At 65.6% G+C, this 56,629-nt stretch carries 50 protein-coding genes and 4 pseudogenes (2 of these 54 running past the window's edge); 23 read left to right on the forward strand and 31 right to left on the reverse strand.

What is annotated here, in order from left to right; translation table 11 throughout:
- A protein-coding gene (locus tag K2O51_RS03340) for a histidine phosphatase family protein (protein WP_011299737.1) crosses the window boundary here: on the forward strand, positions 1-52 show its end. The gene continues 623 nt to the left of window position 1, outside the view; 52 of the gene's 675 nt are visible here — the last part of the coding sequence; its start codon lies off the left edge, out of view; it ends in the stop codon at positions 50-52.
- 309 nt (positions 53-361) lie between these two features.
- On the opposite strand, the gene K2O51_RS03345 is transcribed toward K2O51_RS03340, so the two are convergent.
- The 3 genes from K2O51_RS03345 to K2O51_RS03355 all read right to left on the reverse strand — a co-directional run bounded on the left by K2O51_RS03345 (position 362) and on the right by K2O51_RS03355 (position 3,081).
- Complete coding sequence (locus K2O51_RS03345) at positions 362-1,540, reverse strand: acetyl-CoA C-acetyltransferase (protein ID WP_011299736.1); 1,179 nt, start codon at positions 1,538-1,540, stop codon at positions 362-364.
- Between the two features lie 115 nt (positions 1,541-1,655).
- Positions 1,656-2,105, reverse strand: a complete 450-nt coding sequence (locus K2O51_RS03350; RefSeq protein ID WP_011299735.1) for a PaaI family thioesterase — start codon at positions 2,103-2,105, stop codon at positions 1,656-1,658.
- A gap of 4 nt (positions 2,106-2,109) precedes the next feature.
- The gene (locus K2O51_RS03355; RefSeq protein WP_011299734.1) at positions 2,110-3,081 is read right to left on the reverse strand and encodes an NAD(P)H-dependent flavin oxidoreductase; all 972 of its coding nucleotides are present in this window, start codon (positions 3,079-3,081) and stop codon (positions 2,110-2,112) included.
- A 164-nt stretch (positions 3,082-3,245) separates the two neighbouring features.
- Here K2O51_RS03355 and K2O51_RS03360 point away from each other — a divergent pair, with 164 nt between their 5' ends.
- Together K2O51_RS03360 and K2O51_RS03365 are read left to right on the forward strand one after the other, a co-directional pair.
- Positions 3,246-4,121, forward strand: a complete 876-nt coding sequence (locus K2O51_RS03360; protein WP_011299733.1) for a crotonase/enoyl-CoA hydratase family protein — start codon at positions 3,246-3,248, stop codon at positions 4,119-4,121.
- 12 nt (positions 4,122-4,133) lie between these two features.
- Positions 4,134-4,805: a nitroreductase gene (locus K2O51_RS03365; RefSeq protein WP_140948765.1), complete on the forward strand. Its 672-nt coding sequence runs from the start codon at positions 4,134-4,136 to the stop codon at positions 4,803-4,805.
- Positions 4,806-4,833: 28 nt separating this feature from the next.
- Here K2O51_RS03365 and K2O51_RS03370 read toward each other — a convergent pair whose 3' ends face one another.
- Together K2O51_RS03370 and K2O51_RS03375 are read right to left on the reverse strand one after the other, a co-directional pair.
- Complete coding sequence (locus K2O51_RS03370) at positions 4,834-7,617, reverse strand: winged helix-turn-helix domain-containing protein (RefSeq protein WP_140948764.1); 2,784 nt, start codon at positions 7,615-7,617, stop codon at positions 4,834-4,836.
- 152 nt (positions 7,618-7,769) lie between these two features.
- On the reverse strand, positions 7,770-9,314 hold the full coding sequence (locus K2O51_RS03375) for an AMP-binding protein (RefSeq protein ID WP_220630482.1): 1,545 nt from the start codon (positions 9,312-9,314) through the stop codon (positions 7,770-7,772).
- A gap of 271 nt (positions 9,315-9,585) precedes the next feature.
- Between K2O51_RS03375 and K2O51_RS03380 the strand changes: the two genes are divergently transcribed.
- Positions 9,586-10,731, forward strand: coding sequence for an acyl-CoA dehydrogenase family protein (locus tag K2O51_RS03380; protein ID WP_220630654.1), 1,146 nt, complete (start codon positions 9,586-9,588; stop codon positions 10,729-10,731).
- A gap of 43 nt (positions 10,732-10,774) precedes the next feature.
- Positions 10,775-12,010 (forward strand): acyl-CoA dehydrogenase family protein, encoded by a 1,236-nt coding sequence (locus K2O51_RS03385; protein ID WP_011299728.1) that lies wholly within the window; start codon positions 10,775-10,777, stop codon positions 12,008-12,010.
- A 449-nt stretch (positions 12,011-12,459) separates the two neighbouring features.
- Here K2O51_RS03385 and K2O51_RS03390 read toward each other — a convergent pair whose 3' ends face one another.
- Complete coding sequence (locus tag K2O51_RS03390; protein WP_140948761.1) at positions 12,460-12,693, reverse strand: hypothetical protein; 234 nt, start codon at positions 12,691-12,693, stop codon at positions 12,460-12,462.
- 94 nt (positions 12,694-12,787) lie between these two features.
- On the opposite strand from K2O51_RS03390, the gene K2O51_RS03395 reads away from it, so the two are divergent.
- The 3 genes from K2O51_RS03395 (at position 12,788) to K2O51_RS03405 (ending at position 15,764) form a co-directional block, all read left to right on the forward strand.
- Positions 12,788-13,408: a response regulator transcription factor gene (locus tag K2O51_RS03395; protein WP_011299727.1), complete on the forward strand. Its 621-nt coding sequence runs from the start codon at positions 12,788-12,790 to the stop codon at positions 13,406-13,408.
- Between the two features lie 317 nt (positions 13,409-13,725).
- Positions 13,726-14,865: an FAD-dependent monooxygenase gene (locus K2O51_RS03400; RefSeq protein ID WP_041680115.1), complete on the forward strand. Its 1,140-nt coding sequence runs from the start codon at positions 13,726-13,728 to the stop codon at positions 14,863-14,865.
- A 62-nt stretch (positions 14,866-14,927) separates the two neighbouring features.
- The gene (locus K2O51_RS03405) at positions 14,928-15,764 is read left to right on the forward strand and encodes an IclR family transcriptional regulator (protein WP_011299725.1); all 837 of its coding nucleotides are present in this window, start codon (positions 14,928-14,930) and stop codon (positions 15,762-15,764) included.
- Positions 15,765-15,777: 13 nt separating this feature from the next.
- Here K2O51_RS03405 and K2O51_RS03410 read toward each other — a convergent pair whose 3' ends face one another.
- The 7 genes from K2O51_RS03410 to K2O51_RS03440 form a co-directional block, all read right to left on the reverse strand.
- Positions 15,778-16,809, reverse strand: a complete 1,032-nt coding sequence (locus tag K2O51_RS03410) for a tripartite tricarboxylate transporter substrate binding protein (RefSeq protein WP_011299724.1) — start codon at positions 16,807-16,809, stop codon at positions 15,778-15,780.
- A 12-nt stretch (positions 16,810-16,821) separates the two neighbouring features.
- Positions 16,822-17,646, reverse strand: coding sequence for an IclR family transcriptional regulator (locus tag K2O51_RS03415; protein WP_011299723.1), 825 nt, complete (start codon positions 17,644-17,646; stop codon positions 16,822-16,824).
- A 190-nt stretch (positions 17,647-17,836) separates the two neighbouring features.
- Positions 17,837-18,601 carry an SRPBCC family protein gene (locus K2O51_RS03420; RefSeq protein ID WP_011299722.1) on the reverse strand — a complete coding sequence of 255 codons (765 nt, stop codon included), beginning with the start codon at positions 18,599-18,601 and terminating at the stop codon, positions 17,837-17,839.
- Positions 18,591-19,067: a (2Fe-2S)-binding protein gene (locus K2O51_RS03425; protein WP_011299721.1), complete on the reverse strand. Its 477-nt coding sequence runs from the start codon at positions 19,065-19,067 to the stop codon at positions 18,591-18,593. Before K2O51_RS03425 ends, K2O51_RS03420 begins: the two co-directional genes overlap by 11 nt.
- Before the next feature lie 9 nt (positions 19,068-19,076).
- The gene (locus K2O51_RS03430; protein ID WP_140948759.1) at positions 19,077-19,943 is read right to left on the reverse strand and encodes an FAD binding domain-containing protein; all 867 of its coding nucleotides are present in this window, start codon (positions 19,941-19,943) and stop codon (positions 19,077-19,079) included.
- Positions 19,936-22,233: a xanthine dehydrogenase family protein molybdopterin-binding subunit gene (locus K2O51_RS03435; protein ID WP_220630483.1), complete on the reverse strand. Its 2,298-nt coding sequence runs from the start codon at positions 22,231-22,233 to the stop codon at positions 19,936-19,938. Before K2O51_RS03435 ends, K2O51_RS03430 begins: the two co-directional genes overlap by 8 nt.
- Positions 22,234-22,279: 46 nt before the next feature.
- A complete protein-coding gene (locus K2O51_RS03440; RefSeq protein ID WP_011299718.1) occupies positions 22,280-23,266 on the reverse strand; it encodes a Bug family tripartite tricarboxylate transporter substrate binding protein in 987 nt (328 codons plus the stop codon).
- A gap of 347 nt (positions 23,267-23,613) precedes the next feature.
- Between K2O51_RS03440 and K2O51_RS03445 the strand changes: the two genes are divergently transcribed.
- Entirely contained in the window at positions 23,614-24,138 is a 525-nt protein-coding gene (locus K2O51_RS03445) for a MarR family winged helix-turn-helix transcriptional regulator (RefSeq protein WP_011299717.1), read from the forward strand.
- Positions 24,139-24,336: 198 nt separating this feature from the next.
- On the opposite strand, the gene K2O51_RS03450 is transcribed toward K2O51_RS03445, so the two are convergent.
- Both K2O51_RS03450 and fisR read right to left on the reverse strand, forming a co-directional pair.
- The gene (locus K2O51_RS03450) at positions 24,337-25,158 is read right to left on the reverse strand and encodes a sulfite exporter TauE/SafE family protein (protein ID WP_011299716.1); all 822 of its coding nucleotides are present in this window, start codon (positions 25,156-25,158) and stop codon (positions 24,337-24,339) included.
- Positions 25,159-25,520: 362 nt separating this feature from the next.
- A complete protein-coding gene (gene fisR / locus K2O51_RS03455; protein WP_011299715.1) occupies positions 25,521-26,831 on the reverse strand; it encodes a sigma 54-dependent transcription regulator FisR in 1,311 nt (436 codons plus the stop codon).
- A 222-nt stretch (positions 26,832-27,053) separates the two neighbouring features.
- Between fisR and K2O51_RS03460 the strand changes: the two genes are divergently transcribed.
- Positions 27,054-27,950 carry an MBL fold metallo-hydrolase gene (locus tag K2O51_RS03460; protein WP_011299714.1) on the forward strand — a complete coding sequence of 299 codons (897 nt, stop codon included), beginning with the start codon at positions 27,054-27,056 and terminating at the stop codon, positions 27,948-27,950.
- A gap of 27 nt (positions 27,951-27,977) precedes the next feature.
- A complete protein-coding gene (locus K2O51_RS03465; RefSeq protein ID WP_220630484.1) occupies positions 27,978-29,654 on the forward strand; it encodes a bifunctional protein tyrosine phosphatase family protein/NAD(P)/FAD-dependent oxidoreductase in 1,677 nt (558 codons plus the stop codon).
- 107 nt (positions 29,655-29,761) lie between these two features.
- Here K2O51_RS03465 and ftrA read toward each other — a convergent pair whose 3' ends face one another.
- Positions 29,762-30,751, reverse strand: a complete 990-nt coding sequence (gene ftrA, locus K2O51_RS03470) for a transcriptional regulator FtrA (protein ID WP_011299712.1) — start codon at positions 30,749-30,751, stop codon at positions 29,762-29,764.
- 298 nt (positions 30,752-31,049) lie between these two features.
- Between ftrA and K2O51_RS03475 the strand changes: the two are divergent.
- The 9 genes and pseudogenes from K2O51_RS03475 (at position 31,050) to metC (ending at position 36,584) form a co-directional block, all read left to right on the forward strand.
- Positions 31,050-31,398, forward strand: a pseudogene (locus K2O51_RS03475) (DUF3088 domain-containing protein).
- A gap of 443 nt (positions 31,399-31,841) precedes the next feature.
- Positions 31,842-32,132 (forward strand): hypothetical protein, encoded by a 291-nt coding sequence (locus K2O51_RS35070; RefSeq protein WP_245001827.1) that lies wholly within the window; start codon positions 31,842-31,844, stop codon positions 32,130-32,132.
- Positions 32,036-32,380 (forward strand): transporter substrate-binding domain-containing protein, encoded by a 345-nt coding sequence (locus K2O51_RS35525; RefSeq protein WP_280640411.1) that lies wholly within the window; start codon positions 32,036-32,038, stop codon positions 32,378-32,380. Before K2O51_RS35070 ends, K2O51_RS35525 begins: the two co-directional genes overlap by 97 nt.
- A gap of 43 nt (positions 32,381-32,423) precedes the next feature.
- On the forward strand, positions 32,424-32,642 hold the full coding sequence (locus K2O51_RS35530; protein ID WP_280640412.1) for a type 2 periplasmic-binding domain-containing protein: 219 nt from the start codon (positions 32,424-32,426) through the stop codon (positions 32,640-32,642).
- A 77-nt stretch (positions 32,643-32,719) separates the two neighbouring features.
- Positions 32,720-33,381: pseudogene (locus K2O51_RS03485) on the forward strand (amino acid ABC transporter permease).
- Between the two features lie 53 nt (positions 33,382-33,434).
- Positions 33,435-34,164, forward strand: a pseudogene (locus K2O51_RS03490) (amino acid ABC transporter ATP-binding protein).
- Between the two features lie 648 nt (positions 34,165-34,812).
- Complete coding sequence (locus tag K2O51_RS35075) at positions 34,813-35,175, forward strand: pyridoxal-phosphate dependent enzyme (protein WP_245001851.1); 363 nt, start codon at positions 34,813-34,815, stop codon at positions 35,173-35,175.
- Positions 35,151-35,279: a hypothetical protein gene (locus tag K2O51_RS35535; protein ID WP_280640413.1), complete on the forward strand. Its 129-nt coding sequence runs from the start codon at positions 35,151-35,153 to the stop codon at positions 35,277-35,279. Before K2O51_RS35075 ends, K2O51_RS35535 begins: the two co-directional genes overlap by 25 nt.
- Before the next feature lie 84 nt (positions 35,280-35,363).
- Positions 35,364-36,584, forward strand: a pseudogene (gene metC, locus K2O51_RS03500) (cystathionine beta-lyase).
- Positions 36,585-36,851: 267 nt separating this feature from the next.
- Here metC and K2O51_RS03505 read toward each other — a convergent pair.
- From K2O51_RS03505 to K2O51_RS03565, 13 genes are all read right to left on the reverse strand, one after another.
- The gene (locus tag K2O51_RS03505; RefSeq protein ID WP_181184470.1) at positions 36,852-38,288 is read right to left on the reverse strand and encodes an MFS transporter; all 1,437 of its coding nucleotides are present in this window, start codon (positions 38,286-38,288) and stop codon (positions 36,852-36,854) included.
- Positions 38,289-38,458: 170 nt separating this feature from the next.
- Complete coding sequence (locus tag K2O51_RS03510) at positions 38,459-39,415, reverse strand: PDR/VanB family oxidoreductase (RefSeq protein WP_011299704.1); 957 nt, start codon at positions 39,413-39,415, stop codon at positions 38,459-38,461.
- 84 nt (positions 39,416-39,499) lie between these two features.
- Entirely contained in the window at positions 39,500-40,474 is a 975-nt protein-coding gene (locus K2O51_RS03515) for a VOC family protein (RefSeq protein ID WP_011299703.1), read from the reverse strand.
- Positions 40,475-40,496: 22 nt separating this feature from the next.
- Positions 40,497-41,972, reverse strand: a complete 1,476-nt coding sequence (locus tag K2O51_RS03520; protein ID WP_011299702.1) for an aldehyde dehydrogenase — start codon at positions 41,970-41,972, stop codon at positions 40,497-40,499.
- Positions 41,973-42,035: 63 nt separating this feature from the next.
- Entirely contained in the window at positions 42,036-42,836 is an 801-nt protein-coding gene (locus tag K2O51_RS03525; protein WP_041680386.1) for an aspartate dehydrogenase, read from the reverse strand.
- An 18-nt stretch (positions 42,837-42,854) separates the two neighbouring features.
- Positions 42,855-44,561 (reverse strand): thiamine pyrophosphate-binding protein, encoded by a 1,707-nt coding sequence (locus K2O51_RS03530; RefSeq protein ID WP_011299700.1) that lies wholly within the window; start codon positions 44,559-44,561, stop codon positions 42,855-42,857.
- Entirely contained in the window at positions 44,554-45,357 is an 804-nt protein-coding gene (locus K2O51_RS03535; RefSeq protein ID WP_140950995.1) for an SDR family oxidoreductase, read from the reverse strand. The genes K2O51_RS03530 and K2O51_RS03535 overlap by 8 nt, the downstream gene beginning before the upstream one ends.
- 5 nt (positions 45,358-45,362) lie before the next feature.
- Positions 45,363-46,220 carry an IclR family transcriptional regulator gene (locus tag K2O51_RS03540; protein ID WP_011299698.1) on the reverse strand — a complete coding sequence of 286 codons (858 nt, stop codon included), beginning with the start codon at positions 46,218-46,220 and terminating at the stop codon, positions 45,363-45,365.
- A 46-nt stretch (positions 46,221-46,266) separates the two neighbouring features.
- A complete protein-coding gene (locus K2O51_RS03545) occupies positions 46,267-46,803 on the reverse strand; it encodes a cupin domain-containing protein (RefSeq protein ID WP_011299697.1) in 537 nt (178 codons plus the stop codon).
- A gap of 40 nt (positions 46,804-46,843) precedes the next feature.
- Positions 46,844-47,614, reverse strand: a complete 771-nt coding sequence (locus K2O51_RS03550; protein WP_011299696.1) for an SDR family oxidoreductase — start codon at positions 47,612-47,614, stop codon at positions 46,844-46,846.
- Positions 47,607-48,674: an aromatic ring-hydroxylating dioxygenase subunit alpha gene (locus K2O51_RS03555; RefSeq protein ID WP_220630485.1), complete on the reverse strand. Its 1,068-nt coding sequence runs from the start codon at positions 48,672-48,674 to the stop codon at positions 47,607-47,609. Before K2O51_RS03555 ends, K2O51_RS03550 begins: the two co-directional genes overlap by 8 nt.
- Positions 48,675-48,722: 48 nt before the next feature.
- Entirely contained in the window at positions 48,723-49,028 is a 306-nt protein-coding gene (locus K2O51_RS03560; protein ID WP_373460957.1) for a recombinase-like helix-turn-helix domain-containing protein, read from the reverse strand.
- Positions 49,029-49,240: 212 nt separating this feature from the next.
- Entirely contained in the window at positions 49,241-50,131 is an 891-nt protein-coding gene (locus tag K2O51_RS03565; protein ID WP_220630486.1) for an alpha/beta fold hydrolase, read from the reverse strand.
- Positions 50,132-50,635: 504 nt separating this feature from the next.
- Here K2O51_RS03565 and K2O51_RS03570 point away from each other — a divergent pair.
- Positions 50,636-51,727 (forward strand): porin, encoded by a 1,092-nt coding sequence (locus K2O51_RS03570; protein WP_140950992.1) that lies wholly within the window; start codon positions 50,636-50,638, stop codon positions 51,725-51,727.
- A 178-nt stretch (positions 51,728-51,905) separates the two neighbouring features.
- On the forward strand, positions 51,906-52,898 hold the full coding sequence (locus K2O51_RS03575) for a Bug family tripartite tricarboxylate transporter substrate binding protein (RefSeq protein WP_011299691.1): 993 nt from the start codon (positions 51,906-51,908) through the stop codon (positions 52,896-52,898).
- Between the two features lie 78 nt (positions 52,899-52,976).
- On the opposite strand, the gene K2O51_RS03580 is transcribed toward K2O51_RS03575, so the two are convergent.
- A complete protein-coding gene (locus K2O51_RS03580) occupies positions 52,977-54,557 on the reverse strand; it encodes a fatty acid--CoA ligase (protein WP_220630487.1) in 1,581 nt (526 codons plus the stop codon).
- 81 nt (positions 54,558-54,638) lie between these two features.
- The gene (locus K2O51_RS03585; protein WP_220630488.1) at positions 54,639-55,424 is read right to left on the reverse strand and encodes an SDR family NAD(P)-dependent oxidoreductase; all 786 of its coding nucleotides are present in this window, start codon (positions 55,422-55,424) and stop codon (positions 54,639-54,641) included.
- 282 nt (positions 55,425-55,706) lie between these two features.
- Here K2O51_RS03585 and K2O51_RS03590 point away from each other — a divergent pair, with 282 nt between their 5' ends.
- Positions 55,707-56,629, forward strand: the 5' end (the start) of a protein-coding gene (locus K2O51_RS03590; RefSeq protein ID WP_220630489.1) for a mechanosensitive ion channel family protein. 1,366 nt of this gene lie beyond the right edge of the window; only the first 923 of its 2,289 coding nucleotides appear in the window; its start codon is at positions 55,707-55,709; its stop codon lies beyond the right edge, outside the window.

Raw genomic sequence — 56,629 nt, forward strand, 5'->3', positions numbered from 1 at the left:
CGTGCCCCATCTGGAACTGCCGGATCGCCGCAGCGCGCAAACGTTCGCCTGAAAGCCGACGGCCACGCGCCGCCAGTTGATGTTTGGATTCGATCCCGGGAATCCGGGTTGGAATCGGAGCGTGTCGCCGGCTGCTGGCGCGGGCACTTTGACATGCCCGCGCCGCCGGTCCTTCTCCCTTTACCCCTCTCTGGCGGGCGTTCTTGCAACGCCAGCCGGAACAGTAGCGTTGCCACTTGCCGTGTTCAGCGCCGATCCGGCGACTGGCGCAGGCACTTTGACATGCCTGCGCCGCCGGTCCTGCTCCCTTTACCCCTTTTTCTCCACCATTGAGGCGGATGCCGGTTGCCCGGCGCAGCGCTTACAGGCGCTCGATAATGGTGACGTTGGCCAGCCCACCGCCTTCACACATGGTCTGCAAGCCATAACGCTTGCCGTGCGTATGCAGGCTGTGGATCAGCGTGGTCATCAGCTTGGCGCCCGAGCCGCCCAGCGGGTGGCCCAGTGCGATCGCGCCGCCGTGGATGTTCAGGCGTTCCGGATCGGCACCGGTGGCCTTCAGCCAGGCGAGCGGCACCGGCGCGAAGGCCTCGTTCACTTCGAACAGGTCGATGTCGTTGATGTTCATGCCTGCCTTCTTCAGCGCGTGCTGCGTGGCCGGCAGTGGCGCTTCGAGCATGATCACCGGATCGTGGCCGATCACGGTCATGTGGTGCACGCGCGCCAGCGGCTTGACGCCCAGCTTCTTCAGGCCGGCTTCGTTGACGACCATCAGGCCCGCCGCGCCATCGCAAATCTGGCTGGCCGTAGCGGCGGTCACACGGCCGCCCTCTGCGATCAGCTTGACGCTGCCGATCGATTCCAGCGTGGCGTCCGCACGAATACCTTCATCCGCCGTGTGCATCTCGCCATTGCGAGTGCCGTCGGCCAGACGAACTTCCACCGGCACGATCTCGGCATTGAACCGGCCCGCACGCGTCGCAGCGGCGGCGCGCTGGTGGCTCTGCAGCGCATAGCGGTCGAGATCCTCGCGCGAAAAGCCATAGTTGCGCGCGATCATCTCGGCGCCCGTGAACTGGCTGAACTGCACGCCCGGGTAGCGCTGTTCGACATTCGGGCTCTTCGGCACGCCAAAGCCGTTCTTGGCCGGCAGTTGCGACGACAGTCCCATCGGCACGCGCGTCATGCTTTCCACGCCCGCCGCGATGACGATGTCCATCGCGCCCGACATCACGGCCTGCGCGGCAAAGTGCAACGCCTGCTGCGACGACCCGCACTGGCGGTCGACCGAGGTGCCCGGCACGCTTTCGGGCAGCCGCGACGCCAGAATGGCGTTGCGGGCCACGTTGCCGGCCTGCTCGCCAACCTGGCTCACGCAACCCATGATTACGTCTTCGATGAGCGCGGGATCGGCACCGGTGCGGTCGAGCAGCGCGTTCAGCACCTCCGCCGCCAGATCAGCCGGATGCCAGCCGGCCAGCTTGCCGCCCTTGCGTCCGCCTGCGGTACGTACCGCGCCAACGATGTATGCCTCTGCCATGTGATCTCCTTGAACGGTGCCGGCGAAAGGGGCCAGCCATAAAGCGTGGATGCACGTATTCTGCTGAGGCGGAACGGCGCGCGCGTCGTCGAAAGCGACGAAACGCGCGCCCGGCTCAGGTGCGCGGCCCGAGCACCGCAAAAATCGCGGTCGCGCGCAGCAGGCAGCGCTCCCCGCTCATCACGCGGCACGTGCCGTAGCGCAGTCGCGAACCGAGCTTGTCGAACTCCACGCGCGCCTCGAGCCAGTCGCCGACGCGTGCGGCATCGAGGTAGTCTAGGCTCAGGTTGACCGTGACGGCGTTGTTCTTCCGTTCGGTCTCGATCTGCATCATCATGCCGATCGCCGTGTCGGCCAGCGTGGCGAGCATGCCGCCGTGCGGAATGCCGAGGTTGTTCAGGTGGTGCTCGCCGACACGTACGGCCAGGATGCGCTTCGGCACGTTCGCATACAGCTGGCCGAAGTGGCCCATATAGCCGTCCAGCTGGCGCAGGGCCACGAAGCCTTCGGGCATGGTTTCCACATCCTCGCCGGTCGACATGGCAGCAATGTCCGCTTCCGCCATGGCTTCAGCCGAAATAGCGCGAGGCCGTGCCAAGCTGTTCGCGACACTCCGCCACCATGCGCGCGACCAACTCCTCGCAGCTCGGCACATCGTCGATCAGGCCCACGCACTGGCCCGCGCTGACGATGCCGCCATCGGGCTCACCAGCCACCAAGGCCGCCTTGCCGCGCTGCCCCGTGACCAGGTGGCGCACTTCCTCGAACTGTGCACCGCCCGGGCGGCGTTCGATGCTGACCACCTCGTCCGATATGGCGTTCTTCAGCACGCGCGCGGTGTTGTGCATGGTGCGGAAGATCAGGTTGGTATCGCGCTCGCTGGCGGCTACCAGCGCCTGCTTGATGTTGTCGTGGATCGGCGCTTCCTGCGTCGCGCAGAAACGCGTGCCCATGTTCACGCCCTCGGCGCCCAGCACCAGGGCCGCCGCCATGCCTCGGCCATCGGCGATACCGCCCGAAGCGATGACAGGAATACTGAGCTTGCGCGCCGCCAGCGGAATCAGCACCATGCCCGGAACGTCGTCCTCGCCCGGGTGGCCCGCGCACTCGAAGCCATCGATCGACACGGCGTCCACCCCCAGCCGCTCGGCCGACAGCGCATGACGGATCGCCACGCATTTGTGGATCACCTTCATGCCGGCGGCCTTGGCGCGCGCAATGTGTTCCTTGGGGTTGTTGCCGGCGGTTTCCAGCACCTTCACGCCGCTTTCGATGATGACATCGAGGTAGCGCGCGTACGGCGGCGGGTTGATCGACGGCAGCAGCGTGAGGTTGACGCCGAACGGACGGTCCGTCATCTCGCGGCAGCGGCGGATTTCTTCGGCCAGCGCCTCCGGCGTCGGCTGCGTCAGCGCGGTCAGGATACCCAGGCCGCCCGCATTGGAGACAGCGGCTGCCATCTCGGCATAACCAACCCATTGCATGCCGCCCTGGATGATCGGGTAACGGATACCCAGCATTTCGGTGATACGTGTCTTCATGGTCGTCCTTGTTTTCAGCCGCGCGCCTTGCCGCCTTGGGGCAGGCCGCGCCACGCAGTGGGAGTCTAAGATGCCGCCGTGCGCGCCAGCTTCGTCGGAAGCGACGATTGCGGGAGACGCATTCTGCACTAGTGTGGACCGAATCATCCCGCCGCCCGACGACCATGACCCCATCGAATCCCACTTTCGAGACCCTGTGCTATGCCGTGGAAGACGGCGTAGCCACCATCACACTGCACCGGCCCGACCAGCTCAACGCGTTCACGGGCCAGATGATGCAGGACCTGATCGCCGCCTTTGATGCTACCGATGCCGATGACAACGTGCGCGCGGTCATCGTCACGGGCTCCGGCCGAGCCTTCTGCGCCGGCGCGGACCTATCGGCCGGCGGCGCCACCTTCGATTTCGAGAAGCGCTATGGCGCGAAGCCCGAGACGGCCCACCGCGACGGCGGCGGCCGCGTGTCGCTGCGCATCTTCCGCAGCCTGAAGCCGGTGATCGCCGCCGTGAATGGCGCCGCGGTCGGTGTGGGCGTCACCATGCAACTGCCCATGGATATCCGGCTGGCGTCCACCGACGCGAAGTTCGGCTTCGTGTTCGCGCGCCGCGGCATCACGCCGGAGGCAGCGTCGTCGTGGTTCCTGTCGCGCGTCGTGGGAATCTCGACTGCGCTCGAATGGTGCTATACGGGTCGCGTGTTCTCGGCGCAGGAAGCGCTCGAGCGCGGCCTCGTGCGCTCGCTCCATGCGCCGGAAGACCTGCTGCCCGCCGCACGCGCGATCGCACGGGAGATTGCCGACAACGCCGCGCCGGTGTCCGTCGCCATCTCGCGCCAGTTGATCTGGCGCATGGCCGGTGCCAGCCACCCGATGGAAGCACACAAGCTCGACAGCCGCGCGATCCAGTCGCGCGGCCGCTCGGCCGACGTCAAGGAAGGCGTCAGCGCATTTCTGGAAAAGCGTCCCGCCGCCTTCCCCGAACGTGTGTCGCAAGACATGCCGGACTTCTTCGACTGGGGCGGCGAGCCCCCATTCGCCTGAGCAGGAGCCGACATGAAGGTCAGTCAAGCGGTGGACAGCCGCAAATCCGTGCGCGGCTTTTTGCCTAATCCCATCGATCCCGACACCATCCGCCGAGTGCTCGCCGCCGCTGCACGCGCGCCTTCTGGCGGCAACCTCCAGCCATGGCATATCCATGTGGTCGGCGGCGAAGCGATGGATCGGCTCATGGACATCATGCGCCAGCGCGTCACGGAAGCGCCAGGCGGCGAAGAGCGCGAATACGACATATATCCGCGCGAACTCGTATCGCCTTACCGCGACCGGCGTTTCGAAGTCGGCGAGGCGCTGTACCGCAGTCTGGGCATCCCGCGTGAAGACAAGCAGCGCCGCCTCGCCCAGTTCGCCAACAACTTCGCGTTCTTCGGCGCGCCGCTGGCACTGTTCTGCAGCGTCGACCGCCGCATGGGCCCGCCCCAATGGTCGGACCTGGGCATGTACCTGCAGACCGTGATGCTGTTGCTGCGCGAAGAAGGCCTCGACAGTTGCGCGCAGGAATGCTGGGCGATCTATCCGCAGACGATTGGCGGCTTCCTGTCGTTACCGCCGGAGCGGATGCTCTTTACCGGCATGGCGATCGGCTACGAGGACCCGGAAGCCCCTGCCAACCAGCTTCGCGCGCCGCGCGCGCCGCTGGAGGCGTTCACCGAGTTCATGGGCATCTGAACCATGGCGCGCCGCCCTGGCGCGCCATTCACAACAAGCCGAGCTGCCGCGCGATGGCCACTGCCTGCGTGCGGTTGCTCGCATGCAGTTTGGCGCTGATATTGCGCAGGTGCGTGCGCACGGTGGTTTCCGACACAAACAGTCGCTGTGCCATGGCCACGTTGGAAAAACCTTCGGCCAGCAATTGCAGCACCTTCTGTTCTTTCGGCGTCAGTGGTTCCACGAGAGGCGCCGGGGCAGCCTGGCCTGACGGCGCCACATCCGGCCCCTGACCGCAGGCGCCAAGCAGCCGCTCCACGTACGCCGACGGCAGGTTACCCCCCTGCCTTGCGCAGGCTTGCGCCACCAGGCGGCGCACCTCGTCGCCCTCATCGGCAAAGATGCGGACAAACCCTTCGGCCGCACCGAAGCGCAATGCCTCCGCCATGACCACGAGCGCCTGCGCGCCGTCACCCGTGCGCTGATACGCCTGCGCCAGCAGGATGCGCAGCTTGAGCGCGCGCCGCATGAGCTGGTTGGACACAGCTGCCGCCAGTTCGCGCTCGATCGCCTCGCGCACTTGCGCGGTCGGCTCGACATGCAAGGCCAGCCGCAAACGTCCGACGGTGATGTCTTCGACATCGCTCGCAAAGGAACTTACGCCAGGCCGCGTGCGCCACAGCGCGGGATCGCCCGCACGCTGCAAGGCTTCCTCGGCGGCATGCCGGTTGCCCTGGCGCAAGGCCAGGCGCGCGCGCTCGAGCATGGCGGACATGACGAGCCGGGTCAGGCCGCGGTGATGGCCGAGATGCTCGAGCGCGGCCAGCCATTCGTGGGCCTGATCGACTTCGCCGCGCTCGAACGCGATGCGCGCGAGCACGAGATGGCCGGTGATGATCTGGTCCGCCAGGCCCAAGTCGCGCGATAGCGGCAGGTACACATTGAGCAGCCGGCCCGAGCGGTCCGAATCGCCGGTTTCGTACAGCCCTTCGGCCAGCAGAATGCAGGCCATGGCATTGCCGTTGGTCGGACCGAAGCGGTTCGGCAGCATGGTGCGGGCGGCAATGCGGAAGCGCCCCAGCGCCTGCTGCAGGCGTCCCTGGCGCAGGTCGATCAGTCCTTCGACCGACTCGGAGAAAATCTTGTTGAAGTTGCTGTCCGAGCCTCGCACAGCCTGGCGCGCCACGGCGAGCAGCCGTCGCGCCTCGACATAGTCGCCGCTGACCGCGGCGAGCCGGGCCATCGAGGTGGCGAGGATCGCGTCGGGAAACGCATAACCCATCGGCAATGGCGGCAGCTCATTGCGGGCAAACGCGCGCGCTTCGTCGAAGCGGTCCATCATGTTGAGCAGCATGTGCCGCAGCGCGCGCACATGGGCGAGCAGTTCGCCCGTCGCGTCCTCGGTGGACGAGGCCTGCAGCAGCGCGATGGCCTCGGCAGGGCCGCGCGTGAACGACACCGCCCACGCACGCGCAATCTGCAGCTTCGGCCAGCGCGCCAGTTCAGCGGGCGGCACCATCTCGAGCCAGCGCGTGAGCAGCCGCATGCGGCCCTGCGCAAGCAGACCGCCCGCGGAACCGTCGAGCAGTTGCAGTGCGTGATCCAGGGCACCCGCCGCAATCGCATGCTCGATGGCCGGCACCGGACGGCCCTGGCCTTCGTACCAGCGCGAGGCCGCCATGTGGAGCTCCGCCACCGCCTGCGGCATGGTCTGCGTCAGTTGTCCGCGCAGGAAGCTCGAAAACAGGCTGTGATAGCGATACCACTGCTGGGATTGCTCGCCGGTGCCGCGCTCGCCGTAACGCTCGCTCTCGAGCGGCAGCAGGAACAGGTTGGCGCGCTCCAGCCACGCCAGGATATCGGCACTGTTGCCGGCCGGCGCGTCGGCATCGGCGACAGCAGGCGGCTGGGGCCCCCCCTGGTACAGCGCGTCGCACAGCGGCCCGCACAGTTGGTCGAGGATCGACGTGCGCAGCAGAAAATCGCGTACCGGTTCGGGCAGGTGATGAAAGACGTCTTCGACGAGGTAGTCGGCGATGGCCGCGTTGGAGCCCGAGAATCCGGCGATGAACGTCTCCGGCTGGGCACGCCGCTCCATAGAAACCGAAGCCAGCCAAAGCGCAGTGGGCCACCCTTCTGTGCGCCGGTGCAGCGCGCTGATGGCAGCCTGCTCGAGCTTCAGGCCGCGTGCGTGGCGCAGGAACGATTCGGTTTCGCTGGCGCTGAAGCGCAGCTGGGCCGGTTCGATTTCGAGCAGTTCGCCGCGTGCGCGCAGTCGCCCGAGGCCAGTTTCCGGCACCCAGCGCGTACCGACCACCGCGCGTGCGCCAGGCGGCAGGCTTTCGACGAGTTGCCAGACCAGCCCGACGACAGCCGGATTCTGCAGCGCCTCGAAGTCGTCCAGGAACAGCGTGAAGGCGCCATGGTGCCGCGCCACGCGGTCCATCAGTGCAAGCGCCTGCTCGCCGGCATCGGCACCCGCATGGTCGGAAGGACGCTTGGGAGCCCCCTCCAATACCGGGGAGAGCGCCACTTCGAGCGAACCGAGGAAACGCGTGGCGTCATTGTCGGCGCGGTCCAGCGTCAGCCAGACCGTGGGTACGCCAGCCGCTTCGAGCCGGGCCCGGCATTGCAGCATGGTCGTCGTCTTGCCGAAGCCAGCTGGTGCGCGCACCAGTACGAGCCGCACGAAACCGGCCGCGCAGATGGTGTCGCAGATGGCTGACCGCTCCACCTGGTAGGGGGTCAGCAGGGGCGGCCGAAGTTTCGCCGCCAGGGCGCCTGTACCCGAGCCCGGCACAGGGCGCCGGACAGTCTCCTCATTGCTCGCCATTGGCAAAATTGTGCTCCGCATCCGGTCCGCCTTGCCCCGCGCCGCGATGCGGGCCGGCATGACGGCGCGGCCGTGCCTGTGAATGAACAGGGAATTATGGCGTAAACCGACGTTCGCGTCGGCAAGCCGCCCGCGGCAGTGGCGTCGGGCTTTCAGACCAGCTTGTTTGCGTGGCCTGCCCAGTAGCGGTCGCGCAGCACGCGCTTGAGCAGCTTGCCGGTTGGCAGGCGCGGCAGCTCGGCTTCGAAGTCCACAGTGCGCGGACACTTGATGCCGGACAGGTTCTCCCGGCAGAACGCAATCAGCTCCGCGGCCAGCGCCGGTCCTGCGTCCGCCATGCTGGCCGGCTGCACCACGGCCTTGACTTCTTCGCCGAAATCCTCGTTCGGCACGCCGATCACGGCCACATCCATGACCTTCGGATGCGTCATGAGCAGGTTTTCGGCTTCCTGCGGGTAGATGTTCACGCCGCCGGAGATGATCATGTTGGCCTTGCGATCGGTGAGGTAGAGATAGCCGTCATCGTCGACGTAGCCGATGTCGCCGATGGTGCTCCACTCGGCATGTTCGGGGTGGCGCGACTCCGCGGTCTTGGCCGGGTCATTGTGGTAGACGAACTGGCGTCCCTCGGCAAAGTAGATAGTGCCTGGCTGCTTATTGGGCATCAGCTTGCCATCCGCGTCACAGATGCGCAGCTTGCCGATCATGGCACGTCCGACCGTGCCCTTGCGCTCCACCCACTCCCGCGAACTGACCACCGTCACGCCATTGCCTTCAGTGCCGGCGTAGTACTCCCACACCACCGGCCCCCACCATTCGATCATCTGCTCCTTGACCTGAACCGGGCACGGCGCCGCCGCATGGATCGCCACCTGCAGCGACGACACGTCATAACTGCCGCGGGTTTCTGCCGGCAGCTTGAGCATGCGCGAGAACATCGTCGGCACCACCTGCGTGTGCGTGATACGGTGTTCCTGCACGAGCCGCAGGAACTGCTCCGCGTCGAAATGATCCATCACGATCGACGTGCCGCCCAGTCCCTGCACCGACATGTTGTAGCGCAGCGGCGCGGCGTGATACAGCGGCGCTGGCGACAGGTAGCGCATGTCCGGCCCGAAGCCATACAGCTTCTGGCACAGCGCGGTCAGCGAGGTAGGCGTGTCGATCTGCGGGCTGGCGGGCGGCGCATAGACGCCCTTGGGGCGTCCGGTCGTGCCCGACGAATACAGCATATCGCCGCCCGTGGTTTCATCGTCGATGCGCCAGGTCGGATATTGCGCTAGCGTGGTCTCGTAAGGCGTGTAGCCGGGCAAGGTGCCGTTGAGCATCAGATAGCCCTTCAGACCGGGCACCTGCTCCGTCAGGGCGGCAGCAATCTCCGCTTGCGCGCGCGACGTGATGAGCATCTGCGCGCCGCTGTCCCGAACGATATAGGCGGCGTCGGCCACGTTCAGGCGCGTGCTCAGGCAGATGAACGTAATGCCGCTGCGTTGCGCGCCCCAGCACAGTTCGAACAGCCGCGGGTGGTTTTCGATCAGGAACGCCACGCGATCGCCGGGCTGCAAGCCGTGGTCGCGATAGAGACGAGCCACCTGGTTGGAATGCTCATCCAGTTCGCGGTAGGTCACCACAGTGCCGTCGCCCATGATGACGGCCGGCTTGTCTGGGGTGCGCTGCGCGTGGACGTACGGGTGCATGGCGTGGTCTCCTGTTATTCGAATGGATGCCGCCGCGTGCCGGCGGTCGGGCTGCGAGCATTCTGGTAACCACCGCGAGACTAGGACATCGTCGGAAACGACGAAGGCGTCTTTTCCGGTTATGCCGCAGTGCGGCAAACTCCGCGCGCCGATGCTCGTCGGATTCGACGATGCGCCGGCGTCAGGCTTGCCCCGAAGATGGCCGGCGCAGCACGTCTCGGGCCAACGCGCCCTTCCCATTCCGTGCATTCCCGTGCAGAAAGGAGCCGAGGTGGATTTCCAGTTCAGCGAAGAACAATCGATGCTGCGCGACACGCTCGCGCGGTACCTGGCCGACCACTATGACTTTGAAGCGCGCCGCGCCGCAGAGCGTTCCGAAGCAGGATGGCGTCCCGGCTGCTGGCGCGCCTTTGCGCGCGAACTCGGCATCCTTGGCGCGGGATTTCCGGAGGCGCTGGGCGGCCTTGGCGGCGGAGCGCCCGAACACATGATCGTAATGGAGCAGTTCGGCCGCCATCTTGTGCTCGAACCGTACCTGTCGACCGTCGTACTAGGCGGCGGTGCGCTGGTGCACGGCAACAAGGTGCTGGCGGAGCAATGGGTGCCCGCGATCATCGGCGGGGAAGCGACTTTCGGCTGGGCGCATGCCGAACCGGCCAGCCGCTATTGCCGGCACGACGTGCAGTCCAGCGCCACGCATGACAGCCGCGGCTATGTCCTTAGCGGCCACAAATCCGTGGTTGCGGGCGCGCCCTTCGCCACGCATTTCGTCGTCAGTGCCCGCACCAGCGGCAAGCGGCGCGACACCGACGGCATCACGCTGTTCTGGGTGCCGCGCGACACGCCGGGCGTGACCCTGCGCGATTACTCGACCATCGACGGCAACCGCGCCGCCGAAGTGCTGTTCGACCAGGCCAGGGTCCCGGCCAGCCATGTGATCGGCACCGAAGGACAAGCACTGCCGCTGATCGAGCAGCTCAGCGATGCCGCGCTCGTGGCCCTGAGCGCGGAAGCCAACGGTGCGATGGCGCGCATGCTTGCGGACACGATCGACTATGCGCGCCAGCGCAAGCAGTTCGGCGTGGCCATTGGCAGCTTCCAGGTGCTGCAGCACCGCATGGCGGATATGGCGATGCAGCTCGAGCAGTCCCTGGCGCTGACGCAGGTCGCTGCGATGCAGGCCCCGGCGCCAGAGCGCGAGCGAGCCCTGGCTGCATGCGCGGCCAAGGCGCAGGCCGGGCAGGCTGGCCGCTTCATCGGCCAGGCCGCGGTGCAGATCCACGGCGGCATGGGCGTGACCGATGAACTCGCCGTGGGGCACTACTTCAAGCGCGTCACGGCCATCGACCTGCAGTTCGGCTCGGCCGAACACCACCTGGGCCGCTACGCCGACCTGCTCTACCCGGCCGCAGCCTGACGCTGCACCGCACGACACCCCGCACCCTTCAGAGAGGCCCGCGATGCATCTCGAATTCTCCGAGCAAGACCTGCAGTTCCGCGACGAAGTGCGCGCCTGGATTGACGAAGCGTACGACGCCGAACTGCGCGCCATGATGGCGCAATCCAAGAATGGCTACCTGGACAAGGCCGGACAGGTACGTTGGCAGAAGGCGCTGTACGCGCGCGGCTGGGCCGCGCCGAACTGGCCCGAAGCCTATGGCGGCCCGGGGTGGTCGCCCACGCAGCGCCATATCTTCCAGTCCGAGCTCGCCGCGGCCGGCTGCCCGCCGGTGTCGCCGATGGGCCTGAAGATGGTCGCGCCCGTGATCATGAAGTACGGCACCGACGCGCAGAAGGCGCGTTTCCTGCCGCCAATCCTGAAATCCGATGTCTGGTGGTGCCAGGGCTATTCGGAGCCCAACTCAGGTTCCGACCTGGCGTCGCTGCAGCTGCGTGCCGACCTTGCCACTGATGGCGACGGCGCGCACTACCTGCTCAACGGCTCCAAAATCTGGACCACGCATGCGCAATGGGCCGACTGGATGTTCTGCCTGGTGCGCACCAGCCGCGACGCGCGCCGCCAGGAAGGCATCTCGTTCGTGCTGGTGGACATGCGCACGCCCGGCATCACGGTTGCGCCGCTGCCTACGCTTGATGGCCCGGTTCCCGGCCAGCAGGAAGTCAACCAGGTGTTCTTCGACAATGTGCGTGTGCCGGTAGAGAACCGCATTGGCGAGGAAGGCATGGGCTGGACGTATGCCAAGTACCTGCTCGAATTCGAGCGCGGCGGCACCTACGGCCCGACGTTGCGCAAGCAGCTCGCGAAGGTGGCGGCCATCGCCGCCGACCAGCCCGGCGACGACGGCAAGACGCTGCTTGAAGATGCGGGCTTCCGCCGCAAACTGGCCCAGCTCCACCTGCGCGCAGCGGGGCTGCAGGCCGTGGAGCTGAAGCTGTTCAGCGGCGTGGAATCCGGCAAATCGATCGGCGCGGCGTCAAGCATGCTCAAGCTGCTGGGAACGGAGGCCATGCAGGCCATCAGCGAGCTGGCCGTCGAAGCCGCCGGACCCGCCGCGCTACCGTTCGTCCAGGACACCTGGGCCGAAGTCCAGGGCCGGGAAGCACCGCCTCGCGTCGGGCCAGATTACGCCGCCGTGCTGGCGCCACGCTATTTCAACTACCGCAAGGCATCGATCTACGGTGGGTCCAACGAGATCCAGCGCAATATCATCGCCAAGCTGATGCTCGGTCTGTAACGCGGCGCGACACCGGTCGATGGCACATGCCTGACGCCATGACCGGTAACTTGGGGAAAGAATGCGGGAAAGAGACTAAAGGAAAAGGCAGACAGAAGCCCGCTGAAAGCGGGCTTCTGCTCATGCTACGGGCCTGATCAACTACGCATTGCGCGGACACCCCGCCATCATCGCAATACTCCCTCCGTGCTCCGGACGCTGCCCGTCCGCCGCAGCCTTGCACCGCGACTTCAGCACTTCCGGCCTTCTTCAATGCGCGGGCTTGCTTGCCCCGTCTGCCCGGCCGGTCGAACTGCTGGGCGCATTCTGCTTGAGACGGCACTTTACGGACAGAGTAAAACTACTCAAACGTTGCGCGCCGGCACGGCCGCATAGGTTTGTGCGGACCTAACTCATTTGAGGTGTTCTGCACGCCCGGCCTTGCGCCGCCGCGCCCGGATTGCGGATCATCACGGCCGCTGTCTCTTGCGAACGATTTCGATTTTCCGCGGCATCGCACGAACACTCCTCGCCTCTTTCTGCATTCGTGCCAGCCCTGTCGGGCAAGGCGCCACTGAACGGGCGATTTTTTTGTAACGGCGGGCTTCCGGCAGCACTGGCGGGCTTGTCCAGTGATTGCCCAAGCGCGGGAAGTACAGCAAAATTTCCGGCTTTCCCGGATATCGGCAGGACAGCGTCGCCATTTGAACCTGCCTGCTGCCTTGTGCCCGCCCCGTGCAGGGCCTGGCAGTCCGGACCCGACCAGCGGTATGGCATCAGCACAAGGAGTAAGTACCCGTGTCGGGTAACCCATCCATCGTCTACGTTCTCGATGACGACGAGATCGTCTTGTGGCTCTATCGGGAACTGCTTCAGCACCACGGCGTGGTCCTGAGACCGTTCACATCGCCGCGGGCGTTTCTCGACAGCTACGCGCCCAGTCCGTGCGAATGCCTGGTCTGCGATCTGCGCATGCCGGAACTCTGCGGACTTGGCGTGCAGAACGAACTGCTTTCCACCGGCGATTGCCTGCCCATCATCTTCGTGTCCGGTCACGCGGAAGTCTCGTCGGTGGTGGAAGCCATGCGTGTCGGCGCGTTCGACTTCCTGGAAAAACCCGTGGACGGCGAACGCCTGGTGCAGACCGTCCGGGCCGCACTGGAACACAGCCGCGGCCTGCATGCCCGGCGGCTGGCCATGAGCGAGCGCCGCAAGCGGCTGGCCACGCTCACGCCGAAAGAGCGCGAGATTGCCGAACACGTCGCCAGCGGCAAGTCCAGCCGCCAGATCTCCGAAGCGCTGAACATCAGCGTGCGCACGGTGGAGAACCATCGCGCCCGCGTGACCGAAAAGCTCTGCATCACGTCCGTGGCCGAACTCGTGCGGCTGCTGTACGACCTGCCTGATCCTGGCGTCTGAGACGCCCCTTCGGTTTCCGCGCATTTGCGCGGCATGGCCGTGCAGCACAGCATCCAAACGCGCTACACAGCACTCTCCGCCGCCATGACGGCGGCATTGGCTACGCCAGCTCAGGAGTGAGGCGCCGCGCTGTCAAGCGCCCCTTACTCCTCACGGCTCCTGCTTTCCTCAAATCAACCCGACCTGCTTGACGCCTGGCTTTTTTCGCGCATAAACTTTTATGAACGATACGTTCATTTTTGAACAACATGCCAACCGCCATCGAAACGAGGTCGGCGGATGGCGCCCCACCCACTGGCAGAAAGCAGGCAGACAACATGACTTCCCTGAAGATCGGCATCAACGGCGCTGGTATCGGCGGCCTCGCGGCGGCAATCGCGCTGCGCAAGCTCGGCATGGATGTGACCGTGTACGAACAGGCCGCGCGCTTTGCGCGCGTCGGCGCCGACATCAACCTGACTCCTAACGCCGTGCGCGCGCTCGATGGCCTCGGTGTCGGCGAGGCGTTGCGCGAAACCGCGGCACGCCCGACTCATCGCATCAGCCGCACGTGGGATACCGGCGAGGAAACGTCGCGCCTGCCCATGTCGGACGAAGCCGAACAGCGTTACGGCGCGCCGCAGCTCACTATGCACCGAGCCGACCTGATGACCGCGCTCGAAGGCGCCCTGCCCGCTGCAAACGTCAAGCTCGGCCACAAGGCCGTGGCGATCGAGCGCAATGACAACGGCACCACCGTGCGCTTTGCCGACGGCGGCGAGGACAAGGTCGATGTTCTGGTCGGCGCGGACGGCATCCACTCGGTGGTCCGTACGGCGCTGTTCGGCCAGGAAAGTCCGATCTTTACCGGCGTCGTGGCGTACCGCGCCGTGGTACCCGCAGAGCGCCTGGCCGGCGTGCCCAATCTCAATGCCTTCACCAAGTGGTGGGGCACGGACCCGACTTCGCAGATCGTCACGTTCCCGCTCAATCGCGGGCGCGATATCTTCATCTTCGCGACGGTGGCGCAGGAAAGCTGGCGCAACGAATCGTGGACCACGCCGGGCCGCGTGGAAGACCTCCGCAGCGCTTATGCAGGGTTCCATCCCGAGGCACGCGCACTGCTGGATGCCTGCGACGACGTGCTGATCTCCGCGCTGTACGTGCGCGATCCGCTGCCGACGTGGTCGGACGGCCATGTCACGCTGATGGGCGATGCCTGCCATCCGATGATGCCTTTCATGGCGCAAGGTGCCGGCATGGCGATCGAGGATGGCGTGGTACTCGCACGCTGCCTGGCCGATGCTGCGCAGGACGGCTATGCGGCGGTGCCGTCGGCGCTCGCCCGTTACCAGCGCGCACGCCATGAGCGCACGAGCCGCATCCAGATCGGCTCGCGCAGCAACGCGTGGCTCAAGGAAGGCGGCAATGCGGACTGGGTGTACGATTACGACGCCTGGAACGTTGCGCTGGGTTGATCCCCACGCAACCCAACCTGTACGGCCGCACTTCGCGGCCGTTTGCCTTTTTCTCCTTGACCATGCCGAAGCAGAGCCCCGACATCGACAACAACGCCGACACCGACGACGCCAAAGACCAGCAACTGGTCTCGCCCGTCATCCGCGGCCTGCGGCTGCTGCGCTTCATTGCCGAAGGCGGCTCGACCGCCAATCTCAGCGAAGTCGGCCGGCGCATCGACGTCAACCGCGTTACGGTCATGCGGCTGCTCGCCACGCTCGAACACGAAGGCATGCTGGAACGCCTGCCGCAGGGCGGGCATGAGATTGGATTCGGGTTCCTGAAGCTGGCGTCTCGCGTGCTGGCGGCCAATGATCTGACCACGTTCGCGCGGCGTGTGCTTGCGCGGCTCAGCGGATCGCTGCAGCTCTCGGCCTACCTCGTCGTGCGTGATGGCGGCCATGCGCTGTACCTGCTGCGCGATATGCCGAACACATCGCTGGTCAGCAATATCCAGGTCGGCAGCCGCGTCGCCGCGCACCTGACTACGCCGGGGCGCATGCTGATTGCCGATCTACCGCCTGAAGAATTGCGCGCCTTGCTTGGTGATGACCCGCTGCCAACCGTGACCGGCCAGAGCCCCGCCACGCATGCGCGGCTGGCCGACATCCTCGCAGCCGACCGCGAACGCGGCTGCGCATGGAGTTTTTCCGCGTTTGAAGCCGGTATCGATTCTTGCGCCGCGCCCGTGCGCGACGCCACCGGCGAGGTGATCGCCGCCATCAGCGTGGCCGGCCCGCAGCAGCGCTTCGAAACCGACAACACGCTGCGCGAACGCGTCGAGCGCGAGGTCAAGGCCGCCGCGCGCGACCTGTCCGCGTTGCTCGGTGACCGCGCTAGCAGTGGCCGGCAGCGCTAGCGCAGTCCGGCCGTTATTCGGCCTTGATGTCGTATTCGCGGATCAGCTTTGCCCACGCGGCCGTTTCTTCACGGATGCGCGCGGCGAGCGCATCAGGCGTGCTGGCGATAGGCTCCATGCCCTGGCGCTGAAGCTCGGCCCGTACGACAGTGGTGCCCAGCAATGCGCGCACCTCGGATGCAAGGCTGTCCACCGCCGCGGCTGGCGTCGCACGCGGCACAACCAGCGCATACCAGGAACTGACATCGATACCTGTCACGCCCTGCTCGGCCAGCGACGGTACGTCGGGCGCCGCCGGCGAACGCTTCGACTGCGTCACCGCCAGCGCGCGCAGCTTGCCCGACTGGATAAACGGCGCGAGCGTCGGCCACGTACCCAGCAGCACCGGCACCTGCCCGCCCACCACGTCATTAAGCGCCTGCGTGGTGCCCTTGTACGGCACGTGCATCAGCGTCACGTTGGCCTTGTGCCGGAACAACTCGCCCGCCAGATGCAGGCCGCTGCCGACACCGGGGCTCGCATAACCCATCGGTGAACCCGCCTGTGCCGATTGCCGCGCAAGCCGAATCAGATCCTGCACAGAGTTCGCCTTGACCGACGGATGCACGGCCAGCACGTTGGGCGAACTCGCGAGCAGCGACACTGGCCGGAAATCGCGCTCCACCTGATAGGACAGCGCCGGGAACAGCGTCGGGTTGATGGTCAGGTTGCCGGCAGGCACAACCAGCAGCGTGCAGCCATCGCCCGCGGCACGGCGCACGGCGTCGATGCCGATATTGCCGTTCGCACCGGGCTTGTTGTCGACGATGTAGGGAACGTCCGCGTGCCGCTGCTGCAGCCCATGCGAGAGTGTGCGCGCCAGCTGGTCAGCCGGGCCGCCCGCCGGGAACGGCACGACGATGCGCACATTGGCGCAGGCGGCTTCGGCATGCTGCATGGCCATGCCGGCCGTTGCCAGCAGGGTTGTCGCCACGGTGGTGAGCCAGCGGCGCCGGGTACAGGTAACGGACATCTTTTTGCGGGGGCTGGTGTTGCTTTGCTGCATGGTCTGTGTGCTTCAGCCGAGGCCAAACGGCCGCGGCGGTTCGGGCGGGCGGTAGTCGAGCAGCCGCGACAGTTCCGCGGCAGCACCCCTGACCATTTCCACCATATTGTCCAGTTGATCCGGGTCGATGCGCGAAGCGGGAATGGTTGCCCCGAGCGCCGCCACCACCTTGCCAGTACGGTCGCGCACCGGCGCGGCGATGGTCGAGATGCTGGCCTCGAAGAAACCTTCCTGCAGCACATAGCCGCGTTCGCGGTCACGCTGGACCATGTCGTAGAGTTCCTCGACCGTGCGCGGCGTGCTATCCGAGAACACTTCGAGGTGCGATTCGGGATACAGCGCGCGCAGTTCGTCGAGCGACAGGTCTTCGAGCAGCACGCGTCCGAGCACCGTCGCATGCGCCGGCAGCCGCGTGCCGACGTTGACCGTGCTCGCAAACGGGCGCGGCGCCACGGATTTTGCGACATAGACGATCGAGCGTCCGTCGCGCACGACGAGATTGCACGGGTAGTGGATTTCATCGCGCAAGCGGTCCAGCAGCGGACGACCCAGCTCGGTCAGTTCCAGCGAGGCGAGGTAGTCAAAGCCGAGCCGCAGCACCGCCATGCCGAGGCGGAATTCCCGGCCGCCATCAGTGCGTTCGACAAAGCCCATCATCTCGAGCGTGGCCAGCAGCCGGAAAACCGTCGAGCGCGGCACCTTCAGGCGCCGCGCCAGCTCGGCGGCCGACAGCGTGCGCTCGCGGCTGCTGAATTCCCCCAGCAACCGCAGGCCGCGCTCCAGCCCGGGCACGATGTACTTGTCCTGGGCGTCTTCGGGCGGCGATTCGGTGGTCATGGTCTGTCTCTGCTATGGCGTGTTTTGGCGTTCTGGACGTGCTTCGGGTGCCTTGCGGTGCGGTTTTCCACTGCCGCATGCATCCGTAACTGTCCCATATATCACGCCTGAGCCCCGTCGGGTACCCGTCACGTCGACAAACCCCGCATGGCGACGGGTTGTCCGCCCGTCGCCACACGTTCCCCCACCCTTACTTCAGATAGTCCCGCAGCCAGGCGGCGCACTGCTCGCCATGCTGGGCCGGCCAGCGCACGACGATGGTCTCGTCGCGACGGCGCAGTTCCACGCAGATGTCCGAGACCGGACCGCGCTGCACCGGCGCACGCCCGAACAGCCGCGACAGGAAGCCGCCGTTGCCACCGCCGTGGCCGTTACCGTTCCAGACCGGCGCGCTCGCCGCGTGTCCGTTGTGCGCGGCGACCGATGCAGGCGCCGCCGCCGGCATGGCAGCAGGTGCCGTTGCGGCCGGCGTCGCAGCCGGAACCGCTGCCGCCACGGCCTGCCCGGCCTGCGGCGACAACCGCGCGAGCAGGTTGGCGCCGAACTCGTCCCACATCCGGTCAGCCTTGGTCTTCATCACGCTCAGGCCGAAGGTACCGAGCCGGCCCAGCACATCGACCTGCACCTTGATACGCAACTGCGTGGAACCGTCCTCCTGCTCCGTCAGGAACATCTCGCTCGTCTGGCGCAGCGAACTCGCCACCGAGGCATCCTCGCCGGTGCCTTCGGTACGCAGGTAGTGCGGCGCGCGCGTCTCGACGATTTTCGTATGCAGGCGGAAGCGTGCGTTGATGAACGCGATCTTCACCGCCATATGCGCGATGTACTCGACATCGCTGATGACCTCGATCGATTCCATGCCGGGCACGCAGGCGCCCATCACGTTCGGGTCAAGCATCAGTTCCCACACGCGTGCCGGCGGCACCGCGGTGACCAGGGTCTTTTCAATTTCCACGCATTTTCTCCGCGGCGGACAGGATGGATTCGACGATGCCGACATAGCCCGTGCAGCGGCACAGGTTGCCGTTCAGGCCGTGGCGGACTTCCTCTTCCGTTGGGTTGGGGTTGTTGGCCAGCAGCGCGCACGACGTCATCAGGAAGCCCGGCGTGCAGTAGCCACACTGCAGCCCGCCGCACTCCATGAAGCACTGCTGCAGCGGATGCAGCTCGCCGTCTGCGGCCAGGCCTTCGACGGTCATCACGTGGCGGCCACGCACCTGCGCGGCCAGCATCAGGCAGGACTTGACGGCCTCGCCATCCACCAGCACCGTGCAGGCGCCGCAGATGCCGGTTTCGCAGCCGCGCTTGGTGCCGGTCAAGTTCAGGTCGTCGCGCAGCAGGTCGGACAGCATGCGCCGTGCGGGGACCTCGACGGTATGTTCTTCACCGTTGACGGTGACATCGATGGTGACTTTGTTCATGGCGACTCCTCAGTCCGCGGCCACGCCGAACAGATCGGCGATGGTGCGGCGTGCGCCCGTGCGCACGATATGGCGGCGGAAATCCTCCGTGCCGCGCATGTCCGATACCGCGTTGATGTCGGCGGCGACGATGTCGGCAGCCTCGGCCGCCAGCTCCGCAGTCACGGTCTTGCCGGACAGCAGCGACTCGGCGCGGTGCAGGCGCGCCGGGATGGGCGTGGAGGCACCGACCGCTAGACGCGCCTCCACGCAGAAGCCGCCCTCGCGCCGCACCGACAGCGCCACGCTGGCGAGCGGCCGGTGTTCCGCGGCCGTGCGCAGGAAGCGCGCGTAGCGTCCATCCGCGCCGGCCGCCGGCGCAGGCAAGCGGATCTCGGTCACGATCTCGCCCGGCGTCAGTGCGGTGACGTAGTAATCGACGAGGAAATCCTCGATCGCCAGCACACGCTCGCCGCCCGGGCCGCTCAGCACGATCTGCGCACCGAGCGCCATCAGGCAGCCGGGCGGATCGGTGGCCGGATCGGCATAGCAAAGGTTGCCGCCGATCGTCCCCTGATTACGCACCTGCGGATTCGCCACGCGCGAAGCCATGCTCGCCAGCATCGGGTAATGCGCCTGCACGATCGGCGAACGCGCGACTTCCGCATGCAGGGTCAGCGCACCGATGCGCAGTCCCTGCTTCGGATCGAACGTGATGCCGCGCAGCGCATCGAGCCCGCCGAGATAGACCACATGGCTCGGTGTCACCATGCGCTGGCGCATACCAAGCATCAGCGCCGTGCCGCCCGCATACGCGCGGCAGTTGTCCCCGAGGTCGGCCAGCATGCGGCTGGCTTCGCCGACCGTAGCCGGCTCCAGGAATTCGAAATCACGCATGGGCGCTCTCCTTCTCCATCTCTTCGCGCTCGCGCAATGCGGCCAGCACCTTCTCGGGCGTGATCGGCAGCGAATGGATGCGCACACCGACCGCGTGATACACCGCGTTGGCAATCGCCGCCGCGCCGGGCAGGATTGCCGTCTCGCTTGCGCCCTTGGCGCCGAACGGGCCATTGGGATCGTTCGACTCGACGAGATCGGTGCGCAGCATCGGCAGCGCATCGGCCGTGGCCATGGTGTAGTCGGCGAAGTTGCCGTTCTGCAGCCGGCCGTCTTCGTAGCGCAGGTGCTCGTAGAGCGTCCAGCCGATTGCCTGCACCGTGGCACCGTGCGTCTGGCCGTGCACCGCGAGCGGGTTGATGGCCTTGCCGCAGTCATCGGCGACAAAGCTGTCGATCACGGTCACGCGGCCCGTGCAGGTATCGACCTCCACTTCCACCGCCTGCGCCGCGAACGAATAGGCGGGCGCAATGTTGCCGTAGTAGTTGGCGTCGTGCATCACGGTGGGCGCGTCATAGGTGGCGCGCACATGGATGCCCTCGCCGCCATGGCGGAAGATATGGAGCCGTGCGATTTCAGCGAGCGTGGCCGACTTGTCCGGCTGGCCCGGCACGCTGATGCGGCCATCGGCAAACACCAGGCTGTCCGCATCCACGCCGAACTTCTCGGCCGCCAGCGCCATCACCTTCTGCTTCGCTTCGCGCGCAGCACGCAGCACGGCATTGCCCGAGATGATCGTCACGCGCGACGCCAGCGAGCCCAGGCAGAACGGCGAGGTATCGGTATCCGGCGCCATCACGGTCACGTGCGACAGCGGAATGCCCATCTCCTGCGCGCAGATCTGACTCAGCATCGTGTTGGCGCCCTGCCCCATGTCGCATTCGCTGGTCTGCAGCATCACGCGGCCATCTTCATTGAGCTTGAGCAGGATGGTCGAGCCATCCCAGTTGCCGAGCGTGCGGTTGCCGCTGACGTGCATCGCGGCGGCGATGCCCACGCCGCGCCGGCGCGTGCCGGTGCCACGCGGGGCCTCTCGCTTCGCATCCCAGCCGATTGCCTTGCGCGTCATCTCCAGGCATTCCTGCATGCCCGTGCTGCCGATCTGCCAGCCATGCACGCTGGTCTCGCCGCGGCCGATCGCATTGCGCTTGTGCACCTCAATCGGGTCCATGCCGATCATCCCTGCCAGCACCGTCAGATGGCAGTTCAGCGGGAACTGCATCTGTTGCCCACCGAAGCCGCGGAATGCACCTCGCGGCGGGTTGTTGGTGTACGCGAGCACCGCATGCGATCGCACGTTGGTCACGCGATGCATGTTGTCGCTGCGCATGGCGCTGACGTGCATGACGTCGCCGGCCAGGCCCGCATACGCGCCGCACTCGGCCGTGATACGGACATCCTTGGCCACGATCATGCCGTTGGCCGACAGGCCGATGCGCAGCCACACCTTTGCCGGCACGCTTGCGCGCGCGCCCTGGAAATCTTCGAGGCGGTTGTTGACCATCCGCACCGGGCGATCGAGCTTCGTCGCCAGGAACGCGCAGATCAGGCTGTTGTTCTCCTCGACGATCTTCGCGCCGAAGCCGCCGCCCGTAGTCGCCTGCACCACGCGGATTGTCGAGGCCGGACGGTCGAGCGCCTCTGCCAGGCGGCTGCGCGCGAGGAACACCGACTGCGTCGACGCGTACACCGTCAGGCGCCCGTTGCCGTCCTGCGTCGCGACGGAGGCCATCGGCTCCAGATAGCCCGGGTACTGCGAATGCATGTCGTACGTGGCCTCGTACACCGCGGCGGCCTCGGCAAAACCGGCCTCCACGTCGCCGCGCTCGATATGCATCTCATGGCCGATATTGCGCGTGCCGGCATGGACTTCCGGCGCCCCGTCGGCCAGGGCAGCCTCGGGGCTCAGCAGCGCAGGCAGTTCCTCGTACGCGACGCGGATCAGGTCGAGCGCATCGCGCGCGATTTCCTCGCTGACCGCGACCACGGCCGCCACTTCCTCGCCGACGTGGCGCACCACGCCGACAGCGAGGATGCGCTGCTCCTTGCGGTGCGGCCCCCACAGGCGCGTGGGCGTATCGCGCCCGGTCACCACCAGCTTGACACCGGGCAGCGCCTTCGCCGCCGCGGTATCGATGCTGACGATGCGCGCATGCGGGTGCGGGCTGCGCAGCACCTTCGCATGCAGCATGCCGGGTAGCTTGATATCGCCGGCATACTGCGCGCGTCCCATGACCTTCTCCCGCGCGGTCACCTGCGGCGTGGACGCTCCCACGATGGACTCGCTCATGCCCGCCTCCTGCGTCTTGTGTTGCATGGATCTGCTGCGCCTTGCGTCATTCCGCCGAGATGCCCATGTCGCGGATCACCCTGCCCAGGCGCTCATAGTCCGAAGCATTGACCTTGTCGAGCGCCGAGGGCGCACCGCCGACCGGAATCGCGCCGAACGTGGCCATCTTCTCGGTGACGTCCGGCAGCCTGATCACTTCATTGAGCTGCTCGTTGAGGACCTTCACCACCTCGGCGGGCGTGCCCTTGGGCGCCATCACGCCGTGCCAGGCGCCGACCACCACGTCCTTGTAGCCAAGCTCCGCCAGCGTCGGCACATTGGGCAGCAGCGCCGAGCGCTTGGCGTCGGTGATCGCCAGCGGAATCAGCTTGCCGGTGTTGATGTACTGCGCGACCGGACCCAGCGTCACGTACGCGAAGCTCACATGGCCGGCCACCACGTCATTGACGGCCGGCGCCACACCCTTGTACGGCACGTGCTGGATCTTCACGCCCGCGGCACGGTTCAGCATCTCGCCGGCGATGTGCATCGGCGAACCGGCACCCGGGCTGCCGTAGGTGAAGTTCTTGCCCGCCTTGGCCGCGGCGATCATCTCCGGCACCGTCTTGACGCCGGCCGCCGGGTTGGCCACCAGCAGCACCGCCTGCACCGCGGTCTGGATCACGGGTGTGAAGCCATGCAGCGGGTCATAGCTGGATGCCGGCGCGAGCTTGAGCACCATCGGCGCGAGCGTGAACGGGTTCGGCGTATAGAGCAGCGTGTAGCCGTCGGCCGGCGCACGGCTCACGAAGGAAGTCCCGACCACGCCTGCCGCGCCGGGCCGGTTCTCCACGATCACCGGCTGCTTGAGGCGGGCCGACAGCTTGTCGGCATACAAGCGCGCCATGGCGTCCGTATCGCCGCCCGGCGGATAGGCGACCACCATGGTCACGGTCTTGGTCGGATAGGCAGCGGCAGCGGCCGTGCTGCCCGCAGCAAGCGCCAGCGCTGCCATGGCAGTGGCAGCAAGGAAAAGTCGGCGGTCTCGTTTCATCAACAGCTCCTGTGGGGGCGCTTCGCGGCGGGAGTCGGGTCGGTTGTGCTCAACGCGAAGACAGGGTTGGCTCGATGGAAAACACCTCTGCGAGTGTTTCATTAGTAAAACGTATGTTCACATCAGGAACACACAGATATGCTAGGTCGCGTTTGTTGATGACTCAACTTACGTTAACCCCTAATTGACAATGGATGAGTTATGTTTTTCAAAACTAATATGACGAAGGCGCCGTATCCCGCGGCCACGGCGTCCGCCTATGAGACAATCTGGCGCCCTTCACGCCGCCTGGGCGCCTGCTCCGGCGCCGCGAAGCGTCCTCGAACCGCCTCAATCGGAAGGAATTCATGACCCGAAACACCGGGCCCGCAACTGGCCAGCAGGCTCAGCCGCCCTCCCCCGCAGACGACAGCCCCTGGACCGACCTGGACGAGGCCGGCAACGGCCTGACGGTGGACAACTTCCTGACCACCATGCTCAGCCAGCTCATCACGCGACTGCGGAGCACGGTGACGCAGCCCTATGCCGAGCAATTCGGCCTGACCGTGCCGGAGTGGCGCATCCTGGCGCTGCTGGCGCACGCGCGGACCTTGCCGTTCTCCGAGCTCGTGGTGCAGTCCACCTCCGACAAGGCGCTGGTCAGCCGCACGCTGCGGCTACTGGAAGAGCGCGGGCTGGTGCATCTGGAAACGGAGGGGAATACGCCGCGCAAGAAACTCATCTGCAGCGTGACGGATGCCGGGATTGCCCTGCATGACGAGGTAATGCCGCTCGCGCGACGCGGTCAGGCGGAGGTGATTCGGCAGTTGGCGCCCGAGGAGCGGCGGGCGGTGTATCTGGGGTTGAGGAAGCTGTTGAAGGGACAGGGATAGGGGCGTTCTTGGCGGACGCCCTTCAGACCGGCGGTGGTTAGGCTGCCGCGGCTTCGATCCCTCGCCGACTTCGCCGATCCGGTCTGCAAGCGGGGCGAGCGAGGCTTTGCAGAGGCTCGGCAGTGCGTCAGCGCTTGTTGGCTTGCCACCAACACGGCGTCCGACTCCGTAGCGAGGCGCGGGATTTCACCCTGACGTTCAGCTTGCCATCACCACCTTCGCCACCATGCCGATAGCGATCAGGCCTGCCACCACAGCAAAACCTTGCTGCAGCCTTGCGCCGCTCAGCCGGCTCGCGAGCAGTCGGCCACCCAGCATCGCCAGCATGGCACCGGCGGCGAACGGCACACCGACCTGCCAATCCATGCGTCCGGCAATGGCGGTCGTGATGACACCGGAAGCCGACACCAGCGTGATAACCGCCAGAGATGTCGCGACAATGGTATGCAGCGGCGCATTGGTGGCCTTCTTCAAGGCGGGTACGATGACAAAGCCGCCACCGACACCAAGCAGCCCCGACAGAAAGCCTGCGCCTGCGCCGGACAGCGCCAAGGCACGCGTGCACAAGGCTGTCCAGACAAAGCGTCCAGTTTGGTTGTCGAGCCGGCAAGGCTGCATGGACCGGGCGGCTTCGGCTGCTTGCGGCACCTTGCTCCCCGCTGCCTGCCGGAACATCCGCCATGCCACCAACGCCAGCACGGCGGCAAAGAGCAGCGTCAGCGGACCGTTGGGCAGGCGATGGGCAAACCACAGCCCAATTGGCGAGAATAGCGTGCCGGACACCGCCATGAGTAATGCGGCGCGGTAGCGCACGACGCCGGCACGGAGTCCAAGCATTGCGCCGACGGCTGCCGACAAGCCTACCGCCAGCAAGGCGACCGGCGCTGCCTCCGCCACGCTCAGGCGCAGGACAAAGAGCAACAGCGGCACGGCAAGAATGGCGCCGCCCGCGCCCGTGAGCGCGAGGATGAGGCCCACAACAGCGCCCAGTGCAGCGCTGGTGGCAACAATGTCTTGCATCTGTCATTCCATCAAGATGGGGCGGCTACGTGAATTGCACCGCCAGGCACGCGGCCAGTGCCGTCGCACAGCCCCCCCCGCACTCACACAGCCGAGAGCGGCCGCGCCATGGCATGCACGGGATCAAAGCCGACACCGCGAACCAGTGCCCGTTTTAATCCGAAGGGTTCATGCCGACACATAAACAAGTTCCGTGCCATCGTGGCGCGTTGATCAAAAAGGCCGGCAAAACAAAGACTTGCACCGCGAGCGCATGCAAGTGGAGGACAGCTCCGGCTGTCAGGCGGATGTCACCGCTGCCAGCGGCGGCAGTGAATGGCAGCGATCTGGCAGTCAAGCGACGGCGCTGCCAGATCGGCGAATCAGCGGATGCCCAGGTCCCGTAGCCGCCGGTAGAGCGTGCGCTCGCTCATGCCGAGGGCTTGGGCGAGGTCGCGCCGTGTGCCCCGGAACTGACGGACCCGCTCGCGCAGCGCCTCGTCGTCGGTTCTCCAGCCGTCTGCCGGGCCCGGCCTGGTGACCGGCGCCATGCCCGTTTCCACGAGCCCCGGCGGGAGATCCTTGGCACGGATGACGCCGTCATCGGCGTACAGGCGGGCGCGATCGAGCACGTTGCGCAACTCGCGGATGTTGCCGGGCCAGTGATACGCACGCATCCGCGCCAGCGCTTCGGCGCTGAGGTGGAGCTGGTCCCCGGCCCCGCCCCCGCGCTGCAGGATCGACTCCGCAAGCAGCGGAATATCGTCGAGCCGCTCGCGCAGGGCCGGCAGGTGAATCGGGAACGCGGCAATACGGAAGTACAGGTCCTGCCGGAACAGCCCTTGACTGACCATCTCGTCCAGTGGCTTGTGCGTGGCCGCGACCAGCCGGAAGTCCGCCCGCCGCGTTTCCACGCTACCCACGCGGCGGTAGGTCCCCGATTCGATCAGGCGCAGCAATTTGACCTGCATCGACAGCGGTACGTCGCCCATTTCATCGAGGAATAGCGTGCCGCCATCGGCGGTTTCAACCAGACCCGGCTTGCGCGCGATGGCCCCCGTGAACGCGCCTTTTTCGTATCCGAAGAGTTCGCTCTCGAACAGGGCCTCGGTGAGGCCGGAGCAGTCCACCACGACGAACGGCCCGCCGGCGCGGCTGCTGGCCTCGTGCACAGCGCGTGCAAACATTTCCTTGCCGGTGCCGGATTCGCCAAGCAACAGGACCGGCAGCGAGGAAGGCGCCACCCGTTGCACGGCCTCCAGCGCAGTATTGAATGCCTCGGAGCGGCCGACCAGCCCTTCCGCGCTCGCGCGGGCCGATGCGCTGCGCACTGTGCTGAGGCGCTCGACATAGGCAACGACCTGCTGGTCCTCATCGAGGATCGGGCGCAGTTCGACATTCACATGTTCCGGGCCACGCGGCGTGTGATGGATATGCAGGACGCGGTCCGGGCCCCGAGTCTCGAACGCCTTGCGCATCGGGCAATGCTCGCCCGCCTGGTCGCACGGTACGTCATAGCCATGCGAAATCCGGTAGCAATGCTGGCCCAGATAGGGTCGGTCGACAGCGCCGAACTGCCGGCGGTAGGCAGTGTTGGCAGCCAGGATGCGGTAGTCCGTATCGAGGACGATCATCGGCTGGTTTTCCTGCTCCAGGTAGGACAGGAGTGCCTGGAGAGTGGCTTTGCGATCCATCGGGGGCTTGGGGGCTAAGTTGGGGACGGCGTAGGCGGCGCGCCATTCTGCCAAATTGTGCCAGCACTGCCAAGTGGCAGCGCCACGCTATGCCCCGCGGCAGCCGGATTGACTGTCGTGCTAAAAAATCCGCAAAAAATCAATCACTTGGAGATCGAATTGGCATTGGCACGAGTTTTGAGTGGTGAATCGCAACGCTCTGCTAACCACGGATAGACACACATGACACCGACCATGCCAAGCCCCTCGCAAATGGAGATCGAAGCCTTCTTCGATCCCGATACCTCTACGCTCAGTTACCTCGTACTGGATCGCGCCACGCTGCAATGCGCATTGATCGACAGCGTGCTCGACTACGATCCCAAATCCGGCCGCACACGCACCGCCAGTGCGGACCGCCTTGTCGAGCGCGTGCAGTCGCTGCACGCCACCGTGCAGTGGATCGTGGAGACCCATGTGCATGCGGACCACCTGTCTGCCGCCCCCTACCTCAAGCGCAGGCTCGGCGGTCAGACCGCCATCGGCAGCCATATCACCACCGTGCAGCAGGTCTTCGGCAAGCTTTTCAACAGTGGTGCAGACTTCGCGCGCGACGGGCATCAGTTTGACCGCCTGCTGAACGACGGCGATACCTTCAACATCGGCGGACTGCAAATGCGCGCCATGCACACGCCGGGGCATACGCCGGCATGCATGACTTATGTGGTCAGCGACGGCAACGATACCGCCGCATTCGTCGGCGACACCCTGTTCATGCCGGATTACGGCACTGCCCGGTGCGACTTCCCCGGCGGCGACGCGCGCACGCTCTACCGTTCCATAAACAAGGTGTTAAGCCTTCCACAAGACACTCGCCTGTACATGTGCCACGACTACCAGCCGGGCGGCAGGGAAATGAAATACATGACGACGGTCGCGGATGAGCGCGAGAACAACATCCACGTGCGTAACGGAATCAGCGAAGAGGAATTCGTCGCCATGCGCCAGGCGCGCGACGCCACGCTTTCCATGCCGACCCTGATACTGCCTTCGGTCCAGGTGAACATGCGTGCGGGCGAATTGCCTCCGCCCGAGGACAACGGCGTGCGCTATCTGAAGATTCCCCTCAACGCCCTCTGAGCCACCCGACCCAAGGAACAGACGACCATGCAACCCCGCGCCCTCACCAACGATCTTTCGGTCAGCCAGCAGATCGTTCCAGACGATGTGCACGCTCTGGCGGCCTTCGGCTTTCGCTCGTTGATCTGCAACCGCCCGGATGGCGAAGGCCCTGACCAGCCAAACTTCCAGGAAATCGAACGCAAGGCTTCCGCGCTCGGCCTGCAAGCACATTACCTGCCGGTGGAATCGGGCAAGGTCAGCGACGAACAGGCTCAGGCGTTCGGCCAACTCCTGGACAGCCTGCCGAAACCCGTATTGGCCTACTGCCGCACCGGCACGCGCTCGGCGACGCTGTGGGCGCTGTCGCAGTCCGTGATCAGGCCACTGCCGGACATCATCGAGCGGGCCGCGGCCGCCGGCTATGATCTAAAGGGCGTCGTGCGGCGCATCGCCAATGGCGGCCGCACGCCCGTCGATGTTGCCGATGCCAGCCACGCTGTGGTCATCATTGGCGGCGGCGCCGCGGGAATCGCCGTGGCGTCGAGCTTGCTGGCACGCAAGCCGGGGCTGGATATCGCCATCGTGGATCCGGCCGACATCCACTACTACCAGCCCGGCTGGACGCTGGTGGGCGGCGGCGTCTTCGAGCCAGCCCATACCGCGCGCAGCATGGCTTCGGTGCTGCCGCGGGGGGTGGCATGGATCAAGGCAGCCGTGGCAGCCTTCGAGCCCGAGCGCAATGCTGTCATCCTTGATGGGTGCCGCGTGGTGAAGTACGAACAACTGATAGTGTGCCCAGGGCTCAAGCTGGATTGGGACGCCATCGAAGGGCTGCCCGAAACGCTGGGCCGCAACGGCGTGACTTCCAACTACCGCTACGACCTCGCTCCGTACACCTGGAACCTCGTGCGCGAGTTGACCCGCAAGGGCGGCGGCAAAGCGCTTTTCACGCAGCCGCCCATGCCGATCAAGTGCGCCGGCGCGCCGCAGAAAGCCATGTACCTGTCTGCCGATGCCTGGCGCCGCGCCGGCATTCTCGATCGCGTCGACATAGATTTCTGCAATGCAGGCAACGTGCTGTTCGGTGTGGCCGACTACGTGCCGGCGCTGATGCAGTACGTCGAGCGCTATGGCATTGCACTGAATTTCGGCGAGACGCTGGTGAAAGTGGATGGCGCCGCACGCCGGGCAACGTTCCGCCTGGCCGCGGATGGGGGCGATCCGAAACTGGTCGAGCGCGAGTTCGACATGCTCCACGCGGTGCCGCCCCAGAAGGCGCCCGATTTCATTCGCGTCAGCCCGCTGGCCGATGCCGCCGGCTGGATCGACGCCGATCCGGCAACGCTGCGTCACAAGCGCTTCGACAATGTCTTCGGGTTAGGCGACGCCGGCAACATGCCCAATGCCAAGACGGCCGCCGCGGCGCGCAAGCAGGCGCCAGTCGTCGCGCACAACGTGCTCGCCACGCGCGGCGAGGCCACGGGAGAAGCCCGCTACGACGGCTACGGCTCCTGCCCTCTGACCGTGGAACGCGGCAAGATCGTCCTGGCCGAGTTCACCTACGGCGGCAAGGTCGCACCGAGCTTTCCGGGCTGGCTCATCGACGGCACGCGGCCTTCGCGGCTGGCATGGTGGCTCAAAGAGCGGATTCTGCCGCCGCTCTACTGGCAGGGGATGCTGAAAGGACGCGAATGGCTCGCGACACCCGAGTTGCAGGGATAACACCCGAAGCTGCCCGAACTGTTGTACCCGGTTGCGGTTATCCGGTTCTACCCCCTTCCGGGCAAGACTTGTCTACCGTCGGCCCAAATGGCACACCATGGTTGAAATCAGTGCTCGTCTGACGCGCTGAAACGCCGCCGGTAGTATCCAGGACTTGTTCCAAGCCGGGTGCGAAAATGATTGCGCAACGTGGCTGCGGCACCAAAGCCCACCTGCACCGCGATGTCATCCATCGATAATCCGGTTTCTTCGAGCAACACCCTGGCTCGGCTGATCCGCTCGATCAGCAACCACTCACCAGGCGGCATGGCCATCATGTTGACGAAGTGGCGCTGGAAGGTGCGGCCACTCATTGCGGCTTGTTTTGCCATCCTGACAATCGGCCAGTCTTCCCCCAATGTTGCGCGCACCGTGTCCAAGAGAGGAGCCAACGATGCGCTGCTGCGCTTCGAAACCGGCTCGGCAATATACTGGGCCTGACCGCCTTCACGGTGCGGGGGCATGACCAGCCGACGTGCGACCTGATTGGCAGCGCGAGGCCCGAAGTCCCGGCGAATCAGGTGCAGGCACAGGTCGATTCCCGCCGCACTGCCGGCCGAAGTCAGGACATCGCCAGCATCGACGTAGAGCACATCTGCCTCTACCCGGATTTCCGGATACCGTTCCGCAAGCGCTGTCGCGTGACGCCAGTGGGTAGTCGCCCGCTTGCCGTCAAGCAAGCCTGCGGCAGCCAATACGAAGGCACCGGTGCAGATCGACATAACCCTCGCTCCGCGCTTGTTCGCCTTTTGCAAAGCACGGCAAAGCTCCGGCGGCACAACGGCATCGATGCTGCGCCACCCGGGAACAATGATTGTCTTGGCCTTCGATAAAAGTTCAAGGCCCCCGTCTGCTTGCACCTGGATACCGCCCACTCCGCGCAACGTTCCAGGCTCGGCCGAACATGTCGCAAAGCGATACCACTCGTCTCCCATTTCCGGTCTGGGCAGACCGAATACTTCCACGGCGCAGCCGTATTCAAACAGGCTTAGCCCGTCGTAGACGACGACTGCTACCAGCCCTCCGTTGGCACGGGTTTGCGTTTTGTTCTTTGACATGAATGACGGATCGCTAGTGGGTCGCAGTCGAGGTCACCTGGCGAGGTGGATACGTGGCCCGGCTGTCGCGCGACTCAGAAGTGTCCAGACCGGCAAACCCAGGACCGCAGCGAGGATCAGCAGGCAGGAACCGTCCCGAATCGCCGTGCCACCATTTTGGCATGATCCAGACGTTAATTGTCGTTCGTGCCACTAGTGAGTTTACCTACCCACCCCTATCCTTGGATCGGTGGTTCGCGACCCGACAAGGGAAGGGAACGACGTACACCACTGACTTCAACCCAAAGTGAGAGACAACGTGAAAGACAAGCTACTGATGCTCCGCCCTGGTTTTTTTTCAAGGCTCGGAAGGCCCCTTCTATTGCGGCGATGCCATTGCTGTCGAAGGGCTGCTCAGCTTCTTCCCGCAGCTGCGCAGCGAGATCGATGTCGAGTACATCGATGCGCCGCGCCCGCGCCAGGCAATTGTCGAGTTGATCGGCGAAGCAAACCAGTCCGCCCCTGTCCTGGTGCTCGGAGCCGGACGAACGCCGGTTGACGACAGCGTCGAGATTCGCATGCACGGCCAGACACAGTTCATCGATTCCCCCGACCATATCCGTCGATACCTATCGTCGCAATACGGCGTAGCTCGACCGGCTTCCTGAGTGCCGCACCAGCGGTCAGTTCATGGCCACCACTGAAGCCAGGAACAGAGCGAAGCACGTGCGCGGTAGAGGCTCACAGCCAAATGCCGCGCCGGCTCTCCGCCGGCCCTCGTGACCCGAGGGCTGCGGATAGCGAAGCCGTTGCCCGATTGTAGATACTTCTTACACTTCAGGCCGCATATCAAGAACGTCGTTGCCAATAGCTCGACACAAGTAGAAAAATATTCCACAAAATGGCTTTGCCCCTTCGTCTTTTGAAAGTTCATTCCCCCTCCCTGATCACTACGATTTCTCTCACGGCTTTAACGAGCCACTGTCTCGACGAGACAGCGGTCCCGAGGCCGGCGAAGGTGCCATCAGCTATCAGGCAAACCGTTCCACGGGACCTGTCTGGCACTGATGTTGCCCTTCGACAATATCTATAACCACATTGGAGACAAGGCATGAAGCTGCTGCAATCGCTGTTGCAAAGCGCGCTGCTCGCGACCGTTCTCGGTTTCACCGCACCCGCCGTACATGCTGAAGACCTGCTGGACACCGTCAAGGCCAGCGGCGTCCTGAAGGTCGGCATGGAGGGCACGTACCCCCGTTCGGCTATCGAAATGGCCAGGGCCAGCTTGATGGCTTTGACGTCGCGGTGGCCAGGGCCGTGGCAGACAAGATGGGCCTCAAAGTTCAGTCATTACCACCGAGTGGAGCGGCATCATCGCGGGCCTGCAGGCCGGCAAATTTGACGTCATCGGTGAATCAGGTGAGCATGACGCCGGCGCGTAAGCAGGCACTCGATTTCACGCAGCCTTATGTCTATTCCGCGGTCCAGGTGCTTCAACGCAGCAACGACAAGCGCGAATTCGGGTCGTTGGACGCGCTGAAGGGCAAATCCGTTGGCGTCACGCTCGGCAGCAACTATGCCGATCTTGCCAAATCGGTGCCTGGCATCCAGGTGCAGACCTATCCGGGTACCTCGGAAAACCTGCCGTGATCTCGCAGCCGGCCGTATCGATGCCGCGCTCAATGATCGGCTGATGCTGCCGTACCTGATCAAGAACGCCAACCTGCCACTACGTACCGGTGCGCTGCTGGCCGGCACGAAGCTGGAAATGGGTATTCCCTACCGCAAGGGCAATCCCAAATTCGCCAAGGCCATTGACGACGCCCTGATTGCGCTGCAACAGGACGGCACCTTGCGCAAGCTGTCCATCGAGTGGCTCGGCACCGATGCCAGCCAACCCCTCGCACAGTAACCCCAACGCCTGACCGCCTGACCGCCCGCCCGTCCGGTTGCGGCCGGGCGCGTCCGGTCAAAGCCATGGATCGCATCATGAGCCCTTTTGATCTGATTATTCATGCCTCCCCGGTGCTCTTGCAGGGCGCCGCGATCACCGTGAAGTTCGCCCTGGCCTCGATGATCTTCGGCCTGTTGGTCGGGATCGTCGTTGCCATCATGGGAATCAGTGCCAGTCCTGTCCTCAGTGGCATCGCACGCGCCTATGTCAGCGTCATGCGGGGGACGCCGCTGCTTGTGCAGATGTTTGTCGTCTACTACGGTCTGCCCGATCTCGGCATCAATCTCGAACCCACTACTGCCGGCATCCTTACTCTCACGGCCAATGCCGGCGCTTACCTCTCGGAAAGCATGCGCGGCGCGATCCCTGGGTATCAGCCGCGGGCAATGGAGCGCGGCGGCACAGTCTCGGGCTTAGTCACCTGCAGACACTGCGTTACATCGTCTGCCCGCAGGCGCTGCGGCTGGCCGTACCGAGCCTCGGCAATACGCTAATCAGCCTGATCAAGGACACCTCGCTGGTTTCCGTCATCACCGTAACCGAGTTGCTGAGATCGTCGCAGGAGATCATTGCCTCGACTTTCCAACCGCTTCCGCTCTACCTGTCAGTAGCCGCCATTTACTGGTTGCTGAGCACAGGATTGTCGTGGGTGCAGCGGCGCATCGAGGCGCGGCTGACACTGCGCGTGACACGCTGATTCGCCTGCCAGGCGAAGCGCTACAACAATAATCTGCAAGCAGGAGACGAACAATGATCGCTCTCGAAGGCGTATCGAAATGGTACGGTCAGTTCAAGGTGCTGGATGCATGCAGCACGCGTGTAGAGAAAGGCGAGGTCGTGGTCATCTGCTGGTCCGTCGGGATCAGGGAAGTCAACGCTCATCAAGACGGTGAAACGGGCTCGAATCGTTCCAGCAGGGCGTCATCAGCGTGGACGGCGTGAGCGTCGGGGATCCCAAGATCAACCTCGCGCAACTGCGCTCACGGGTTGGCATGGTGTTCCAGCATTTTGAGCTGTTCCCGCACCTCAGCATTCTCGACAACCTTTCCCTGGCACAGGTCAAGGTGTTAAGCGCGGCAAGGACGAGGCCCGGGAAAAAGGCCTAAAACTGCTTGAGCGCGTCGGCCTGAAAGCCCACGCCGCAAAATTTCCCGCGCAGCTTTCGGGCGGACAGCAACAGCGCGTTGCCATCGCGCGAGCCCTGTCGATGGATCCCGTCGCCATGCTGTTCGATTGAACCGACTTCGGCACTGGACCCGGATGATGATCAACGAGGTGCTCGACGTCATGACTGGACTCCGCTCGCGAAGGCATGACGATGATCTGCGTCACCCATGAAATGGGGTTCGCGAAGAAGGTTGCCAACCGCGTGATCTTCATGGATAGCGGCTCCATTATTGAAGACACTGGCAAAGATGCCTTTTTCGGCGACCCGAAGTCAGCCCGTGCAAAGGAATTCCTGGCGAAGATCCTGCACTGATGAAGGCGCGCTTGCCCGCATGAAGCCTAGAGTCGGCGATAGCTACCTCACAGCGTCTGTCTCACCTGATTTATTTCCTCCAGAGCCGAAGTCCCATGAAAAAAATCTCGGATCGCATTGCTTCATTTCCCGCCTTCAACTGGTCGGCGCGGTTCACCCCCCCTGGAGAAACTCGATCGCTTGTCTCGTATGCTCGGTCGCGATGTCTACAATCAAGCGCGATGACACCACGCCACTCGCCTTTGGCGGAAACAAGCTGCGCAAGCTCGAGTTTCTGGCGGCCGACGCCTTGAGCAAAGGTGCTGATACGCTGGTGACAGCCGGCGCGATTCAGTCGAATCATGTCCGGCAAACGGCGGCCGTGGCAGCCCCGTCTTGGACTGCGTTGCCACGCGTTGCTGGAGAACCCAATCAACACCACGGACGTCGACTATCTGCGCAGCGGTAATCGCCTGCTGCTCGACCTGTTCGACGCGCACGGTGAACCGGTTGCCACGCTCGACAATGCCGACGCCAGTTGCAAGCACTGGCCGAACGACTGCGCGGCGACGGGTATCAGCCCTACATCATCCCAATCGGCGGGTCCAATCCGCTTGGCGCATTGGGATATGTCATGCCGGCCTGGAGATGGCGCAGCAAGCCGACGCGATGGGCGTTTCATTTGCGGCTGTCGTGCTGGCATCCGGCAGTGCGGGAACCCACGGAGGCCTGGCGTTGGCACTCGCCCATGCAATGCCGGACGCACAAGTCGTCGGTATTACCGTGTCGCGGCCCGTCGAGGCGCAAGGCGCCCAAGGTGGCAGGGCTGATCGACGGAACGGCGGAATTGCTCGACATCGAAAGTACCGGCGGAACTGCGGCTCGAACTTGTGGGACGAATATTTCCTGCCCCGCTATGGCGAACCTAACCGGGCTGCGCTCGATGCCGTCAGATTGCTGGCCCGTACGGAGGGAGTCCTCCTCGACCCGTGTATACGGGAAAAGCGATGGCTGGCCTGCTCGACGGCGTGATGCGCAAGCGCTTTACGGGTGAGGGTCCGCTGCTGTTCCTGCATACCGGCGGCGCACCGGCGCTATTTGCCTATCGCGACGCGCTCCCGGCAGTCCCCATTTAATCATCTGCCTGCATATCAAACGTCCCGGCGGCACTCGACCACGAATAACGATGCCGCATCGTTTAACCATGAGAATTGCTATGAATGAAAACACCCACCCTCGTTTGTGCCGGCCGCCACCCGGAGCGCTTCGGCGGCGTCGTCAACACGCCGATCTTCAGGGCGTCGACCATCCTCGCAGGTTCGATGGCCGAATGGGAAGAGATGAAGCGCGCGCGCGCTGCGGAAGAGCCCGGGGCAACGACTTATGGCCGCTATGGCACGCCTACTACGCAAGCGCTCGAAGAAGCCGTAGCTGGTCTTGAGGGCGGATATCGATCGCTAGTCTTTCCTTCCGGCCTTGCCGCGGTCAGTACTGCGCTGACAGCTTTACTCTCGGCAGGTGACCACATCCTCGTGACCGACAGCGCTTATTCCCCGACACGCGCCTTTCTGGAGCGGGTCCTGGCGCGCTTCGGCGTTGAAGTCGAGACCTATGATCCGGTAGGCGGCACGCCGATCGAGGCCCTGTTGCGGGCGAATACGCGCGTGGTCTATGTAGAATCGCCCGGTTCCGAGACCTTCGACATCCAGGACATTCCTGCCATTGCTGCAGCGGCGCATCGACACGGTGCCTATGTCGTAATGGACAACACCTGGGGGACGCCGCTCTACTTCAAGCCGTTCGCACATGGGGTCGACGTGTCGGTCAGGCCGCCACGAAGTACATCGTGGGTCATTCCGACGCAATGCTTGGCGTAGTGACGTGCAATCGAGAGACCTGGCCTCTGATCAAGCAGACCACTCATGACATGGGTCAAACGGCAGGCCCGGATGATATCTATCTGGCTCTGCGCGGCCTGCGTACATTGGCCGTCAGATTGCAGCGTCACTGGCAATCTGGGCTGCGTGTCGCCCAATGGCTGGAGCTGCAGCCGCAGGTCGAAGCGGTCCTGCATCCCGCCTTACCATCCCATCCGGGACACGCACTGTGGAAGCGCGACTTTACCCGGCGCATGCGGCCTCTTTTCGGTGGTGCTGCGCACAAACTCTAAAGCCTCGCTCGCGGCGTTCATTGACGCTCTCGAGCATTTCGGCCTGGGTGTTTCGTGGGGCGGCTATGAAAGCCTCGTGATCCCGTTCACGCCGGGAATGGGACGCACCGGCCATCGGTGGCCGCACCAGGGACAAGCAGTACGTCTGCATGTGGGCCTGGAGGACACGGAGGATCTGATCGACGATCTGCGGCGGGGTTTGCTGGCCCTTTCGGCGTGCGACTCCGAAGCAGAGAAACGAGAAGTCTGGCTCCGGCGAGATCTGCCATAGCTGAAGCACCGCACTGCTTGCTACCACGATGACTGGCGAAGCTTTCGCGCTCCTAAAATGGCGAGAAGGCTTGCCGCAACTCAGTCACGCCGATTCCCTCAATGAAGCTGCCATGAGCTTCTGTCAGAATCCGGCACGCAAGTGCGCCCTGGCATCTTCCGCATGGCCGCTTCTGGCTGAAGCGGCCTCTCGATTTCCCCGGATGTCTCAGATGGGGCCGCTGTGAGACCAACAGCCCGCCTGTAGATTGCCGACGAAACCACAAACTCAAACCTCCAACTCCTCCAACACCTGCCCCTTCGTCTCAATCCCCAAAAAGTGCACCGTAATCGCCGCCAAAAACGGCACAGCCGCCAGCGAAAGAAACGCACCGCTGAGATCGCCGCTGCCGATAGTGCTGGCGATCAGCGACGGAGCAAAGATGGCAGCGAGCTTCAACCAAGCCCCACCAAGCCCACACCCCATAGCCCGCACACTGGTCGGATACAGCTCAGGCGTATAGACATAAGCCGTAATAAACCCGCTAGCCAGGAACCCCATAGCCAGCGCACACAGCGTCGCCACAACATAGACGTTCGACGCATGAAACACCCCCGCCAGCACCAGCGACAGCGCACACAGCAGGAACGACACATTGATCACCGGCTTGCGGCCAACCTTGTCCACAATCATCGCGCACACCAACGAGCCCACCACGCCCAGCACTGAAGCGCCAGCAGCCAGATTCAGCGCGAGTTGCAGCGGTGCGTGATACACGGTCTTGTAGACCGTCGGCAGCCAGGTCGACAAGCCATACTGAATGAACCCGCAGGTTGCCCACAGCATCCACACCGCCAGCGTGCGGCCGATATAGGCCTTGCTGACCAGGTCACGGACACGGCGACGCGGATGATGGGTCATCGCATCAAAGGCACTGGTATCGCCCACCGGCGGCAGCGGCGTGCGGGCACGCGCTTCGAACGCACGCAGCGCGCTGTCCGCTTCTTCCATCCGCCCCTTCTCCGCCAGCCAGCGCGGCGACTCCGGAACCACGCGGCGCAGGATGAAGAACAGCACCAGCGGCACGCCGCCGAGGAAGTACATCACCTCCCAGCCGTAGTGCGGCACCAGCCAGGCGCCCACACCGTTGGAAACCATCAGGCCGATCGGGAACACGACTTCATACAGCAGCACGAAGCGCCCACGGCCATGCGCACGCGTGACTTCGTTGATGTAGGTGGCCGCCACCGGCAACTCGCCGCCGAGACCCAGACCCTGCACGATGCGCAGCACTGCGAAGATCTCGAACGACGGCGCAAAGCCGCACGCAATGCTCATCAAACCGATGATGCCCGCACTCCATCCAATCGAACGCAGCCGGCCGAAACGCTCGGCCAGCGCCGGGAACACCAGCGCGCCGACGAGCTGGCCCACCGAGGGCGCAGCAATCAGGAAGCCGATCTGGCCCGGCGTGAGCGACCACTTGGCGATCAGCAGCGGCAGCGTGGCCGCGATGGCGATGACGTCGAAACCGTCGAAGAATGTCGCGAGGCCGATCAGCAGCCGCGCGCGGATATGCATGGCATTGCCCGGCATGCGCTCGATGCGGGCGATGATGTTGCCTCGTGTGACGCCACCCGCGCTACCTGCGGCACTGGTGCTGCGGCTGTCGGCAAAGCCGGCGGCGCCTTCGGCAGCGGTCACGATACTGGCGCTGGCCGCCATTTGCGCGCCGGGGGACGCGGTGTCTTGTCTCTGTGTCAGCACGGTGCTTCTCTTCTAATACTTTGGGGGGCAGTCAGCCATCGCGCCGCGGCACGGAGGGCTTCGGTTGCGCGCTCGGGCGCACGGTGAAGCGCCGGCGAGGCTGGCAGGCCTCGCCGTCGGGCGTGGACTTACAGGTCCAGCACCAGCCGGCTGCCCTTGCAGCCGGACACGCAGACCATCATGGTCTTGTTGGAGGCGCGCTCGCTGTTGCTGAGCACGCTGTCGCGGTGGTCGGGGCAGCCTTCCAGCACAGCGGTCTCGCACGAACCGCACACGCCTTCGCGGCAGCTGTGCTCGACGTCCAGGCCGGCTTCGAGCAGTGCGTCGAGCAGCGACTTGCCCGACGGCACCTTGACGAGGGAGCCCGTGCGCGACAGCTGCACGACGTATTCGCCTTCCTGCACCGACTCGGTCGACGGATCGGCGGCAAAGCGTTCGATGTGGACGTTCGGATAGCCGTGCGCCTCGCACGCGGCTTCGAACGCATTGAGCATCGGGCCGGGGCCGCAGCAGTACAGGTGCGTCTGCGCGTCCTGGCCGGCCAGCATGGCCTTCATGTCGGGCGGAGCACCGGCTTCGTCGTCGAAGTGGAAACGCACCGCGTCGCCATACGCCGACAGCGAATCGACGAACGCCGCTTCGGCGCGCGTGCGGGCGCAGTACAGCAGCGTGAACGAACGGCCCAGCTCGGCCAGGCGGCGTGCCATGCAGACGATCGGCGTGACGCCGATGCCGCCGGCGACGAGCACGGTGTGCGCGGCGCTTTCATCGAGTTCGAAGTTGTTGCGCGGCGCGCTGACGTTCAGCGTGGCGCCGACGCGCAGTTGCTCATGCACGTAGCGCGAGCCGCCGCGGCTGTTGCGGTCCTGCAGGACACCCACGGTGTAGCGGTCGCGGACTTCCGGCGCGCCGCACAGCGAGTAGCTGCGGACCAGGCCATTGCCGAGGTGCAGGTCGATATGGGCGCCCGGACCGTATTCGGGCAGCGTGGCCCCGTCGGGATCTTGCAGCTCGAGGCTGACAATGCCGCGCGCTTCGTAGCGCATGGCCTGGACTCGCATCGTCAGGGTCTTGTGGGCACTCATGTGTCTTCCTTCTGTTTCCTTGGCGCGCCGCGCACAATACAGCGCGGCGCTACTAGCCTGGTCTTGCGCTCGCGTTCAGCGAGTTCAGCGCTTCTCGGTCAGGAACTTGCCTGCCGGGCCGCCAGCGTTCTTCTGGCGGCGCGTGTTGCCGTCGATGCCGCCCTCGATCGCCCATTCGGCGAACATGGTCGGGCCCGGCTCGAACGCGCGCGGTTCCCAGTGCTCGTCGAGCTGGTCTTCGTCGGCGTAGTACTCGATCAAGCCGCCGGCCGGATTCTTGAAGTACCAAAAGTAAGCCGACGAGATCGGGTGACGGCCGGGGCCGAGTTGCGTGTCCCAGCCCTTGCGCGACATGTGCATGCCGCCGCCGAAGACTTCGTGCAGATCGCGCACGGTGAACGCCACGTGGTTGATGCCGGCCTTCGGTTCCGGCAACTGCAGCAGGAACAGGTCGTGGTGACCGCCTTCGGCTGCGCAACGCAGGAAAGCGCCGCGGTCCGGGTAGCGGTCGGACGGCACGAAGCCGAACTTCTCGACGTAGAAGCGCTCGGTAGCCTTCACGTCCTTGACGAAGAACACCACGTGGCCGACTTCGATCGGCACGGCGCGTTCGTAGATCGGGCTGCGCTGGTTCAGGCGCGGCTTGTCGTTCCACGTGTTCATCAGCGCGCATTCGACCTGCACCTCATGCTTGCGCGTGACCTGGAAACGCACGGCCAGGCCGTTCGGATCGGTGCAGCCGATGCGCAGCGTGTCGCCCTCGCCCAGCTTCACGAAGCCGGGCGCGTCCGCGATGGCGTCCGCGATGTGGTCCAGCGATGCCTGCGTCTCCACGCCCCATACCACTTCGCGCAGCGTCGGGCCGGCCTCGATCGCGGGCGGCAGCGTGGCGTCGTCGATGCGGCGCACCAGCACGCGGCAGCCGTTGAGCGTTTCGAAGTCCAGGCCTTGCGCGTCGTCGCGCTTGATGGTCAGGCCCCAGTCGCTGAAAAAGCCGCGGCAGGCGTCAAAGTCATCCGCGCCGTAGACGATTTCGTCGATTCCCAATACCTTGATCATGTTGTGCTCCAGCTTGCGGGGCTCAGTTGGCCCACGGCAGCGGTTGTTCGTTCAGGCCCCAGTACACGCTTTTCTGCTCCATGTACTGCAGGATGCCCAGCCTTCCCTTCTCGCGGCCGAGACCGCTGTCGCGCCAGCCGCCGAACGGCGCGGAAATGGAAAACTGCTTGTAGGTGTTGATCCACACATTGCCGGCTTGCACGGCCCGTGCCACGCGCCAGGCGCGCTTGTAGTCACGCGTCCAGATGCCGGCCGCCAGCGCGTAGACGCTGTCGTTGGCCTGCTCGATCAGGTCGTCCTCGTCATCGAACGGGATGGCCACCAGCACCGGCCCGAAGATTTCTTCCTGGGCGATGCGGGCGTGGTTGTCCAGGCCTTCGATGATGGTAGGTGTATAGAAGTAGCCGTTGGGCAGGCCCGCCACGTCCGGACGCAGGCCACCGGTCCGCAACTGGCCGCCGTCCTGCACGCCCATGGCGACGTAGGATTCGATCGAGTCACGGTGGCGGTCGGTGATCAGCGGGCCCATCTGGGTGCGCTCATCGGCCGGATCGCCCACGCGCAAATGCGCGGCACCGGCGGCCAGGCGCTCGATGAACGGCTCGTACTGCGAGCGCGCCACGAACAGGCGCGAACCGGCGATGCACGATTCGCCCGACGAACTGAAGATGCCGTACAGCACGCCGTTCACCGCGTGATCCAGGTCGGCGTCGTCGAACACCATGGTCGGCGACTTGCCACCCAGTTCCAGCGACACCGGCATCATCTTGTCGGCGGCGATGTGCGCGATGTGCTTGCCAGTGGTGGTGCCGCCCGTGAACGACACGCGGCGCACCAGCGGATGCTTGGTGATGGCGTCCCCGATCACCGAGCCCTTGCCGGGCAGCACGCTGATCAGGCCCTTCGGCACGCCGGCCTCGTCGCAGATGCGTGCGAGTTCCAGCGCCATCAGCGGCGTGACTTCGGCGGGCTTGACCACCACGGCGTTGCCGGCAGCCAGCGCGGGCGCCATCTTCTGCGCTTCGCTGGCGATCGGCGAGTTCCACGGCGTGATGGCGGCCACCACGCCCATCGGCTCGTACACGCTCATGGTCAGGCACTCGCCGCGTTGCGGCGTGATCTGCTCTTCCAGCGTTTCGCAGGCAGCGGCGAAGAACTGGAACGTGCTGGCGGCGCTGGCGACGAGCGCGCGCGTTTCGCTGATCGGCTTGCCGTTGTCCAGGCGCTGGCGCTGCGCGAGCGGCTCGGCCTGCGCGCGGATCAGCTCGGCCACGCGGTACAGCACGGCGGCGCGCTCGTGCGGCTTGCGCCGGGCCCAGCCGCTGGTCTCGAACGCGCGCTGCGCGCCCTGCACCGCTTCTTCGACGTCCGCGAGGCTCGCGGCGTTGAGTTCGGCCACCACTTCACCGGTGGCCGGGTAGCGCGTCGCGTAGCGGTCGCCGGTCCCCAGGCGCCATTCGCCTGCGATACAGATGGGGAGTACTTCTTGCGTCTTCATTGTCGTTGCCTGCTTGGTCTGTGGGGGCCGGCTGGTTCGGGTGAGATGCGGATCAGCTGCGGGTCAGATCGATACCGCGTGCGCCCGGTTGCCCAGTGCGCGCACCACGCTGAACACCGTCAGCGCCGAAGTCTTGGGGTTGGCCGCGAGCGGCTTGCCGCGCATGGTCAGCTCGAAGCCGCCGAACGCGCCACGTGCTTCGATGTGGTGGACGTTCTCCACGGCATTCGGGTCGGCCAGCAGCCGCACCGAAGTGCGATCCAGCCCGAGGCCGGCCAGCGATACCGTGGCCGCCACGTTGGCGTTCTTCGGGTACAGGCGGGCCGCGTCGCGCGCGGTGCCTTCGAAGATCACCGTGGGCTCGGTCAGGGCTTCCAGGTCGAACAGCTCGGCGGCCGGCGTGCCGGTCCAGGCGCGCGCCGGCTTGCGGCCGGTGTAGATGACCTCGTCGAGGCCGCCCACACGTGCCGCGGCCAGCGCGTCGATCGCACCGATCGCGCCGGACAGCAGTTGCACTTGCGTGTTGCCGCGGCGCGCGGCGGCTTCCAGCCGCTCGACCAGGCCCGGCTCGGACAGCGCGCCGACCGACACCACCATGCACGGGATGCCGCGCTCGAGCGCCGGCACGATGTGCTCTTCGAGCGCCTGGTGGCCCGCGCACTCGACCAGCAGGTCGGGGCGCTGACCGTCGAGGCCCGTGGCCACACGGACGTTGGGCGCGAGCGCGGACAGCGCGCTGCGTGCCTCATCCATCTGGCCTTCCGGCACGATCACCACGTCGAACGCGACATCGGGATCCGCCTTCAGCAGCTCCAGCACGCCACGGCCGATCGCGCCGCATCCCACCATGGACACATGCAGCATGGACATCTCCCTTATCCCTCAGGCGGTCGTAGCCGGCGCAGCAATCGGCGCCTGCTTGTTCACCGGCGGGCCGGCAAACACGGTCTTGAAGCTGCCGATCGACAGCATGTCGATTTCCAGCAGGAACGGACCAGTCTCGGCCGTGGCTTCCTGCAGCGCGGCGCCGATGTCGTCCAGGCTGCTGACGCGGCGGTGGCGCAGCGACAGCGACTGGCACAGTTGCGCATAGTCGGGCGTGTGCAGGTCGACATAGTGCCGACGGCCGCCGTACTGCGCGTCCTGGATGTTCTTGATCACGCCATAGCCCTTGTCGTTCATCAGCACGATGACCATGTCGGCGCGTTCCTGCACGGCCGTGGCCAGCTCGCCGAGGTTCAGGATGAAGCCGCCGTCGCCAGCCAGCGTGAAGGTCTTCTTGCCCGAAGCCGTGGCCGCCGCACCGACTGCAGCGCCGATACCCATGGCCAAGCCCTGGCCGATGCCGCCGCCCAGCGCATGCACGCCGGCACGCGAATCAAAAATCTGCAGGTGGCGGTTGCCCCAGGTGCTGTTCGACACGGTCACGTCGCGCACCCAGTTGAAGTTGCGGCCCACGGCCTGCTGCAGTGCCTGCACCAGTGCCGAGTACGGGCCCAGGCCGTCAATCAGCGCGTTGACCGCGGTGTCGTGCGCGCGGCGCAGGTCATCGGCGAAGGTCGGGTCGATCTGCATGCGGCCTTCGAGGCGGTCAGCCAGGGCGTCCAGCGCCAGGGCAGCGTCGCCGCTGACAAAGTAATCGCTCTGGTAGCAGCGGCCTTCCGAAGCGGGATCGGCATCGATGCGCAGCAGCGGGCGCGGCAGCTTCAGTTCGTACTTCAGCGTTTCATTGCCACGCAGGCGCGAGCCGACCACGAGCATCGCGTCGCAGCTTTGGTAGAACTGCTCGACCGGCTTGTGCAGGTTGTAGGCGCCCAGCGAGCGCGGATCGTCTTCCGCGACGATGCCGCGGCCTTGCGTGCTGGTGACCACGCCGAAGCCCAGGTCCAGCAGGCGCTTGACCTGCTTGCTGGCGTGGCGAGCGCCACCGCCCAGCCACAGCATCGGGCGCTTAGCGTTGGCGAGGCGCTCGGCCAGCGCGTCGATGGCGTGCGCCGACGGCTGGTGCTGCGGCACCGGCAGCGGCTTGAGGTCGACGGGCATGTCGATCAGCGCGGCCTGGATGTCGATGGGGATCTCGACGCTGACCGGGCCGGTCGGCGCCGTCAGCGCGGTCTGCACGGCCAGCTTGATCGTGCTGATCGCGGTGTCGGCGCTGCGCACGCGGAAGGCGGCCTTCGACACGGCCTTCAGCATGGTCAGCTGGTCCGGTGCTTCGTGGATGTACGCCAGGCTCTGATCCAGGTATGGCGTTTCGATCTGGCCGGTGATGTGCAGCATCGGTGTGCCGGCGGTCAGCGCTTCGACCATGGCGCCGGCGGCATTGCCCGCGGCGGTGCCGGTGCTGGTCAGGCACACGCCCAGGCCGCCCGTGGTACGGGCGCAGGCGTCAGCCATATTGGTGCCGCCCGCTTCGCCGCGTGCCGGCACGAAGCGGATGTGGCCGCGCTCGCCCATGGCGTCGAGGATCGGCATGTTGTGGATCGAGATCACGCCAAAGGCTGCCTTGACGCCGCACTGCTCGAGAAACGCCGTGATGGCACAGCCCACGGTGACTTGCTGTTGTTCGTACTGTTGTTGATTAGGCATGACGGGAGTGTCCTCCGGAGATATCAATATGGCTGCCCGTGGTGTACGAAGACAACGGCGAGGCAAGGAACAGGATGGCGCGGGCTGCCTCGACGGGCAGGCCCAGGCGGCCAAGGGGAATATGTTTCTGCTGGGCCAGGCGCGCGGTCCATGCGGCCCAGTCCAGGTTGCGGTCTTCTTCGGGGCGCGCATCGAAGCGGCGGCGCCACTGACCCGATTCGACCAGTCCGATCAGGATGCCGTTGACGCGGACACCCTTCGGGGCGAACTCGGTGGCCATCGAACGCACCAGGTTCAGCACGCCGGCACGCGCGGCGGAGGTGGCGACCATGTGCGGCTCAGGCTGCTGCGCGAGCAGCGAGTTCACGCAGACGATGGCGCCCTGCCCCGATTGCTCGAGCTGCGGCAGGAATGCGCGCGTCGGGTGGATCACCGAGAAGAACTTGAGCTGCAGTTCTTCCATCCACGCAGCATCTTCCGTGTTCGCAAAGGTCGACACGCGGCCCTGGCCGGCGTTGTTGACCAGCATGTCGACGTTGCCGAGCGTGCTTTGCACGTTGGCGGCAAACGCTGCGACCTGTTCGGGCTTGAGCACGTCGCACGTGGCGGCATAGAGCCGGCAGTTGGGGAACCTCTCGCGCAGTTGCGCTTCGGCGCTGCGCAGGCGGCTTTCGTCGCGGCCGCACATGGCCACGGCGGCGCCCGCTTCGAGCAGCAGTTCGACGGTCGCCAGCCCGATGCCGGAGGACCCGCCTGTGACGACGGCAACCTTGCCGTCGAGTTCAATCATGGACATTGTCCTCACTCCCGATACAGATTCACTACCTTGCCGCCGCTGCTTTTCAGCGCGGGCCGGTAGTCCAGCAGGCGCGACAATTCGCCCGCGGTTTCCCTGACTTTTTCCACCATCGAGTCCAGCTGCGCGGGATCGATATGCGCGGCCGGAATGGTCGCGCCCAGCGCCGCCACCACCTTGCGGGTGCGGTCACGCACCGGCGCGGCGATGGTGGAGATGCTCGACTCGAAGAAGCCTTCATGCAGCACATAGCCGCGCTCGCGGTCGTGCTGCACGAGTTCGTACAGCGCGTCCACGCTGGCCGGCGTGCGCTCGGAGAAAGCCTCGAGCCGCGGCTCCGGATACAGCGCGCGCAGTTCGTCGAGCGACAGGTCTTCGAGCAGCACGCGGCCAAGTACGGTCGCGTGCGCCGGCAGACGGGTGCCTACGTTCACGGTGCTCGCGAACGGGCGCGGCGACACGGCCTTGGCCACGTACACGATCGAGCGGCCGTCGCGCACCACGAGGTTGCACGGATAGCCGATCTCGTCGCGCAGGCGCTCCAGCAGCGGGCGGCCCAGTTCGGTCAGCTCCAGCGAAGCCAGGTATTCGAAGCCCAGCCGCAGCACGGCCATGCCCAGGCGGAAGTCCCGGCCACCCTCGGCACGCTCGACGAAGCCGAGCATTTCGAGCGTGGTCAGCAGGCGGAACACCGTCGAGCGCGGCACCTGAAGGCGGCGCGCCAGTTCGGCCGCGGAAATCGCGCGGTCCTTGCTGTTGAACTCGCCGAGCAGGCGCAGGCCGCGCTCGAGGCCCGGGACGATGTACTTGTCCGGGAACTCGGCGGTGCTTTGCGTGGCGGTGGCGGGTTGCAGGGCGGTCATGGCCTGGGTACCTGGTGATGGCGCAGTGTGCGGTTGGGCGCAGGCATCAGCGCTTGATCTTCGAGAGCGGATGCTCGGGCGGGTACGTCGGGGTGATGGGCTTCTTGGCGCCCAGCATCACGCACATCAGCGCGTCTTCGTCGCCGATGTTGATTTCCTCGCGGTACACGCCCGGCGGCACCGACACCAGGTCGCGGTCGGTCAGGATGGTCTCGAAGCGCTCCCCGTCCTTTTCCAGGATCAGCTTGATCTTTCCGCGCATCACAAAGAACACCTCTTCCACGTCGGTGTGGATGTGCATCGGGCCTTCATGGCCGGCGGGGATGATCATGGTCGAGAACGTGAAGTTCTCCGACGGCACGGTGTTGGTGTCGGCAGCCACGCCAGTACCGCCGGTACCGAGGTAGCGCATCTGCGCACGGCGGTACTTCGGGTCGTAGTCGGCCTGGAACTTCAGCGCGTCCCAGTCGTACTTGCGCGTGGAGAAGCGCGCCACGCGGCTTTCCATCCACTGGTCGAACGACGCGCCGTCCGGTTGTTCCCACGAACGCTTGATATTGGCTGGTTGAGACAGATCGCTCATTTGGATTCCTTCTGTTTCAGTAGATCGTTAGATCAGTGGATCAGTGCATGACAAAGCCGCCGTTGACCGCCAGCGTCTGGCCGGTCACGAAACGGGCGAGGTCGGACAGTGCGAACAGCACCGCGCCGCAGACATCGTCGGGCAGTTGCTCGCGCTGGATGGCGCGCTGCTCGCGATACAGGTCGTGCCGGTGCTGCGGCACGTATTCGGTGGCTTCCACCAGCGTCAGGCCCGGCGCCACCGCGTTGACGGTGATCTGGTCGCGGCCCAGTTCGCGCGCCAGCGAGCGCGTCATGCCGATGATGGCGCTCTTGCTCGCCACATAGGCCAGCAGGTTCGGCGCGCCCCACAGCGGCGTGTCGGAAGCCAGGTTGATCACGGCGCCGCGGCCGCTGGCCTTCAGGGCCGGCAGGCAGGCCGTGGTCATCAGCCAGGTGCCGCGCACGTTGACGTTCATCACGCGGTCCCAGGTGGCGACGTCGATGGCGCTGGCGTCACGGCCGCCGGAATCGGTCACGGCTGCGTTGTTGACCAGGCCATCCAGACCGCCGAGGCCCTTGATGGCGGCATCGGCACAGGCCTGCACGGAAGCCGGGTCGGACAGGTCCACCGGCACGGCCACCACCTTGAAGCCGCGAGCGCGCAGTGCGTCGGCTTCCTGCTGCAGGCGATCGGCCAGGATGTCGGCCATGGCCACTGCGGCGCCGGCTTCAGTGAGCGACTTGACGAAGGCCAGGCCCAGTCCGCGTGCGGCGCCGGTGACCAGCACCTTGCGCCCGGCCAGCAGGCCGTTGTTGTTGGCCTCAGGCATGGTTCGCCACCCCGCCGGCAGCCTTGAGCATGGCGACCGGCTCATCGGCAATCTCCTGCTCGGCGCGGCGCTTCAGCAGACGGCGCACGCGCGTGATGCCGGCGTCGTGCTGGTACAGCATTTCGTGGTCGCGCGCCTGCGGCGCCATCGATTCGAGCACCACGCGGTCTTGCTCGAGCACGTCCCAGTGCAACTGCTCCAGGCGGTTGCGGTACAGGAAGCGCCACGCATCGCGCTGCCAGCCCTGCACGTGGCGGGTACGCCAGAAGAACACCATGCAGTGGTCTTCATCGACCGGCGTGGCCATGCCGACGATGCCGAACGGGCCGCCGGGGCCGACCTTGTCGCGGTACGGAATCGCCAGGCGCAGCCACAGCGTGCCGGTCTCGCCGAATTCGACCCAGTCGAAATTCACGCCGCGCTGGCCGACCTTTTCGAAGATCAAGCCATGGTCGGTTTCGCGGATCTGCATCGTGGCCGACTTCTCGCCGCAGGCCATCGAGTGCGACACGGCGTGCAGGTAGGCGCCGTGCATCGGGTCCATGACGTTGTCGATCGCGTAGCGGTAGTTGCAGTCCCAGTGCGCGACGCACAGGAAGTGGCTGTGTTCTTCGCTGACCAGTTCTTCCGGCAGGCGCAGCACGTCAGGGCTGCCCTCGCCTTCTTGCGGGGCCTGGTCGCCGAACCACAGGAAGATCGCGCCGGCCTGTTCCTGCACCGGGTAGCTGCGCACGCAGGTGCGGCCTTCCAGCGGGCAGCTGTCCACGGCCGGCACGCTCTTGACCTGGCCGTCACCGCCGACTTCCACGCCGTGGTACCAGCAGGCAACGCGGTCACCGAGGTTCCAGCCCATCGACAGGCGTGCGCCGCGGTGCGGGCAGCGGTCTTCCAGCGCGTGGACCTGGCCGGCGTTGTCGCGCCACAGCACGATGTTCTGGCTCAGGCGGGTAATGCCGATCGGGGCGTGCGTCACCGCCCACGAGGCAGCGACCGGGTACCAGTAGTTGCGCAGGCCGCTGTTCAGGCGGGCTTCGGCGCGGGCTTGCTTGTTCGATTCCATGTTTCTCTCGCTCGGGGCTCTGTGCTTGTCGGTCGGGGCGGGCTGCGGTCAGGCGCCCAGCCGGCGCAGTTCGGCCAGGAAGCGCTCTTCGGTCCAGACCTGGCCGTCGAGGCACAGGAAGTCCGTGGCATTGAAGGCGCGAACGATGTCGGCCGGCGTTTGCGCGCCGCCTTCGAACGCGGCTTCGAGCGCGTCGCCGAGCTTGTTCTCGTAGGCCGAGGGAGCATCAGCGCGGGTCTGCCAGATGATGTTGGCAACCTTGCCCGGCTGTTCGATGTGGCCCTTGCCCGCGACGTTGTTCGGGGCCGGACGCTCCCAGGGGACCAGGTTGGGGTTGTACGAGAGGCTATCCATTGCGCTTTGCTCCATTTCTGCCTGCGTGGGGACCGGTTTCATCACGCTGTGATCCCGGTTCGGGTCACGCTGCGTTTGTTTTACTAATGAAACGCTGGTTTAGATATTGAACACAGGTACGACTATAGACAACGATCGTTTAAAAATTGACTAGGGTTAACCCGCGAAATGCGGAATGTGCTGCCGGGACGGCGCGCCCCGGCACAGAAAGGCTATCGATTGGCCGCAGGCAGGGCGCTGCGGATCAGGCGTGCCGTGGCGGCGGCCTGGTCGATATAGCAGGCATGGCCGGCATCGGGCACCGGATCGAACGGCAGGTTGAAGCGCTCGGCCAGCATGCCGCACGCGACCGGCGTGGTGACGATGTCCTGGCTCCCGCAGCCAATGCGTGCCGGCACTGACGCCGGACGCCTTGCCAGATAGGCATCGATATCGTCGCCACACAGCATGGCCACCGCCTGCCGGTAGCCGTCCGCACGCAGGCGGCGCATATTCCAGCGCACCCACGCCTGGGCTCCGGCGTCGGCACCGCCGCTCAGCAATCGTCCGGGGCCGCGTTCGGCCAGCCCTTCGACGCCGAGCGATGCCAGCGCATCCAGTCGCTGGCGCGCGACTTCGCGTGACTTGTCCTCCTTGCCCGGAGCGCCGTATCCCTGAGCCACGCTCAGCAGCAGCAACTGCGCGGGCAGTCCTGCCTCATCGGCCTCGGCCACATAGGCCGCCGCCATCAGCGCGCCGAGCGAGTGGCCGACGATCAGGTCGGGCCGCACACCCAGGGTACGCAGCCATTCACGCAGGCGCTGCGCATAGTCCGCCGCCTTGGGCTCCGCCTGTGCCAGAGGCGTGGAGTCACCGTAGCCGGGCGCATCCCACGCAAGCACGCGCGCATGCGCGGCCAGCAGGCTTGCGCATGGCAACCAGGACGGCGCGCCGGAACTGATGCCGTGTAGCAGCACAATCACCGGACCGACGTTGCCGCCGCTGCGGTAGGACACCTGGGCACCGCCGCCGATCTGCGCTACACGTTGCGCAAACCCGCTGTCCAACGCCGCAAGCATGGCTTGTGACGGTGGACACCCTTCTTGATAGTCATTTTGTTCCATATATAAAACTCAGGTTTGCGAATGAAACCTTTTGACTATAGAAGCTCGCTTGCGGCAAGAGGATCAGGGTTAACGATAGGTCGCCGATGCTTGCCGTCGGGACGCGCCGGCGCGGTGCATGCACCGACACCAGGCGACGGAGCGTCGGCCAGTACCTTCAATTGTCTGCAAAGTCTTTGCTGGCGCGACTTGCGCATTCGGAACCTTGTACGGGGGTCCGCCGCAAGCGCGGCATTGCAGTCGCATCCCGATTCAGGCCATGCACCGGCCGCGTGCAGCCTCCGGCGTCCGCGGCGCGTCGTACCGCGGCCTCACTAGGGATAACCCTCCTCACTCCTCTCGAAAAGCCCGGCTATATTTCGCTCAACGTTTCTTAGGTTGTTTGATGTTTCACCTATAAAACGTTAAAGAGGCTGTAAATGCATTTACGGAGGCTTGCAGCAGCCGGTCCCAGGACAGACGAGCCAGAACGATTAGAAGACGGAACAAAGAAGGAAACGGTAGATGAAACTTGCACGAATCGCTGCGGGCCTGCTCGCAGCCTCCCCCCTGCTGGCCTCGGCCCAATCGGTGACGCTTTATGGCGTGGTCGATACGGGTGTCGAGTATGTGAGCAACGTTGGCGCCAACGGCTACGGCCTGACCCGCGTGCCCAACAACACCGCGACCGTCCCTTCGCGCTGGGGCCTGCGCGGGACCGAGGACCTCGGTGGCGGGCTGAAGAGCATCTTCGTGCTGGAATCGGGCTTTGCGCCCGATACGGGCAGCGCCAACCAGGGCGGCCGCCTGTTCGGCCGCCAGGCGTTGGTCGGCCTGTCGAACCAGTACGGCCAGCTTTCGTTCGGCCGCCAGTACACGATGCTGTTCTGGGCCACGCTGGACAGCGACATCCTTGGCCCCAACGTCTACGGCTCGGGCTCGCTGGACAGTTACCTGCCTAACACGCGTGCCGATAATGCGGTCTCGTACAAGGGCACCTTCGGCGGCTTCACGGTCGGCGCCACGTACAGCTTCGGCCGCGACGCGGTCAACGCCGGCCCGAGCCCGGCCGGGACCAACTGCGCCGGCGAAAACCCGGCCGACAAGAAGGCCTGCCGCGAATGGTCGGCCATGGTCCAGTACGCGACCAACTGGTGGGGCGTGCACACCGCCTATGACTCGCAGCGCGGCGGCCCCGGCGCGTTCGCCGGCTTGACCAACAGCAACCTGACCGACGACCGTCTGTCGGTGGGCGGCTACATGATCCTGTCGCGCACCAAGCTTGGTGCCGGCTGGCTGCGCCGCGACAACGAAGGCAGCGCGACCCGCATCAGCGATCTGTACTACGCCGGCGCGTCCTACGACATCACGCCGGCGATCAACCTGGCTGGCCAGGTGTACTACCTGAACTACCACGGCAGCGACAACAAGGCGTGGCTGTACGCCCTGCGCGGCACGTACGCGTTCAGCAAGCGCACGTCGGTGTACGCGACCGCCGGCTTCATCGACAACGGCGGCCAGCTCGCCGCGTCGGTCAGCGGCGGCTCGCCGGGGTCGAACCCGAAGCCCGGTGCGAACCAGTTCGGCACCATGCTGGGCATCAAGCACATCTTCTAAGAGACGTACGCAACGCGGCTGGCTGGCGCGATCCCCGGCCGCCGCGCTCCATGGCGATACATCCCCTGGCACGACACAGTCCCGCGGCACTCCGGCCCGCGGCTGCCCTGAAGCACTCAATTGCCATCGTCCGCGCGCATGTTCCGATGCGCGGGACACCAGTTTTCAGAGGTCCACCATGAAGTCTGCACGTCGCAAAGTCCTTGCCACCGTCATCGCGGCAGGCGCTGCCGCCATGTTTGCCGGCGTCCCCGCGCTGGCCCAGGGCGAATATCCGAACAAGCCGATCACCATCGTGGTCGCCTACCCCGCCGGCGGCGATGTCGACGTGCTGGCGCGCATGTTCGCCGAGAAGCTGGCGCCGCGCCTGAAGCAATCGGTCGTGGTCGAAAACCGCACCGGCGCGGCCGGCACCATCGGCAGCGCGTACGTGTCGCGCGCCAACCCGGACGGCTACACACTGCTGCTTGCGCCCAACACCGTGGCCATCGCCCCGCTCGTGCTGAAGCCCGGTACCGGCGCCAGCTACGACGTGCAGCGCGATTTCACGCCGATCTCGCAGATCGGCACGCAATCGCTGTTCGTCGTGGTGAACAAGGGCACGGGCATCACCAAGGTCAGCGACCTGGTGGCCCGCGTCAAGGCGGGCAAGGTGGAAACCTATGCCACGCCGGGCAATGGTTCGCCGATGCACATCATGGGCGAGCTGTTCAACAAGTCGGCCGGCGTCAAGATCAACCAGGTGCCCTACCGCGGTCTGGCACCGGCGATCGTCGACGTACTTGGCGGACAGGTGCCGGTGACTTTCGTCACGTATGGCGCCGTGTCCCAGTATGTCGGCAATGGCACCCTGGTGCCGATCGGCGTGGCCGACTCGAAGCGTTCGCCGTTCGCGCCGAATGTCCCGACGCTGGCCGAGCAGGGCTACAAAGACGTGGAGATCGGCGCCTGGCAGGCGCTGCTCGGCCCCAAGGGCATGCCGCCTGAACTGGTGCGCACGCTCAACGGCCACGTCAACGAGATCCTGAAGATGCCTGACGTGGTGTCGCGCATGGCCACCATTGCTGTCACGCCGTCCGGCGGCGAGCCGGCCGTGCTGCAGAAGCTGCTGGCAGCCGATACGGCGCGCTACACGAAGATCGTCAAGGAATTCGGCATCCAGGCCGACTGAGCGATACCGCAGCCGCAGATGGAAAAAGGGCCCGGTTCCGCGAGGAACCGGGCCCTTCTTGCTGGTGCCGCCAGCCGGTCAGTTGACCTGCCGGCCCATGCCGTCCCAGAACGGCTCGCGCAGCTTGCGGCGCAGCAGCTTGCCGGACGGGTTGCGCGGCAAGGCATCGACGAAGTCAATGCTCTTCGGAACCTTGAACCCCGCCAGACGCTGGCGCGTCCACGCGACGATGCTTTCGCGATCGGCAGCCTGCCCTGCCTTGAGCACGACGATGGCCTTGACCGCCTCGCCCCATTTCTCGTCGGGCACGCCGATCACGGCGACGTCGGCGACGATCGGATGGCCATAGATGGCGCTCTCGACCTCAGCCGGATAGACGTTCTCGCCGCCGCTGATGATCATGTCCTTGACGCGGTCATGGATGTAGAGATAGCCCTCCGCATCGAGATAGCCCGCGTCACCAGTGCGCAGCCAGCCATCGGCGTCGATCGTGCGCGCGGTCTCTTCGGGTTGCTTCCAGTAGCCGGACATATTGTGCGCGGAGCGGACCACGACCTCCCCGACTTCACCGGGCGCCAGTTCGCGGCCTTCGTAGTCGACCACCTTCAGTTCCACGCCTGGCAGCGGCTTGCCTGCGGCGCGCATGCGCGGCACTTCTTCGGTCGTATGGTCCTCGGGCGGCAGCGCCACCACGGTGCCCGTGGTTTCGGTCATGCCGTACTGCTGCACGAAGCCGCAGCCGAAGACTTCAATGCCTTCGCGCAACAGCGCCGCCGGAATAGGCGCCGCACCGTACAGCAGGTACTTCAGGCGCGAATAGTCGACCGATCGCGCGCGCGGATCGCGCAACACGATCTGCATCGCCGCCGGCACCATGAACAGCTTGCTGATGCGCTCGTACTCGATGAAGTCGAGCACCGCGCGCGGATCGAACTCTCTCGCCACCACGCCCTTGGCACCCGACAGCAGGTTGCGCAGGCCCCAGCCTGAGCCGCCGATATGCGCGACCGGCATCGCCACCAGCGAGATATCGTCCGCGGTCCAGTGCGACCAGGGAATCGATTCGCGCTCGCTGACCTCGGTGCCAATGGTCAGGTTGCGGTGGGTCAGCATGGCGCCCTTAGGTCGCCCCGTGGTACCCGAGGTGTAGAGCTGCAGCACGACATCATGCGCGTCGGGCTGGTGATCGGGCAGCGTGGCCGGATGCGCATCACGCCAGTCCGTGTAAACGGGCCAGTCCTGTGACCCGCCCGCTTCCATGGCGATGACCTGACGCACCATCGGCAGCGCGGGCAGCAAACCCTGCACCATCGCCGTTGACTCGGGACCGACGAACAGCATCACGGCATCGCAATGGCCGATGATGAATTCCACTTCGGGACCCGCCAGTCGCCAGCTTGCCGGCGTCATGACCGCGCCCATCTTGGCGGCGCCCAGCCACGCTTCGAAATAGTGGTCGCAGTTCTTGCCGATATAGCCGATACGATCGCCCGCGCGCACGCCGGCAGCCAGTAGCGCCTGCGCGACGCGGCTGGTATTGCGCTCGAACTTGGCGTAGCTCGTCTGCCGGCCTTCGAACGCGTAGGCCACGGCGTCGGGCCGGAGGCCTGCAAAGTGGCGCACCGCGTGAGGCAGCGTGGCCAGGTAGCTGAAATCCATCGACGTCTCCTCTTCTTATATGCAGAAACGGCCCGGCCAGGCCGGGCCGCAGCCGTCATCTGTGGATGCTTGCCGTTCCGATCAGCGCGGTGCCATGCGAATGGCGCCGTCCAGTCGCACGGACTCGCCATTGAAATAGCCGTTGCGGCACATCTCGACCGCGAGCGAGGCAAACTCTTCGGGCTGGCCCAGGCGCTTCGGGAACGGCACCGAGGCGCCCAGCGCGGCCTTGACGTTCTCGGGTGCGCCTTGCAGCAGCGGCGTGTTGAAGATGCCCGGCAGGATGGTGTTGACCCGGATACCTTCCCCGGAGAGATCGCGTGCGATCGGCAGCGTCATGCCAACCACGCCCGCCTTCGATGCCGAGTACGACGCCTGGCCGATCTGGCCGTCCTGCGCCGCCACCGAGGCGGTGCTGATGATCACGCCGCGGTCGCCGCTTGCAGTGTGGTCCAGCGTCAGCATGCCGGCCGCCGAGCGCGCGATGCAGCGGAACGTGCCGATCAGGTTGATCTGGACGATGCGTTCGAACGCGTCGGTCGGGAAGAACTTGATCTGCGACGGGTCTTCCTTCGAGCGCGACGCGGTCTTGATCGCGTTGCCGGTGCCCGCGCAGTTGACCAGGATGCGTTCCTGGCCGATGGCGGCGCGTGCCTTGGCAAAGCCGGCTTCGACTTCCGCTTCCGAGGTCACGTTGACCTGGCAAAACACGCCGCCCAGTTCGCGAGCCAGTGCTTCGCCCTTTTCGACATTGAGGTCAAACAGCGCGACGCGCACACCGTGCGCGGCCAGCGCGCGCGCCGTCGCCGCACCCAGGCCCGAAGCGCCGCCGGTCACGATAGCCGATACCGATGCATTGAGTTCCATTGCCGAGTTCCTTCCGTCTGTTTTTTGCAGGCCCGCGCCGCGCGAGCGGCAGGCCCGAAGTTGGTGTCTGAAACCGGCGCAGCACGGCGCCGGAGCGGGTTCGAGATTCGTGGATCGGGCCCTGACACGCATCGTCGGAAGCGACGAATGCACCGATGCGCCACTTTTTCCGCGCTGCGGCGGAACACAGAACCATCCGCATGCCAACTTGGGGACCGGCAAGGGGCCAATGCGCTACAGTGTCGCGCATGGACGGCCTGCCCATGACGCGGCTCCTGACCCATGCGCCCCTTCACCCCTGATGCCCGCTCGCTGCTGCTTGCTGCACTGCTGCTGCCGCTGATCCTGATACTGGTGCCCGGCCGGGCCGTGCATGCCGCGCCGGCAAACCCGCTGGCCGCCGCGATCAGGCAGGCCGATGCCCAGAATGCGCCAGCCAGTGCCCCGCTCGCCCAGTCGCTTGACCAGGTCATCGTCACGCTACAGGACGACACGCAGCGCAAAGCGCTGCTCGAACAACTGCAAGCACTGCGCAGTGGATTGAATGCCTCGGCGTCCGCACCGGTCGCGGCCGCCTCGTCGCCAGGACTGATCGGCGCCGTTGCGCAGGCACTCGATGAAGTCGATACGCATCTTCGCAAGGACCACGGCCCTTGGCACTACTGGCGCTGGCGTTCGCAGTTTGCCGCCGAGGAATGGCGGGACGGCGCGACGCTCCAAGGCACGCGTTCCGGTCTAGTTTCCCTGCGCGAGTTCGCCGCGGTCATCGGCGGCTGGGCGCTGTGCGGCTGGCTCTTGTGGGAAATCGGCCACCGCATCCGCGTGCGCCGCCGCATACGTGCCGAGACCACCGTCGCGCTGGTGCGCAAGCCGCGCGCCGGCTTGCCCGACGTGCCGTCCTGGATGGATGTCGGCATCTATATGCTGCGGCGCATCGGGCCGTGGATAGCCGCGTTCGGGCTCACGGTACTGCTCGCGTATCGTCATTACTCGCAGTCGCCGGCCAGCATGGCCGCCGTGATGGTGGCCCATGCCATCGTGGCCGGCGCCATCGCCAGCGCGGTCTGCCAGGTTATCTTCGCGCTGTTCCGCACCGCACATCGCCGCACGGCGGTACGCCAGTTGCTGTTGCACTCGCCGTGGCTGCTGTTCTGCACCGGCGCGCTGGCCGCACTCGGCAACAGCGCGACAGATCCCCGCATTAC

It is taken from the genome of Cupriavidus pinatubonensis (genome assembly GCF_019602855.1).
Lineage (GTDB): Bacteria > Pseudomonadota > Gammaproteobacteria > Burkholderiales > Burkholderiaceae > Cupriavidus > Cupriavidus pinatubonensis.

Coding starts and splice junctions, on each gene's coding strand:
- K2O51_RS03345 (WP_011299736.1), bottom strand. CDS start 1,540: ATGGCAGAGGCATACATCGTTGGCGCGGTACGTACCGCAGGCGGACGC.
- K2O51_RS03350 (WP_011299735.1), bottom strand. CDS start 2,105: ATGGCGGAAGCGGACATTGCTGCCATGTCGACCGGCGAGGATGTGGAA.
- K2O51_RS03355 (WP_011299734.1), bottom strand. CDS start 3,081: ATGAAGACACGTATCACCGAAATGCTGGGTATCCGTTACCCGATCATC.
- K2O51_RS03360 (WP_011299733.1), top strand. CDS start 3,246: ATGACCCCATCGAATCCCACTTTCGAGACCCTGTGCTATGCCGTGGAA.
- K2O51_RS03365 (WP_140948765.1), top strand. CDS start 4,134: ATGAAGGTCAGTCAAGCGGTGGACAGCCGCAAATCCGTGCGCGGCTTT.
- K2O51_RS03370 (WP_140948764.1), bottom strand. CDS start 7,617: ATGGCGAGCAATGAGGAGACTGTCCGGCGCCCTGTGCCGGGCTCGGGT.
- K2O51_RS03375 (WP_220630482.1), bottom strand. CDS start 9,314: ATGCACCCGTACGTCCACGCGCAGCGCACCCCAGACAAGCCGGCCGTC.
- K2O51_RS03385 (WP_011299728.1), top strand. CDS start 10,775: ATGCATCTCGAATTCTCCGAGCAAGACCTGCAGTTCCGCGACGAAGTG.
- K2O51_RS03390 (WP_140948761.1), bottom strand. CDS start 12,693: ATGGCGACGCTGTCCTGCCGATATCCGGGAAAGCCGGAAATTTTGCTG.
- K2O51_RS03400 (WP_041680115.1), top strand. CDS start 13,726: ATGACTTCCCTGAAGATCGGCATCAACGGCGCTGGTATCGGCGGCCTC.
- K2O51_RS03405 (WP_011299725.1), top strand. CDS start 14,928: ATGCCGAAGCAGAGCCCCGACATCGACAACAACGCCGACACCGACGAC.
- K2O51_RS03410 (WP_011299724.1), bottom strand. CDS start 16,809: ATGCAGCAAAGCAACACCAGCCCCCGCAAAAAGATGTCCGTTACCTGT.
- K2O51_RS03415 (WP_011299723.1), bottom strand. CDS start 17,646: ATGACCACCGAATCGCCGCCCGAAGACGCCCAGGACAAGTACATCGTG.
- K2O51_RS03425 (WP_011299721.1), bottom strand. CDS start 19,067: ATGAACAAAGTCACCATCGATGTCACCGTCAACGGTGAAGAACATACC.
- K2O51_RS03430 (WP_140948759.1), bottom strand. CDS start 19,943: ATGCGTGATTTCGAATTCCTGGAGCCGGCTACGGTCGGCGAAGCCAGC.
- K2O51_RS03435 (WP_220630483.1), bottom strand. CDS start 22,233: ATGAGCGAGTCCATCGTGGGAGCGTCCACGCCGCAGGTGACCGCGCGG.
- K2O51_RS03440 (WP_011299718.1), bottom strand. CDS start 23,266: ATGAAACGAGACCGCCGACTTTTCCTTGCTGCCACTGCCATGGCAGCG.
- K2O51_RS03445 (WP_011299717.1), top strand. CDS start 23,614: ATGACCCGAAACACCGGGCCCGCAACTGGCCAGCAGGCTCAGCCGCCC.
- K2O51_RS03450 (WP_011299716.1), bottom strand. CDS start 25,158: ATGCAAGACATTGTTGCCACCAGCGCTGCACTGGGCGCTGTTGTGGGC.
- fisR (WP_011299715.1), bottom strand. CDS start 26,831: ATGGATCGCAAAGCCACTCTCCAGGCACTCCTGTCCTACCTGGAGCAG.
- K2O51_RS03460 (WP_011299714.1), top strand. CDS start 27,054: ATGACACCGACCATGCCAAGCCCCTCGCAAATGGAGATCGAAGCCTTC.
- K2O51_RS03465 (WP_220630484.1), top strand. CDS start 27,978: ATGCAACCCCGCGCCCTCACCAACGATCTTTCGGTCAGCCAGCAGATC.
- ftrA (WP_011299712.1), bottom strand. CDS start 30,751: ATGTCAAAGAACAAAACGCAAACCCGTGCCAACGGAGGGCTGGTAGCA.
- K2O51_RS35070 (WP_245001827.1), top strand. CDS start 31,842: ATGAAGCTGCTGCAATCGCTGTTGCAAAGCGCGCTGCTCGCGACCGTT.
- K2O51_RS35530 (WP_280640412.1), top strand. CDS start 32,424: ATGCTGCCGTACCTGATCAAGAACGCCAACCTGCCACTACGTACCGGT.
- K2O51_RS35075 (WP_245001851.1), top strand. CDS start 34,813: ATGGGCGTTTCATTTGCGGCTGTCGTGCTGGCATCCGGCAGTGCGGGA.
- K2O51_RS35535 (WP_280640413.1), top strand. CDS start 35,151: ATGGCTGGCCTGCTCGACGGCGTGATGCGCAAGCGCTTTACGGGTGAG.
- K2O51_RS03505 (WP_181184470.1), bottom strand. CDS start 38,288: ATGGCGGCCAGCGCCAGTATCGTGACCGCTGCCGAAGGCGCCGCCGGC.
- K2O51_RS03510 (WP_011299704.1), bottom strand. CDS start 39,415: ATGAGTGCCCACAAGACCCTGACGATGCGAGTCCAGGCCATGCGCTAC.
- K2O51_RS03515 (WP_011299703.1), bottom strand. CDS start 40,474: ATGATCAAGGTATTGGGAATCGACGAAATCGTCTACGGCGCGGATGAC.
- K2O51_RS03520 (WP_011299702.1), bottom strand. CDS start 41,972: ATGAAGACGCAAGAAGTACTCCCCATCTGTATCGCAGGCGAATGGCGC.
- K2O51_RS03525 (WP_041680386.1), bottom strand. CDS start 42,836: ATGCTGCATGTGTCCATGGTGGGATGCGGCGCGATCGGCCGTGGCGTG.
- K2O51_RS03530 (WP_011299700.1), bottom strand. CDS start 44,561: ATGCCTAATCAACAACAGTACGAACAACAGCAAGTCACCGTGGGCTGT.
- K2O51_RS03535 (WP_140950995.1), bottom strand. CDS start 45,357: ATGTCCATGATTGAACTCGACGGCAAGGTTGCCGTCGTCACAGGCGGG.
- K2O51_RS03540 (WP_011299698.1), bottom strand. CDS start 46,220: ATGACCGCCCTGCAACCCGCCACCGCCACGCAAAGCACCGCCGAGTTC.
- K2O51_RS03545 (WP_011299697.1), bottom strand. CDS start 46,803: ATGAGCGATCTGTCTCAACCAGCCAATATCAAGCGTTCGTGGGAACAA.
- K2O51_RS03550 (WP_011299696.1), bottom strand. CDS start 47,614: ATGCCTGAGGCCAACAACAACGGCCTGCTGGCCGGGCGCAAGGTGCTG.
- K2O51_RS03555 (WP_220630485.1), bottom strand. CDS start 48,674: ATGGAATCGAACAAGCAAGCCCGCGCCGAAGCCCGCCTGAACAGCGGC.
- K2O51_RS03560 (WP_373460957.1), bottom strand. CDS start 49,028: ATGGATAGCCTCTCGTACAACCCCAACCTGGTCCCCTGGGAGCGTCCG.
- K2O51_RS03565 (WP_220630486.1), bottom strand. CDS start 50,131: ATGGAACAAAATGACTATCAAGAAGGGTGTCCACCGTCACAAGCCATG.
- K2O51_RS03570 (WP_140950992.1), top strand. CDS start 50,636: ATGAAACTTGCACGAATCGCTGCGGGCCTGCTCGCAGCCTCCCCCCTG.
- K2O51_RS03575 (WP_011299691.1), top strand. CDS start 51,906: ATGAAGTCTGCACGTCGCAAAGTCCTTGCCACCGTCATCGCGGCAGGC.
- K2O51_RS03580 (WP_220630487.1), bottom strand. CDS start 54,557: ATGGATTTCAGCTACCTGGCCACGCTGCCTCACGCGGTGCGCCACTTT.
- K2O51_RS03585 (WP_220630488.1), bottom strand. CDS start 55,424: ATGGAACTCAATGCATCGGTATCGGCTATCGTGACCGGCGGCGCTTCG.